Origin of the sequence: Paenibacillus sp. P32E, from assembly GCF_001909085.1 — a bacterium.
In the GTDB taxonomy this organism is placed as follows: domain Bacteria; phylum Bacillota; class Bacilli; order Paenibacillales; family Paenibacillaceae; genus Paenibacillus_AQ; species Paenibacillus_AQ helianthi.
In genome coordinates, this window is the sequence record NZ_LVYY01000003.1 from 57672 (window position 1) to 115342 (window position 57671).

General features: G+C 50.6%; 49 protein-coding genes (2 of these 49 cut by a window edge). 35 read left to right on the forward strand and 14 right to left on the reverse strand.

Annotated features, from left to right (window positions below; genetic code table 11):
• The 8 genes from A3848_RS04315 to A3848_RS04350 all read left to right on the forward strand — a co-directional run.
• A protein-coding gene (locus tag A3848_RS04315) for a sensor histidine kinase (protein WP_074083732.1) crosses the window boundary here: on the forward strand, window positions 1-229 show its 3' portion. Its footprint begins 1595 nt before the window's first position; only the last 229 of its 1824 coding nucleotides appear in the window; the start codon falls outside the window, past its left edge; it ends in the stop codon at window positions 227-229.
• Entirely contained in the window at window positions 226-1758 is a 1533-nt protein-coding gene (locus tag A3848_RS04320) for a response regulator transcription factor (protein ID WP_074083733.1), read from the forward strand. The genes A3848_RS04315 and A3848_RS04320 overlap by 4 nt, the downstream gene beginning before the upstream one ends.
• A 116-nt stretch (window positions 1759-1874) precedes the next feature.
• Window positions 1875-3572: a type 2 periplasmic-binding domain-containing protein gene (locus tag A3848_RS04325; protein WP_074083734.1), complete on the forward strand. Its 1698-nt coding sequence runs from the start codon at window positions 1875-1877 to the stop codon at window positions 3570-3572.
• Between the two features lie 100 nt (window positions 3573-3672).
• Window positions 3673-4641 carry an ABC transporter permease gene (locus A3848_RS04330; RefSeq protein ID WP_074083735.1) on the forward strand — a complete coding sequence of 323 codons (969 nt, stop codon included), beginning with the start codon at window positions 3673-3675 and terminating at the stop codon, window positions 4639-4641.
• Between the two features lies 1 nt (window position 4642).
• Window positions 4643-5602, forward strand: a complete 960-nt coding sequence (locus A3848_RS04335) for a carbohydrate ABC transporter permease (protein ID WP_083611907.1) — start codon at window positions 4643-4645, stop codon at window positions 5600-5602.
• Between the two features lie 260 nt (window positions 5603-5862).
• On the forward strand, window positions 5863-6624 hold the full coding sequence (locus A3848_RS04340) for a methionine ABC transporter ATP-binding protein (RefSeq protein WP_083611909.1): 762 nt from the start codon (window positions 5863-5865) through the stop codon (window positions 6622-6624).
• The gene (locus tag A3848_RS04345; RefSeq protein ID WP_074083737.1) at window positions 6617-7279 is read left to right on the forward strand and encodes a methionine ABC transporter permease; all 663 of its coding nucleotides are present in this window, start codon (window positions 6617-6619) and stop codon (window positions 7277-7279) included. The genes A3848_RS04340 and A3848_RS04345 overlap by 8 nt, the downstream gene beginning before the upstream one ends.
• 63 nt (window positions 7280-7342) lie before the next feature.
• A complete protein-coding gene (locus tag A3848_RS04350; RefSeq protein ID WP_074083738.1) occupies window positions 7343-8173 on the forward strand; it encodes a MetQ/NlpA family ABC transporter substrate-binding protein in 831 nt (276 codons plus the stop codon).
• A 188-nt stretch (window positions 8174-8361) separates the two neighbouring features.
• On the opposite strand, the gene A3848_RS04355 is transcribed toward A3848_RS04350, so the two are convergent.
• The 6 genes from A3848_RS04355 to A3848_RS04380 all read right to left on the reverse strand — a co-directional run bounded on the left by A3848_RS04355 (window position 8362) and on the right by A3848_RS04380 (window position 13791).
• A complete protein-coding gene (locus tag A3848_RS04355; RefSeq protein ID WP_074083739.1) occupies window positions 8362-9336 on the reverse strand; it encodes a metallophosphoesterase family protein in 975 nt (324 codons plus the stop codon).
• Between the two features lie 94 nt (window positions 9337-9430).
• Window positions 9431-9772 carry a DMT family transporter gene (locus A3848_RS04360; protein ID WP_074083740.1) on the reverse strand — a complete coding sequence of 114 codons (342 nt, stop codon included), beginning with the start codon at window positions 9770-9772 and terminating at the stop codon, window positions 9431-9433.
• Complete coding sequence (locus A3848_RS04365) at window positions 9769-10575, reverse strand: HAD family hydrolase (protein WP_074083741.1); 807 nt, start codon at window positions 10573-10575, stop codon at window positions 9769-9771. The genes A3848_RS04360 and A3848_RS04365 overlap by 4 nt, the downstream gene beginning before the upstream one ends.
• 54 nt (window positions 10576-10629) lie before the next feature.
• Window positions 10630-11976: an ABC transporter substrate-binding protein gene (locus tag A3848_RS04370; RefSeq protein ID WP_074083742.1), complete on the reverse strand. Its 1347-nt coding sequence runs from the start codon at window positions 11974-11976 to the stop codon at window positions 10630-10632.
• 34 nt (window positions 11977-12010) lie between these two features.
• Window positions 12011-12847, reverse strand: coding sequence for a carbohydrate ABC transporter permease (locus tag A3848_RS04375; protein WP_074083861.1), 837 nt, complete (start codon window positions 12845-12847; stop codon window positions 12011-12013).
• Between the two features lie 38 nt (window positions 12848-12885).
• Window positions 12886-13791: a carbohydrate ABC transporter permease gene (locus A3848_RS04380; protein WP_178381905.1), complete on the reverse strand. Its 906-nt coding sequence runs from the start codon at window positions 13789-13791 to the stop codon at window positions 12886-12888.
• Between the two features lie 197 nt (window positions 13792-13988).
• Between A3848_RS04380 and A3848_RS04385 the strand changes: the two genes are divergently transcribed.
• The 4 genes from A3848_RS04385 to A3848_RS04395 all read left to right on the forward strand — a co-directional run bounded on the left by A3848_RS04385 (window position 13989) and on the right by A3848_RS04395 (window position 15926).
• Entirely contained in the window at window positions 13989-14555 is a 567-nt protein-coding gene (locus tag A3848_RS04385; RefSeq protein ID WP_074083743.1) for a GbsR/MarR family transcriptional regulator, read from the forward strand.
• A 180-nt stretch (window positions 14556-14735) separates the two neighbouring features.
• Complete coding sequence (locus A3848_RS32780; RefSeq protein WP_256702144.1) at window positions 14736-14864, forward strand: hypothetical protein; 129 nt, start codon at window positions 14736-14738, stop codon at window positions 14862-14864.
• A gap of 27 nt (window positions 14865-14891) precedes the next feature.
• Window positions 14892-15119, forward strand: coding sequence for an EamA family transporter (locus A3848_RS04390; RefSeq protein ID WP_244169709.1), 228 nt, complete (start codon window positions 14892-14894; stop codon window positions 15117-15119).
• Window positions 15120-15146: 27 nt separating this feature from the next.
• On the forward strand, window positions 15147-15926 hold the full coding sequence (locus tag A3848_RS04395) for a helix-turn-helix domain-containing protein (protein WP_074083744.1): 780 nt from the start codon (window positions 15147-15149) through the stop codon (window positions 15924-15926).
• 142 nt (window positions 15927-16068) lie between these two features.
• Here A3848_RS04395 and A3848_RS04400 read toward each other — a convergent pair whose 3' ends face one another.
• The 5 genes from A3848_RS04400 to A3848_RS04420 form a co-directional block, all read right to left on the reverse strand.
• Window positions 16069-18261 carry an alpha-galactosidase gene (locus tag A3848_RS04400; RefSeq protein WP_074083745.1) on the reverse strand — a complete coding sequence of 731 codons (2193 nt, stop codon included), beginning with the start codon at window positions 18259-18261 and terminating at the stop codon, window positions 16069-16071.
• 281 nt (window positions 18262-18542) lie between these two features.
• On the reverse strand, window positions 18543-21071 hold the full coding sequence (locus tag A3848_RS04405; protein ID WP_074083746.1) for an ABC transporter permease: 2529 nt from the start codon (window positions 21069-21071) through the stop codon (window positions 18543-18545).
• Window positions 21068-21769 (reverse strand): ABC transporter ATP-binding protein, encoded by a 702-nt coding sequence (locus A3848_RS04410; protein ID WP_074083747.1) that lies wholly within the window; start codon window positions 21767-21769, stop codon window positions 21068-21070. Before A3848_RS04410 ends, A3848_RS04405 begins: the two co-directional genes overlap by 4 nt.
• A gap of 93 nt (window positions 21770-21862) precedes the next feature.
• Window positions 21863-22897: a sensor histidine kinase gene (locus A3848_RS04415; protein ID WP_074083748.1), complete on the reverse strand. Its 1035-nt coding sequence runs from the start codon at window positions 22895-22897 to the stop codon at window positions 21863-21865.
• Window positions 22894-23580: a response regulator transcription factor gene (locus A3848_RS04420; RefSeq protein ID WP_074083749.1), complete on the reverse strand. Its 687-nt coding sequence runs from the start codon at window positions 23578-23580 to the stop codon at window positions 22894-22896. The genes A3848_RS04415 and A3848_RS04420 overlap by 4 nt, the downstream gene beginning before the upstream one ends.
• Before the next feature lie 284 nt (window positions 23581-23864).
• On the opposite strand from A3848_RS04420, the gene A3848_RS04425 reads away from it, so the two are divergent.
• The 10 genes from A3848_RS04425 (at window position 23865) to A3848_RS04470 (ending at window position 33592) form a co-directional block, all read left to right on the forward strand.
• Window positions 23865-24167, forward strand: coding sequence for a hypothetical protein (locus A3848_RS04425; protein WP_074083750.1), 303 nt, complete (start codon window positions 23865-23867; stop codon window positions 24165-24167).
• 45 nt (window positions 24168-24212) lie between these two features.
• Complete coding sequence (locus tag A3848_RS04430) at window positions 24213-24890, forward strand: PspA/IM30 family protein (RefSeq protein WP_074083751.1); 678 nt, start codon at window positions 24213-24215, stop codon at window positions 24888-24890.
• 4 nt (window positions 24891-24894) lie between these two features.
• A complete protein-coding gene (locus A3848_RS04435; protein ID WP_074083752.1) occupies window positions 24895-25371 on the forward strand; it encodes a PspC domain-containing protein in 477 nt (158 codons plus the stop codon).
• A gap of 3 nt (window positions 25372-25374) precedes the next feature.
• Window positions 25375-26082, forward strand: coding sequence for a PspA/IM30 family protein (locus A3848_RS04440; protein WP_074083753.1), 708 nt, complete (start codon window positions 25375-25377; stop codon window positions 26080-26082).
• A 239-nt stretch (window positions 26083-26321) separates the two neighbouring features.
• The gene (gene liaF / locus A3848_RS04445; RefSeq protein ID WP_074083754.1) at window positions 26322-26969 is read left to right on the forward strand and encodes a cell wall-active antibiotics response protein LiaF; all 648 of its coding nucleotides are present in this window, start codon (window positions 26322-26324) and stop codon (window positions 26967-26969) included.
• Window positions 26970-27007: 38 nt separating this feature from the next.
• On the forward strand, window positions 27008-28042 hold the full coding sequence (locus A3848_RS04450; protein WP_074083755.1) for a sensor histidine kinase: 1035 nt from the start codon (window positions 27008-27010) through the stop codon (window positions 28040-28042).
• A 20-nt stretch (window positions 28043-28062) separates the two neighbouring features.
• Complete coding sequence (locus A3848_RS04455; RefSeq protein ID WP_074083863.1) at window positions 28063-28719, forward strand: response regulator; 657 nt, start codon at window positions 28063-28065, stop codon at window positions 28717-28719.
• 75 nt (window positions 28720-28794) lie between these two features.
• Window positions 28795-29727 carry a YwmB family TATA-box binding protein gene (locus tag A3848_RS04460; protein WP_074083756.1) on the forward strand — a complete coding sequence of 311 codons (933 nt, stop codon included), beginning with the start codon at window positions 28795-28797 and terminating at the stop codon, window positions 29725-29727.
• Between the two features lie 384 nt (window positions 29728-30111).
• The gene (zwf, locus tag A3848_RS04465) at window positions 30112-31662 is read left to right on the forward strand and encodes a glucose-6-phosphate dehydrogenase (RefSeq protein WP_074083757.1); all 1551 of its coding nucleotides are present in this window, start codon (window positions 30112-30114) and stop codon (window positions 31660-31662) included.
• 349 nt (window positions 31663-32011) lie between these two features.
• Window positions 32012-33592 carry a peptide chain release factor 3 gene (locus tag A3848_RS04470; RefSeq protein WP_074083864.1) on the forward strand — a complete coding sequence of 527 codons (1581 nt, stop codon included), beginning with the start codon at window positions 32012-32014 and terminating at the stop codon, window positions 33590-33592.
• A gap of 117 nt (window positions 33593-33709) precedes the next feature.
• On the opposite strand, the gene sspI is transcribed toward A3848_RS04470, so the two are convergent.
• Window positions 33710-33952: a small acid-soluble spore protein SspI gene (gene sspI / locus A3848_RS04475; protein WP_074083758.1), complete on the reverse strand. Its 243-nt coding sequence runs from the start codon at window positions 33950-33952 to the stop codon at window positions 33710-33712.
• 123 nt (window positions 33953-34075) lie between these two features.
• On the opposite strand from sspI, the gene A3848_RS04480 reads away from it, so the two are divergent.
• Window positions 34076-34765 carry a potassium channel family protein gene (locus A3848_RS04480; protein ID WP_074083759.1) on the forward strand — a complete coding sequence of 230 codons (690 nt, stop codon included), beginning with the start codon at window positions 34076-34078 and terminating at the stop codon, window positions 34763-34765.
• Between the two features lie 31 nt (window positions 34766-34796).
• Window positions 34797-35588 (forward strand): TrmH family RNA methyltransferase, encoded by a 792-nt coding sequence (locus A3848_RS04485; RefSeq protein WP_074083760.1) that lies wholly within the window; start codon window positions 34797-34799, stop codon window positions 35586-35588.
• Window positions 35589-35808: 220 nt separating this feature from the next.
• Here the strand turns inward: A3848_RS04485 and A3848_RS04490 are convergent, their stop codons facing one another.
• Window positions 35809-36588, reverse strand: a complete 780-nt coding sequence (locus A3848_RS04490) for an alpha/beta fold hydrolase (RefSeq protein ID WP_074083761.1) — start codon at window positions 36586-36588, stop codon at window positions 35809-35811.
• A gap of 476 nt (window positions 36589-37064) precedes the next feature.
• Between A3848_RS04490 and A3848_RS04495 the strand changes: the two genes are divergently transcribed.
• The 7 genes from A3848_RS04495 (at window position 37065) to A3848_RS04525 (ending at window position 46397) form a co-directional block, all read left to right on the forward strand.
• Window positions 37065-38075, forward strand: a complete 1011-nt coding sequence (locus tag A3848_RS04495) for a substrate-binding domain-containing protein (RefSeq protein ID WP_074083762.1) — start codon at window positions 37065-37067, stop codon at window positions 38073-38075.
• 53 nt (window positions 38076-38128) lie between these two features.
• A complete protein-coding gene (locus A3848_RS04500) occupies window positions 38129-39295 on the forward strand; it encodes a M24 family metallopeptidase (RefSeq protein WP_042217512.1) in 1167 nt (388 codons plus the stop codon).
• Between the two features lie 78 nt (window positions 39296-39373).
• Window positions 39374-40336, forward strand: a complete 963-nt coding sequence (locus A3848_RS04505; RefSeq protein ID WP_074083763.1) for an ABC transporter permease — start codon at window positions 39374-39376, stop codon at window positions 40334-40336.
• A gap of 35 nt (window positions 40337-40371) precedes the next feature.
• The gene (locus A3848_RS04510) at window positions 40372-41862 is read left to right on the forward strand and encodes a sugar ABC transporter ATP-binding protein (RefSeq protein ID WP_074083764.1); all 1491 of its coding nucleotides are present in this window, start codon (window positions 40372-40374) and stop codon (window positions 41860-41862) included.
• A 1-nt stretch (window position 41863) separates the two neighbouring features.
• Window positions 41864-42811, forward strand: a complete 948-nt coding sequence (locus A3848_RS04515; protein ID WP_074083765.1) for an ABC transporter permease — start codon at window positions 41864-41866, stop codon at window positions 42809-42811.
• A 198-nt stretch (window positions 42812-43009) separates the two neighbouring features.
• Window positions 43010-44800, forward strand: a complete 1791-nt coding sequence (locus A3848_RS04520; RefSeq protein WP_074083766.1) for a cache domain-containing sensor histidine kinase — start codon at window positions 43010-43012, stop codon at window positions 44798-44800.
• Window positions 44793-46397 (forward strand): response regulator, encoded by a 1605-nt coding sequence (locus A3848_RS04525; RefSeq protein WP_074083767.1) that lies wholly within the window; start codon window positions 44793-44795, stop codon window positions 46395-46397. Before A3848_RS04520 ends, A3848_RS04525 begins: the two co-directional genes overlap by 8 nt.
• A 71-nt stretch (window positions 46398-46468) precedes the next feature.
• Here the strand turns inward: A3848_RS04525 and A3848_RS04530 are convergent, their stop codons facing one another.
• Window positions 46469-47803: an extracellular solute-binding protein gene (locus A3848_RS04530; protein WP_143186177.1), complete on the reverse strand. Its 1335-nt coding sequence runs from the start codon at window positions 47801-47803 to the stop codon at window positions 46469-46471.
• Between the two features lie 721 nt (window positions 47804-48524).
• Between A3848_RS04530 and A3848_RS04535 the strand changes: the two genes are divergently transcribed.
• The 4 genes in view from A3848_RS04535 to A3848_RS04555 are tightly spaced (at most 37 nt apart) and all read left to right on the forward strand, a layout consistent with a single transcriptional unit that may run on beyond the window.
• A complete protein-coding gene (locus tag A3848_RS04535) occupies window positions 48525-49409 on the forward strand; it encodes an ABC transporter ATP-binding protein (RefSeq protein ID WP_074083769.1) in 885 nt (294 codons plus the stop codon).
• 3 nt (window positions 49410-49412) lie between these two features.
• Window positions 49413-50219, forward strand: a complete 807-nt coding sequence (locus A3848_RS04540) for an ABC transporter permease subunit (protein ID WP_074083770.1) — start codon at window positions 49413-49415, stop codon at window positions 50217-50219.
• A 37-nt stretch (window positions 50220-50256) separates the two neighbouring features.
• On the forward strand, window positions 50257-50961 hold the full coding sequence (locus tag A3848_RS04545; RefSeq protein ID WP_074083771.1) for a thioesterase II family protein: 705 nt from the start codon (window positions 50257-50259) through the stop codon (window positions 50959-50961).
• Window positions 50962-50991: 30 nt separating this feature from the next.
• On the forward strand, window positions 50992-57671 hold the 5' portion of the coding sequence (locus A3848_RS04555) for a non-ribosomal peptide synthetase (protein WP_083611911.1). The gene runs 3451 nt beyond the window's last position; 6680 of the gene's 10131 nt are visible here — the first part of the coding sequence; its start codon is at window positions 50992-50994; the stop codon falls past the right edge of the window.

Below are 57671 nucleotides of genomic sequence, written 5' to 3' on the forward strand. Positions count from 1 at the left end.
CATCGAGGCCGGGCGGCTCAAGGAGCTGATGGGTGCCATAAGGAACGAGGATTCTTCGGGAGCAAATGTCGGACTGCGCAATGTATACCGCAGACTGGAGCTGTATTATCAGGATCAGGTCCGATTCGAGATGATCAGTACGCCGAACCAGGGGACCGTTGTGACCTTTGGGATTCCGCTTCGGCTACTGGAAAGGTTGTACCCGTTTGAAGGTGAGGGAGACGTATGAACTATAAAGTGCTTTTGATTGATGACGAACCGAGCAGCCTTGAGGGGCTGATGTTGTGGATCGACTGGGAGGCGCTTGGCTTCGATGTTTGCGGAACCTGCAGCAATGGCCGGGAGGGAATAGAGCAGATGCGGCGGCTGCAGCCGGATCTGGTGATTACGGATGTGAACATGCCTGTAATGAACGGTCTGGAGATGGTTGCTGCCTGGCGCCGGGAAGAGCCGGAGAAGATCAGATTCGCGATATTAAGCGGCTACAGTGAGTTCGAGTATGCACAGACGGCCATCCGGTACGGCATCCATCATTATTTGCTAAAACCGGTTTTTCCAGAGGAGACCGCGGAAGAGCTGAAGGCAATCCATCAGGAACTGGAAAGGAACAACCGCCAGCTGCTGATGAATCAGATGGCTTCCTCCGAAACGGTGGCTGCGGGAATGAAGAGGTTGCTCCTTAATAAGCCGGGTGATCAGCAGTTGCAAGAGCCTCCGGCGGGACTGCCCGAGGGAATGGACTGGTGGAATGTACTGCTGCTTCAAACCGTGAAGGAGCTGTATGCAGAGCTGAGGGGGAGAGTGGCGGCTCTTATCGCTGAGCAGCAAACGATGTATTTAATTGACCTGGAAGCAAGCAGCTTCGCTGTTGTGTACGGCTATGGAAGCCGCTTCCCGGCAACAGCGGCGGACGTGCTCGCCCCGCTGCAGCAGGAATATGCCGGCAAGCCCCTGTTGATTTCACTCGGAGCCGCAGGCAAATCCCCACTGTACCTGGCAGACAGCTACCGGACGGCGAAGGAAGCGGGGCTGCATTACTTTTACCGGACGCCGCCCGTCGGCCTTATATCCTATCAGGAAATTAACAACTATCCGTTTAACTATCACTATGACCATATCCGGCTGATGGATGCCATTCTGGCTCCGGTCAATACGCTGGATCCCGAGGGATTCAGGCAAGCGGTTGATTCGGCGGCCCATAGTTTTCTTGAACAGCATGTGGCACCTGAAGTGGTAAGGAAGCTGGTCATCCATCTCATGTACCAGATGATCGGGCTGACTCCGGAAGGCAGTGAACTCCGCGGGCCGTTCTTGCCGGGAAGCTTTGACGCTGCTGAAATGCCGCATGCCATGCTTAACTTAACGGGGTTAATGAAGCTGTTGTCCACCTGCGGCGAAGCCTGTATTGAACTGCTTGTACAGGTGCAGCGCCAGGGCTCCCATGGAATTGTCCAGGAGATTAATCAGTATATCGGAGAGCATTACCGCGAAACGCTGACGATACAAAAGCTGGCAGAGATTTTTTATCTGCATCCGGTGTATCTTGGACAGCTGCTCCGCAAAAAGAACGGTATTCCTTTCAATGAGCAGCTGCATACGCTGCGGATTGAAAAGGCGGCGGCCCTGCTCCGGCAGAGTTCGCTGAAGCTCTCGGAGATTGCCGATCAGGTAGGGTATACGAATTATGGGCAGTTCCTGAAACAGTTTGAGAAGAAAATGGGCACCGGTCCCGGGCAGTACCGCAATACAAAGTCCTAAACTTTTTGGGGGGTACACCTTTAGTTCGGTCGTATTTTCCACCCTGCAACACCTCTATAATTTAGGAATGTAAGTGCTTACAAGGTGGATATACAAAACCAATATGGAGGTGCCTTATGGGGGGCAAGTCGAAAAATGTGTTCAAGCTATCCCTGATTGTCCTGTTATCCCTAAGCTTCACACTGGCAGGCTGCGGTGGCAACAACAGCAACAACGGCAAGGATGCGGCGAAGAATGATGGGGCTAATGCTACACAAGCGGCGGCTAATACGGATGGCAAGGTTGGGCCGTTCGACATCAGTGTCTTCATCGGAGAAGCGGGCCAGCCGCCGACACCGGATAACAAAATCTTCAAGAAGATCAAGGACGAAACAGGAGCCAACTTTAATTTCGAATATTTGGCCGGGGATATCAATCAGAAGCTCGGCGTTATGATCGCAGGACAGGATTACCCGGATATGATGACAGGGAATACGAAGCTTACAGCGGCAGGAGCTTATATTCCGCTGGAAGACCTCATCGAGAAATACGCTCCTAATTTGAAAGCGCATTACGCAGATTATTGGAACATGATGAAGGATCCGAATGACGGACATATCTACATTCTGCCTAACTATGGTGTATACAACGGTGAAGTAAAGAGCTCTTGGTATTCAGGACCGGCCTTCTGGATTCAAAAAGCCGTGCTCAAGGAATTCGGTTATCCAAAAGTTAAAACACTGGATGAATATGTGGACCTGATTGCCAAATACAAAGAAAAATATCCGAAGATTGACGGAAGCCCGACTGTTGGCTTCGAAATACTTAACTATGACTGGAAAAACTGGGGTCTGCTCAACGCGCCTCAGCATTTGATCGGCCATCCGAACGATGGCGGTGTTGTTGTAACTGATGGAGTAGCGGAGATTTTTGCAGACAAGGATTATGCCAAGAAATATTATCAAAAGCTGAACGAAATGAACCAGCAGGGACTGATCGACAAAGAAACCTTCGTTCAGAACTATGACCAGTATATGGCAAAGCTGTCCAGCGGAACGGTTCTCGGAATGTTCGACCAACACTGGAACTTTAGTGCGGCGGAAGATTCCTTAACCACACAAGGGAAGATCGAGCGGACCTATGTTGGGCTTCCTCTGGTTTATGACGCATCCACCAAAGACTACTACCGGGATCTTGCAGTGCTGAACCTGAACAACGGACTCGGAATCAGCATTAATGCCAAGGACCCTGTGAAGATTATCAAGCTGCTCGAAACGCTGATCAGCGAGGATTGGCAGAAGACCTTCTCCTGGGGGATTGAGGGTGAAGATTACATTGTCAATGACGGCAGATTTATGAAAACCCAGGAACAACGGGACAACGCCGCTGATCCGACGTGGCAAATGGCTAATAAAGCTAAGACTCTCTTCGGCTATCTCCCTAAGCTTGAGGGCAGCTACAGTGATGGCAACTCCACGGATGCGTCAGCACAGCCTGAAGAATATGCAGCCAGTGTGAAGCCTTACGACAAGGAAGTGCTTGCTGCATACGGATTTAACAGTTACGTGGATTTCTTCAGTAAACCGCCAGCGAACCCAGTCTATTACCCGGCCTGGTCCATTGACCTCGTGGAAGGCTCGGATGCGAAAATTGCCAACACTAAGCTGAATGAATTGTCCACCAAATACCTGCCGAAAGCCATTTTAGCTGATCCGGGTAAATTCGATTCCATCTGGAGCGATTATGTAGGGGACATCAAGAAGGCCAATGTGAAGGCTTATGAAGACAAGATCAATGAGCAGATCAAATGGAGAATTGATACCTGGAGTAAATAAGCTGCGGCGTTAAGAGGTTGGAATCACCAGGAGGTGCAGAGCCGTCAAGAGGGCCACTGCACCTCCTGAAATAAATGATTGTGTGGGGAGATAAACCTATATGGATGAGACCTTAGGGAAAGATAGCGTCGCCTTGCATCCAAAGAAAAGAAAGAAGCAGCCCATTACGTGGTCGCTGATCAAAAATCAGAATCAGCTGATTTGGATGTCTGTTCCCTTATTGCTGTATATTGTGCTTTTTGCGTATGTCCCTGTGTGGGGCTGGACCATGGCTTTCCAGAATTACCGGCCGGGCCGTTCCTTCAGTGAGCAGGAATGGGTGGGCTTCAAGCAATTTAAATTTCTGTTTACAGACGATAATTTCCTCCGTGTGCTGCGCAATACACTGGCGATGGGGATTATCAATCTGGTTCTCGGGTTTGTCACTGCCATTGTCCTGGCCCTGCTGCTGAATGAAATCCGCAAGGTGTTCTGGAAAAGAATAGTGCAAACCATCTCCTACCTGCCCCATTTCCTGTCCTGGATTATCGTAACAGGTATTGTGGCTACGTCGCTCTCCATCAATGACGGGATTGTCAACATTGTTCTGATGAAGCTGCATATCATCAAGGACCCGATTCTGTGGCTCAGTGAGGGGAAATACTTCTGGGGCATCGTCGGAGCTTCGCATGTGTGGAAAGAGGTTGGCTGGAATACCATCATTTATTTGGCCGCTATTGCCTCCATTGACCCTGCATTGTATGAAGCCGCTGAAATCGACGGCGCCAGCCGATACAAAAAAATGAGATTTGTAACTCTCCCGGGGATTAAAGCGACAATTGTTATTCTGCTGATCATGTCTGTAGGACATGTACTCGAAGCGGGCTTTGAAGTACAGTATTTGCTCGGCAACGGGCTTGTAATGGATTGGTCGGAAACGATCGATATTTTTGTACTCAAATATGGGCTTGCCCAGGGCAACTATTCACTGGCCACTGCTGGCGGGATCTTCAAGACGGTCGTTAGCGTCACTTTGCTGCTGATGGCAAACTGGACAGCGAAACGGCTCGGGGAAGAGAGGTTATTATAGCATGGCGAACCAGCAAATTAGCCGAGGCACTACGCCAGGCCTATCCGTGAAAAAAAGCTTGAGACCCAGCGGACTGGAACCGGTTCTCTTCCATAGTTTTAATACGGTGTTCATGATCTGTCTGGTGCTCGTTACTTTATATCCATTCATAAATACGATTGCCGTTTCGTTCAATGCGGGGAATGATACTATCCGCGGCGGTATCTATCTGTGGCCGAGAGTGTGGACCACGCAGAATTACAAGGCCATCTTTGCTTCCGGTACCATCTATGATGCATTCTGGATCTCGGTGGCGCGGACCGTCATTTCGACAATCTTAAATATTTTTCTGACCACCATGCTTGCGTATACGCTCAGCCGAAAAGATTATGTGTTCCGCAAGCCGATCACCATTATCTTTGTGCTTACGATGTATTTCAGCGCCGGTCTGATTCCTAATTATTTTTTGATTAAGGATCTGAACCTGCTGGGCAGCTTCTGGGTCTACATTTTCCCTACGATGATCAGCGCATTCAATATGATCGTCATCCGCACCTATATCGGTACGATCCCGGAAAGCCTGCTGGAATCCGCCCGTATCGACGGTGCAGGCGACTTCAAAATTTTCATGCGAGTGGTATTCCCCCTGTGCAAGCCGGTACTGGCGACTATCGCGCTTTTTGTGGCTGTCGGGGCATGGAACTCATGGTTCGATGCTTTTATCTACACCTCTTCCAAGCAGAGTCTGAGTACGCTGCAGTATGAGCTGATGAAGCTGCTGTCGACCACGATGAACTCCAACAGCAACCCGAACGTTGCCGCAGGTGTGGGGATGGACCGGGATTCCGCCAAAGCGATGGTAACTCCGCTATCCATCCGGGCAGCCATAACCATAGTAGCCTCCGTACCAATCCTGGTCGTATATCCGTTCATGCAGAAGTATTTTGTAGTAGGGCTGAACGTCGGGAGTGTAAAAGAATAAATCCGCCGCAAGTACAGCCGCCGAAAGACTTACGGAGCCTGCATTACAATCCTTATGCGTACACTACAGACATCGCTGATTTCAATCAGCGGTGTTTTTGTCATGGGTAGCTGGTATATCATTTTCAGATAAATGATGACACAGCGAAGAAAATACCTTATTATTTAAAGAGATTTTTAATAAAACAGTTTTTAAATAATGGTAATACACTTATTGGGAACAAGGGCTTTAGTCCAGGCGGCCTGGAAGGAGGGCTTCATATTCTATCACTGAATGGAGTAAGCAAAGGCTTTGATCTGAAGGAAGGACGGTACCTTGCGGTGGATAAGGTCTCGCTCGAAGTTCGGGCTGGGGCCATCCATGGCGTCATCGGAGCCAGCGGGGCAGGGAAATCAACGCTGCTGCGGCTTATTAATCTGCTGGAGCGCCCGGATGAAGGTACTGTGTCCATAAACGGCAGACTGCTGACAGAACTGCCGGAGAAGCTGCTGCGTCAGGAGCGGCAGAAGATCGGTATGATCTTCCAGCAATTTAATCTGGTGGGCAATGCCTCCGTCAGCCGGAATGTCGCCATTCCGCTGGAGCTGGCCGGAGTGCCGCGGAGCGGACGGATGGAGCGGGTGCGGGAATGCCTGAATTTCGTGGGGCTTATGGACAAAGCAGAGCAGTACCCTGCCCAGCTTAGCGGAGGGCAGCGGCAGCGGGTGGCCATCGCCCGTGCGCTTGCGAACAGCCCGAAGCTGCTGCTGTGCGATGAGCCAACCTCCGCGCTGGACCCCGGGACCACAGCAGATATTCTGGGCGTGCTCCAGCATATTAATGACGTGCTGGGGGTAACTGTAATCATCGTTACGCATGAGCTGGATGTCGTCCGGAGGATCTGCACTGATGTTTCCGTGATGGAAGGCGGACGCATCGTCGATTCCTTCTCCCGGGAAGACGGCGGGTTCCTTGCACCGGAAGATCACATGGGCAGCTACCGTGAACGGATTACGGGCAAAGCGGGGGAAGCACATGTTTGAGGATATGCTGAAATACCAGGATCAGATGTGGTTGTCCATCGGGGAAACGTTTGTGATGGTGGGGATTTCGGTAGGCGCGGCAGTGCTGCTGGGGCTTCCGCTGGGGACTGTTTTATACTTTTGCCGCAAGGGCCAGCTCTATGAGAACAAGACGTTGTCGCTAGTCCTGAACAGCATCGTCAACGTGGTCCGTTCCTTTCCGTTCCTGCTGCTGGTGGTTGCTCTGATTCCCTTCACCCGCTTTCTGGTGGGTACAGCCATCGGTACCATGGCAGCAACCGTGCCATTGTCCATTGTCGCTATCGCCTATTATTCGCGGCTGGTCGAGCAGTCTTTGCTGGAGGTTCCCAAGGGGACAATTGATGCTGCGTTGTCCATGGGAGCATCGAAGCCGGGCCTGATCTTCAAGTTCCTGTATGTGGAAGCCCGTTCGGGTCTGGTGCTGGGACTGACGGCTTCGACGATCAGCTTCATTTCATTCTCAACCGTGATGGGGGTGGTCGGCGGGGGAGGGGTTGGCGATTTCGCCATCCGCTACGGGTATCAGCGTTTTGAGACGGAGGTTATGGTCTATGCGATTCTCGTGATGATCCTCCTGGTGCAAATCATCCAGTTTGCAGGAAGCACGCTGGCAAGGCTGCTGGATAAACGCTGAGAGGCCGTGGAGTTTCAGGAGCAAGATGATATCAAACTATAAAAATGGGGGTTCACTGCACCAATGAAAAAAACGTTGAAATATACATTTATGCTGCTCGTACTGGTCATGATTGCCGCAGGCTGCGGAAACAACAAGGAGGCCGAAGATACTCCGGCAGCAACCAGTTCCGAGCCTGTCAAAATTAAAGTAGCCTCGCTCATCCCGCCGATGACCGATATTCTTGACATCGTGAAGCCGCTGCTCAAGGAAGACGGTGTGGATATGGAGATCGTCATCCTGTCTGACAATGTCCAGCCGAATGAGGCATTGGCGAATAAGGAAGTGGACGCGAACTTCTTCCAGCATGTGCCTTATATGGAGCAGTTCAATGCGAGCAAAGGCTCCAAGCTGGTAGCGGTTCAACCCGTATATGATGCGATCTACGGCGGTTACTCCAAGCGTTACAAGGCTATTGCTGATCTGCCGGAAGGTGCAACATTGGTTATGGCGAATGATCCATCCAATATTGGGCGTTCGCTGCAAATGTTCGCCAAAGCCGGACTCATTAAGCTGAAGGAAGGCGTGGGCATTCAAGCGACCCAGGCTGATATCACAGAGAACGCCAAAAACTTCAAGTTCAAGGAAGTTGACCTGCTGATGCTGGCCCGCACGCTGGATGATGCCGATCTGGTGGCTATGACTCCTGCTTATGCAAGTCCGCTTGGACTGACACCGAAGAAGGATGCGCTGATCACCGAAGGTGAGGATTCCGAATTCACCATTACACTGGTGGCACGTGAGGACAACAAGAACTCCGACGCTATTCAAAAGCTGGCGAAACGCATCAGCGGCCCGGAAGTGAAAAAGTTCCTTGAGGACAAATACGCAGATATCGCTCTGCCTGCGTTTTAAAGCAGTTAGCTGCGGCTTGCTCGTCGTATCTGTCTGCTTGTATAAATTGCATAGTATCCAATAAGCAAAGCAGCGCTCTCCATGGATGGGAGAACGCTGCTTTTGTTATAGCGGTTTGACAGTGCAACAGGCTGTTCTAGGACATGAAAGTCCATGTCTGGATAAGTAAGCCTAGATCAATAAAGATGTCAGCCCAATACTTTACCGGACATAGCAACCTCATACTGCGCCGATTCGATCCAGCTGCCCGTGGTGAAATCCCGTCCCTTTACAAGTACTTTGTCGGGGTAGACTTCCACATAGAAACCTTGACTGCCGTTCTTGTGCTCATCTGCATTTGTCCAGAGGTAGGCCACAGAAGCGCTATTGAACATGGTAGCCGTCTCCCCGTTGCCGGGATACATTGTATTGTCTACTTCCAGTTCCCAGTGGGTATGTCCTGTAAAGAGCAGGGTCTGCGGATATTTGGACAGGATGGAGCGCAGCTCCTTGTCCTGTGTGACGCCATACCATTCCTGAGACTCCAATGATCCGGCTACAGTATCCTTGAGCGGCTGATGCAGGAAGAGAAAAACAGGCTGATCCAGCTTCGGGCGTCCGCTCACCGGCTGTTCCTTCAACAACTCTCCAGCTGGCGGCTGCCAGCTGGATGGTTGTCCAACCATTTGCCAGTTGTCCTTTGACGATCCCGCCGTCAGTTTTTCCCCGAGCTTCTGGTCCAGCCAGCGGAGCTGCTCGTCCGACAGATTGCAGAACGTTGGGAGGCCTTCCTCTGTTCCCATGAAAATAAAATGATAACCGCCGATCCAGTGGTCGTGGTAGGGGCCGGGCATTCCCATACGGGAGGTGTACATCGCCAGGCGCGATTCCCAGTGGCCGAGGCCGACGTCATGGTTCCCTAATGTGTAGCGGAGCTCCGGGAGTGCTGCCTGGTGCAGCTTGAGGATACGGTGCACTTCATCGTACTCTTCCCCGAAGCCGTGATCTGTAATGTCCCCGATATGCATGATCCCGCTGCTGCCCTGAGCATGGTCCGCCAGATCTTGCAGCGCCCGCTCGAAATTCTGATTGTACTCATGGGAGGGATCGGCAGTAACATGGGTATCCGTGATGATCTGAAAAGTAAGCAGTGGCTGTTGTCCGCCCGGCAGGTTTGTACTCATTTACAAGAGCGCCTCCTTGGATGATGTATGGCTGCAAGCTGATTCTGATGCTTAAGAGAATGGCATACCTTCAATTCTATCGCGGCCGGCCTCCCTAGTGCCCTTTAGTGCTGATGTTCAAGCCCACAATTCCGGCTACAATAACGGTCACCCACAAGAGGGAGGACAGGGTCAGCCGCTCTTCAAAATACACCGCCCCCACCACGGAAATCAGGATAATTCCTGCACCCGACCACACCGCATAAGCTACCCCGACCTTAATGGAGGTGAGCGCCACATTGAGTGAGGTGAAGCTGATCCCGTAGAACAGGAACATTAGCACAGAGGGCCAGGGCCGGGTGAAGCCTTGGGATATCTTCATGGAGATGGTTCCGGAGAGCTCGAACAGAATCGCCATCGTGAGAAAAAACCAAGCCCACACCCCTTCGGCCCTCACCTTGCGTTCCTTCTAATACTGAGTTCTGCATAGGACTGCACAAGGATATCGGCATCCGGCAAAATAACGCCCACGTCTGCATCGCCATCCACGCCTGCTGCGTCCGCCTCGCCGGTAATCCCGATGGCTACGGCCGCGCCTGCTGTCTTGGACATTCTCATATCCCCGTTCGTATCGCCGATGACCGCGGCCGCGGCAGGCTGAACCCCAAGCCGTGTGCAGGCGAGCAGCACCATGTCAGGGAACGGCTTGCCCCGTTCTGCCTGATCGGTGCCGATCACAACGGAGAAATAATCGCGGATACCGAGCCAGCGGAGGTGGTTCTCCGCCGCTGCTGTTTCATCGGCGGTCACTACGGCCAGGAGAATGCCGCTGGCTGCGCAGTCATCAAGGAAGCGCAGCAGGCCGGGGAGAGGGAGCACCGGCCTGCTGCGCTCCAGCATGGCATCTGCTTCCCTGCGGCAGTGATCCACAAGTTCCATGGATTCAGCCCAGGACAAGCCAAGCAGATAGCCCTGCCAGCACAGAATGGCATACAGGTCGCTCATCGTTCCCATAGCCAGGGGGCCATTGCGGTCATAATCAGTAATTCTGCCTTCTGCATCGTGAATCGTCCCCAGCAGGGACGGCCGGTGCTGTGCCGGGAATTCAAGACCACGTTGTTGCAACTGACGGGTGAACTGTCCCAGGAAACATTCGCTCCAGCTTCCCCAGAGGGAGACAAACTGCAGAAGGGTGCCATCCTTGTCGAACAGGATCGCCGATATGGATTGATTCCCTTGCGGAGTAATGAGCTCAGGCATGCTGCCGCCCCCTTAGAGTAAATAATTCATGTTTTTGAATACGATAGTTGCCGCTTATTTTACTTTATCCAGTGCCGCCTGGGCGGTTTGCTGTGCCTCTTTCAGAGCCTCTGCCGCCGGAATATTCTCAATCTGCACCTTGTCCGCAGCGATGGTCAGCGCATCGTTGATTTTGCCGCCGGTAGGGTCCTGGAAGGGGGCAGAGGCGTGCGAGGCCTGCATCAATGGAATTTTGATCTGCGGATGGGTCTTGCTGAACGAGATGAATGCCGGATCTTTGAGCGCAGACTGGCGGACGGAAATATATCCGGTGTTAATCGACCAGAAGGCAGTATTCTCGGAGTTCGTGAAGTAGCTCAGCCATTTCATCGCTGCTTGTCTCTCGGCATCTCCGGCCTTGGCGGGAATACCGGCCATAATCGCCTGTGCCACCGGCTTGCCTTCGCCAGCCCCGGCCCAGCCTGGCTGCTCCATGGCTGAGACGATGCTGAAATCGAGATCGCCCTGGTCGCCGCTGGAGCCGATGTATCCGGCCGCTTGGCCCTTCATTACATCGTCAATGGTCTTGTACCAGTACTCCCAGCCTTGGCCGCCAGAGTGAATGCGCATGGTCTTGTCCTCATGAATCCATTTGCGGAACAGGTCCCAGGTTTCGATCCACTCAGGCGAGTCGATGGTTACCTTTGTGCCGTCTTCACTAAGAATGCTGCCGCCTTTGCTGAGTACGGCATCGATCATATTGCCCGAGCCCCACATGGGCTCCCAGCCGAAGAAGGTGGTTTTGCCGCCTTCTTTGACAGCCATTTTCTCAGCGGCTGCGGCCAGATCTTCCCAGGTTTTCAGCTGGCTGGCGTCGATGCCGCTTTTCTCGAAGGCATCCTTGCGGTAGTACATAACCTGGGTCGTTCCATACATGGGGAGAAAGTATTGCTTACCGTCAACCTGGCCCTGGCTCAGGAAGGTCTGGACAAAATCCTCTTTATGAAAATCCGGCTGCCGGGCGATCAGCTCATCCATTGGTGCGAAATAACCTTTGCGGGCCCAATCTATATTGGAGGAGAGCACAGCTGCAGGGACCTGACCGGTGGCAATAGCCGCCTGGAGCTTCCGCTCGGTTTCAGTGTAGTCTGCCTGCACAATACCTTTGACAATGACCTCCTGCTGCGAGGCGTTGAATTTCTGAATGAGCGATTCCATATTTTCGCCGAGCTTGCCGCCCAGTCCATACCAGAATTCAATGGTTACCGGTTTGCTTTGGGCTGGAGGGGCTTCTACGGCAGGGGCTGCGGATGCTCCGCTTGCCTCCGTAACCTTATCTGAAGCAGTATTTCCGCTGCAAGCCGTGAGTAATGAGAAACCGGCAATCATGGATACCCAAGGCAACCTTTTTAATACGTTCATCATCATTCTCCTCTTTGTTTGGAAATGTAAGATTTCAGCCTTTACTTGCGCCTGCGGTCATATTGACACTTTGCATAATCGTTTTTTGCGCCAGCAGGAAGACAAGCAGCAGCGGGGCGATGGTGAAGGCGCTGGCGGCCATGATTAGCGGCCATTGTAATCCGTATGCACCCCCTTCCACGAAAAAGCTGCGCAGGCCGGCCGAGACCAGCTGGAGGTCAGGGTCTTTGGTAATCAGCATGGGCCAGAAATAATTGTTGTATTGTTCAATGAAGGTAATCAGTGCCAGCACGGCAAAGGAAGATCTCGTAACCGGTACAAGCACCGTCCACAGAATCCGCATATGCGAGGCGCCATCCACTTCACCAGCCTCCACCAGCTCATGGGATACTTGAAGGAAAGCCTGTCTAATCAGAAAGATCGAGAAGATACTTACACAATTGGAAAGAATCAGACCGGCATACGAATTCAGCAGATGCAGCTCGGACAGCACAAGGTAGCCGGGCAGGTACACTGCTGTAGCCGGCACCATATATCCAAACAGAATTATGCCGGCAAAAAGCCCCTTTAGGCGGAATTTCATATGCGTCAGCGCATAAGCCATCATACCGGAATTGATGATCTGCAGAATGACGATGGAAGTGGCGACAACAATGCTGTTGCCCATGTACCTTGCGAACGGCGCTTCATTCCATGCTGCGGCAAAATTGCCCCAGAGCGGCACTTCGGGCCAGAGCGTAGGCGGAGTGCGCCAGATTTCATCATTTGTTTTCAGCGCGCTGGTAGCCATCCAGTAGAACGGGAAAGCCATCAGCAAGGCAAGCGCGGCAAAAAAAAGATGGCGGGCCGGTCCGCCCAGCCGTGTGAGCATACGCAAGCGTTGTGACCTCCTTTTCGGGTACATTTGGATTATTGATAGTGCGTAGTCCGCTTACTGACGCCAAAAGAAAATACGGATAGCAGCATGCAGATGACGATAAGAACGACAGCTACAGAGGAAGCCTCACCGATTTGGAAGGATTCGAAGGCGGACTGATAATACAGATACAGCAGCGTACGGGTGGAGCCGGAAGGGCCGCCCTGGGTCAGGACGTTGATCTGATCGTAGGCCTGAAGCGCCTGGATCAGCTGCACCACGAACAGAAACAGGGTAGTTGGGGAGATCAGCGGCAGCGTGATGCGAAAGAACTTTTGCGCCGCGCTTGCGCCATCAAGCTCCCCGGCTTCAAGCAGGTCTGAAGGCACATTTCTTAGCGCCACCAGATAGAAAATCATCGCCCAGCCTACCGATTTCCAGATGGTTACAAGCAGCACACCAATTAGCGCCCATTTGGGGTCCTGCAGCCAGCCTATTTGTTCTAGTCCAAGGAAATCCAGCACCGTATTGGCAAGTCCGACCTCAGGCTCATAGATCCACGACCACACAATAGATACGGCAACGGTCGGCGTGACCCATGGGGAGAACAGCAGTACCTGATAGAGCGAGGAGCCCTTCAGCTTGCGGTTCATCAGCAGCGCAAGACCAAGCCCCAGCAGGATGATCGGCAACACACTGCCAGCACAGAACAGCACGGTAACTCTCAGCGCTTTGTAAAAGGCCGGGTTGCTAAAGAGATCGAGGTAATTTTGCAGTCCGACAAAGGTTTTCTCCGGGCTCATAAAGTCCCATTCCGTGAAGCTGAGATACAGCACATACAGCAGCGGCGCCAGCCAGAATAGAACGAAGGGTACCATCGCCGGCAGCGTGAACAGTACGGGCTTCAAACCATTAACAACCTTTGAGCGTGTCATTGTTGTTCCAATACCCCATTCCATCACTTATGTTTTGCGGTATAATGCAGAGGAAAGCTCCTCTGTTCAAAAAAAATTGTACACTCAGAAGCGAAGCTTGTGGTCAAGCGGAAGTAAAGTTCGTTCGGAAATTGTGTAAAATTTGCAGAAAGGCTGCCGTGAAGCTTCAGTTTTGTGTAATGTAGAGAGAACAATTCTAATAAGAGTGAAGGTGCAGCGAGATGAAACAGGCCGCATTTGGCGAGGATAACCCGCATTTATCCCCACGGGAGCAATTGTTGCGCGGGGTGATTGATGCGATAGCACAAACGATGGATTTGTATGGAGCAAATTATTCTTTCGGGCAGCTCTACGGGATTATGTTCTTTGAGGACAAGCCGATGACGCTGGAGGAAATGAAGCAGGTCATGAATATGAGCAAAAGCAATATGAGCTACGGCGTCCGCTCCCTGATCGCTTCACGGATGGTGACTAAGCTGGACGAGAAACGCGAGCGGAAGGATCTTTACGCCGCTGAGACAGATTTCTTTCAGGCGTTCAAAAACTTTTTCACCCTGAAGCTTCAGCGGGAGATCGATGTGATGCAGCAGGCGATGGGTTCAGCGATGCCTGAGCTCCAGGCGCTGATTGACGCAGCAGACACTCCCGAAGAAGAGCGGGAAGCTTGCCTGCGGGATCTGGACAAGCTACGGCATGCAGTAGAGTATTACGCCTGGCTGCAGCGGTTTGTGTCCGGGCTGGAGGAAGGTGAACTCTTTGGCGGGGCCGGACTGCCCGGCAGGGAGTAGGGGCTGAGGCGGTTCCATTGGATGGACTGGATATCTAAATTCTGAAGCTGCTGGAAGAGAACGGAAGACTGCCCCACGAAGAGGTTGGCAAGCTGCTGCATATCCCGTGGCCCTAGGTGCGTCAACGAGCCGGCAAGCTGGATCGAAAATCTACTATATATGAAGATGGGTTTCATATATATGAAGAGAGGATGGTGGAGTGTGCAGCAGAAACCTGGTGTGAATTCGGGGTATATGATCGGCGTTGCGTTGTGGTCTGTGTGGAAAGTCGGTGACACATTCATGATTCAAATATCTGTGACCATGTAAGCAATCGGCTACACGGCCTATATCTGGTTGCTAAAAAACGCGTCCCTGGCTTCGACCTACGCCTTTGTCAACCCGGTAGTCGCTGTCATCTTGGGCTGGGCTATGGGGGGTGAACAACTTACCGTGAACACGTTGGCTGCTGCCGTTATCATTATCGCGGCCGTAGTTTTGGTGACCCTATTCCGCGGCAGGCCGCAAAAGACAGGAACTCAAGCAGCGCTTGATATACAAAATCAGCAGCAGTCGATACACTGAGGACATCACAGCCGAAGGGGTGGTAGCATGTTCGATATGCTAAAGACAGGCAGGAATATCGTTAGATTAAGAGGAGCCGCAGGACTTACGCAAATGGGGCTCGCGGATAAGCTGGGGATTAGCTATCAGGCGGTCAGCAATTGGGAGAGAGGCGCAAGCATGCCTGATATCTCCAAGCTCCCGGAGCTGGCGGAAATCTTCAATGTCGGCATCGACGAGATTCTGGGTGAAGGGAAGGGAACCCGGTTCATCGGGAGTGTGCTGGACAACACAACGGAGGATTATTTCCAGCAGAATGCCGTATCCGCCGTAGAGCTTTCGGAGATTGCGCCGTTACTTCAATCAGAGCAGATCGGTGAGGCTTTTGAGCATGTAAAAGAGAGTGCGGCTGTCAGCGATCTCCTCGCACTCGCTCCTTTTCTCAGTGAGGAATTACTAGATGAATGTGCGAAGCAGGCTTTTGAAAAAGAAGGCGCAGGAGCGCTGCCGCCGCTCGCTCCGTTTATCAGCGAGGAGATGCTGGATGAACTCGCCAAGGAGATTCTGGCTAAAGAGGGATCAAAAGCGCTGCCGCCACTCGCTCCGTTTATCAGCGAGGAGACGCTGGATGAACTCGCCAAGGAGATTCTGGCTAAAGAGGGATCAAAAGCGCTGCCGCCGCTCGCTCCGTTTATCAGCGAGGAGATGCTGGATGAACTCGCCAAGGAGGTCCTCGCCAAAGAAGGCGCAAAAGCGCTGCCGCCCTTGGCTCCATTTATCAGCGAGGGGATACTCAGCGAATGGAGTGCCCGAGCGTTCGCCAAATGACCGATGTCCGCTGCAGTGCAGGGGGTGCCCGATATCGCCTCCGCATCGTCTAACAGCCCCAACCCAAAACCGGCTATGCTGTCCCGATAAGGACGGCATAGCCGGTTTTGGGTTTCACCAATAATATACTTTTCTGTACCTGTTATTCTTCCACAGCCACAAAGTGGAACAGCTTGCTCTGGAAGTCGCCGTGCAGCTCCGGCAGGAGCAGTCCGGCATACATCAGCCGGTCGCCGCCATATACGTCGCCGGTTTCCTTCAACATATAGTCCTTCTCCGGGTCCAGCCCCTGAAGGCGTAGGCGCGGGCGGTTCGTATTCGGACTGGCCAGTACGCGGAAGTAGCCTGCCAGTGCTTCGGTCCGGCCTTCATTTACGAACATCCAGGCCGTTTCATTACCTTCAAACGGCGATAGGAGCCGGTACATGTCGCCTTGCTGGACAAGGGAACGGATTTCCTTGTAAAAGGCGACCTGGGCAGCCGCTTCCGCCTGTTCCTCTGGCGTGAATTGGGTCAGATCCAGCTCATAACCGAAGTTACCGGACATCGCCACGTCGCCGCGCATCGCAAGCGAGGTGTTGCGGTGCACCTGATGGTTCGGAACTGCCGAGATATGGGAGCCCATGCTGCTGGCCGGATAGACGATGCTGGTACCGTACTGGATTTTGAGGCGTTCCACGGCATCGGTGTCATCGCTGGTCCAGGTCTGCGGCATGTAATGAAGAATGCCGGGATCAAATCTGCCGCCGCCGCCGGAGCAGCTCTCGAACAATACATGCGGGAATTTGGAGGTGATTTCCTCCATTACCCGGTACAGCCCCAGCATATAGCGGTGAGCCGTTTCTCCCTGGCGCTCAGGCGGCAGGGCAGCGGAGCCGATCTCAGTCATATGCCGGTTCATATCCCATTTGACATAGGTGATTGGGGCTGATGCCAGCACAGTGCTGACCGATTCGATGATATAATCGCATACCTCCTGGCGCGACAGATCCAGAATCAGCTGATTTCGGGCCTGACTGCGTCTGCGGTCTTGTACATGCAGGCACCAGTCCGGGTGAGCACGGTACAGATCGCTGTCCGGCGATACCATCTCCGGCTCGAACCAGAGGCCGAACTGCATCCCGAGCCGCCGGACCCGTTCCACCAGATCGGGCAGACCCTGCGGCAGCTTGCGGGTATCCACGAACCAGTCGCCCAGTGATGTAGTGTCGTCGTCGCGGCGGCCGAACCAGCCGTCATCCAGCACGAACAGCTCGATGCCCAGCGCTTTGCCGGCACGGGCGATATCTTCGATTTTGTCAGCATCGAAGTCAAAATAAGTAGCTTCCCAGTTGTTAATCAGCACTGGACGGGGCTCGTCGCGGTACAGTCCCCGCGCCAGGCGGGTCCGGTACAGCCGATGGTAGGTCCGGGACATGCCGCCGATGCCCTGGTCGGAATAGACGAGCACCGCTTCGGGCGTCTGGAAGCTCTCGCCGGGCGCAAGCAGCCAGCGGAATCCAAACGGGTTGATGCCCATCGTTACGCGTGTAGTTCCATATTGGTCCACATCGGCATTCGCGCTGAAGCTGCCGCTGTAGACCAGGCTGAAACCGTAAGCCTCTCCGCTGTCCTCCACAGTCTGCGGGGACAGCAGGGCCAGGAACGGATTCTGCTGATGGCTGCTGGCGCCGCGTTTGCTGTCAATGCCCTGCCGTCCATTGTGCAGAGGGGCGCGAACGAGATGGCGTTCGCGGGCCCAGGACCCGGACAGCTGGATCAGCTCATAATTGTCATGCGGGAAATCGAGCGCTACCGATAAGGCGCGGTTCAGCTTCAGCGGTCCGCTGCCGGTATTTGTGAGCTGTGCAGAGCGGATGATGGAATCGAAGCCCTTCAGTATGCTATAGGACAGCACGGCACGCACGCCTGCTGCGGTATCCTCCAGTACAAGCTGCAGCGTTTCCGCTTCATCGCCGCTTTCCGCATATACGGCTGGCAACCCCTCCAGTGCAGGTTTACCCTTGAGAATGCTATGGGATACATAGGTGAGTTCCGTTACAGTCGAGCCGTTCAGCAGCTCAGTCTCATAGGCAGGCTCCCGGAAGTCCCCTGAGCCATACCCGGGATATTCCTGGGGGAGCGTGTCCAGGGAGAAAGCTGGCTCCTTGGGATCAACCGTACTGCTGAAGCCCATGGCTCCGGGACCGTACAAATCGGATAGGGCAGCGCCACGGATTTTTCGGCCCCAGTGCAGATGCACGGGATAGGCGCCGCGGACAAGGCCGAATACATAGCTGGTATTTGCAGTTTGCAGATGAAAGACTTGATGCTCGGCATCGTAAATGATGGACAAGGTAACAACCTCCTGGGATGTCTGCAGATTTAGAGTGGCGGATGCAGGGACGCATGATATACGCATCAGAATATAGATCATAATGTAAGCATGCCCACTGTCCGTCATAAGCCGCCATTACTGCACGCGGACAGTGGAGAGTCAGCCTCAGTATAAGTCGGTTCAGCACCTAAATCTATGGAGAAAAGCAGAGTCCATATGGACGAATGTCGTTTGTTTATAAAAGAACACTACCTCTTCTTGAGAACACTGAAGCCGTTTCTGCTCAAAAAAGCTACCTGCTAGGCCGTTTGCCGCAGTCGTTCCACAACCGTGGCCTTGCTAAGCATTCTATAGGAGAATAAGGTAACGGTATACGCAATCGCAGCCAGGACCGGAACGACCAGAATAAAGGGCAGCCAGCCCATATGGAAGACAGTAAAGGCCATGTTGTCCGCAATACTTTTGGAAATCCGGTAAGTCAGAAATACGCCTAAGGTCGAGGTGACCGACACGGTTAATAGCACATTGAACACCCCTTCGTACACCAGAACTTTTTTCAGTTGCCGCTTGGTCATGCCAATGCTCTCCAGCAGAGCGAATTCATTTTTTCGCGCAATGACTCCGGTAATCACCGTGTTGATATAATTAAGGACGCCAATGAGAGCAATGACGAAGCTGAGGCCGTAACCGATCGTCTGAAAAATACGGATAAATCCGCCAAGCTCCTGCCGATAGTCCTCTCTAGATTTGTAGGACAGTTCATCGCTTGATGCTGCAATAGATTTGGCGGTCTGCATAGCACTGTCGAGCTTGGCCGGGTCGACGTGGAGCGTTGCCGATAGAGCCATAGGCGGATCGCTTCCCGCAGGCAGCTCCCTGGTCAATTCTGAGGAAGGAAAAAAAGCATTATAGCCACAGGCTGTGAAGGATTGGGTAGTTGCGGCATAAAGAGCATCATTATGTAGAACAGCCATGACCTCATAGCTTTTGCCCAGACCCTCATACTTCACCTGGTCACCGGGATGGTAATAAGACTTGTAAGTATCCTCTGCCATGTTGGATTCGGTGATCAGCACATAGTTTCCGGAGGCGAATTTCTGCGGGTCAAAGCTGCCTTCAATGATATCCTTCTGCACCAGGTCATACCAGCCGGCATCCATGCCGTAGAGATTGAGCTGAATGAAGTTATTCTTAAGAACCGCTGCAAGAGCCGGGTCTGATGGAGCAGTCTCTGCCAAAGGCTTCAGCGCTCCAAGTATAGTGTCATCCATAGTATAGTTCTCAACTTTGAAATAGACACTGTCCACACGTTCAACACCGTCAATCTTCCCTAATGCGTCTATGAACGGCTTCGAAAGCTTATAGGGATCACCGGGCCGCTCGCCCGCGCTCTGCACGATAGCTCTGTTGCGGATAACTGCGTCACCGTTTATAAATGTGCTGAGGTACTTATTGACATCCAGCGATGAGATGACGGTAAAAATAATGCTGAACAAGATCATGCTTAAGGAGAGCGAGGTCAGCATAAGGAACAGCTTCCTTTTGTTGCGGAACAGGTTGGCGAAGGCCATGGCGTACAGCTGTGCCCCGCGTTTCGAACGTTTGTGCATCTTGCGCTTAGCGCTTACGCCTGCGAACCGTACAGCTTCTACAGGGGCAATCCGTGCAGCCATCCGGCCCGGCTTGCTTGCCGCGATCCATACCGTCAGGTAGGCGAACACGGCAGCCCCGACAAAGATCCACGGACTGGACGAATAAGCCGTTTCGGTGGGTTCGTCTGAAAAGCTGCCCAGCAGCGGAGACAACAACCGGCCCATCCCGTATCCGGAAGCGAGCCCGAAGGGCAGGCCGATCAGATACAGCACTTGGGACTGGATCGTAATGATTCTCTTGAGCTGCCTCGGCGTAGTTCCGATCGCCTTCAGCAGGCCGTAAAACTTGACATCCCGTACAACCGATATGTAAAAGATATTATAAATCAGCAAATATCCGCTTAGCATGATGATCAGAATGACCGCCAGATAAGGGACCAGATTGATGATATTTTCCGAGAGAGATGAAGCGGTGTAGGCCCAATTGATCCCAATTGGCACATCCAGGCCGGTATCCGCGAGCACTTTGTTCAGTTTTTTTTCGATATCCACGGCATTGTTGAACATTACGCTCAGTTCTGCGGTGTTCACATAGGTGTTGTTGGCCTTGTACTTTACCGGATCAATAGAGGACAGATTCTTCTGCACCCAAGCCTCAGAGACGAAAGCCAGTCCTGCCATCGACAAATTTTTGTCTGCCTCATAATATCCCGATACGATAAAATCCTGATGAATCACGCGCTCCCCGATATTAATATCCAGAGTCACCTGCTGGTCCAGCGCATGCTTGATGCCGAGCTTGTCCATCACCCAGGTATTCAGTACAACTTCATTCTCAGCGGCAGGCAGCCCGCCTTCGATAAAGTTAATAAATCCGTGCCTGGCGTAAGCCTCGTCGATCCGCTTAACCTCAACCGGGCTATCCTTGAAAACCCCATCCTCCAGGTCCCCTGCATTCAGGGAAACACCGTATTCCCGTATAGAGGGATGCTTCTTCAGGATCTCCACCTGGGCTGGGGTAAGATATTTGAAGCCTCCGTGAAAATCAGAGCCAACGGTTTTCATCTGGGTCAATTCCATGGATTTGTTAATGCTCAGGACCATGGTGAAAATGGAGGTGATGAGCAGGGTAGTCAGGATGACAGCGCAGATCACGGCCAGATTGCGCATCGGATTAGCTTTGAGGCTTTTCAGGGAGAGTCGGGTTACAATTTTACGGTTGTTTGTGCTGATCATAGCGGACTTGCTCCGCTGGAGGCAGCATGCCCTGAAACAATACGCCCGTCTTCAATGCGGATAATGCGGTCTGCGGTCTGGGCGATAGACTCGTTATGGGTAATCATGACAATGGTCTGATTGAATTTTTCACTCATCTGCTTCAGCAGAATCAGTACCTCCTGGCTGGTTTTGCTGTCAAGATTGCCCGTAGGCTCGTCCGCCAGAATGATCGAAGGTTTGGTGGCTAGGGCTCTGGCAATAGCTACCCGCTGCTGCTGGCCGCCGGAAAGATTGGAGGGCAGATTGTGGATTTTCTCCTGCAGGCCCAAAGCCCGGATCACTTCGTCCAGATAGGTCTGATCGATGCTGCCGCCGTCGAGTTCTATAGGAAGCAGAATATTTTCGAGTACATTCAGGATCGGTACCAGGTTGTAGCTCTGAAAGACGAATCCGACCGACCGGCGTCTAAAAATCGTCAATTTCTCATCGCTCATCGCGAAAATATCGTTGCCATCCACAAATACCTTGCCTGCCGTAGCCCGGTCGAGGCCGCCCAGCATATGCAGCAGCGTGCTTTTTCCGCTCCCGCTGGTGCCGACAATGGCCACAAACTCCCCTTTCTCCACGGACAGCGACACATCATCCAGCGCTTTTACAGTGGTCTGCGGATCTTTTCCATAATATTTCTTCAGATGTTCGATTCTCAAAATAGGCATGAGTAGGTCATTCCTCCATCATCTTGGGTTATTCCTTAAGATATCAGACCAATCTAACCGGGCAGTGTCTGAAATCTGTCAGGATTGACACCATTAGACCTGGGGGAGGAAGATCGAGAGCTTCGTACCTGTGCCGACCCCGGAGGCCGCTGTAATAAAACCTCCCTGGAGGCTGATAATTTTCTGCGTTAAATAGAGCCCAATTCCGATGCCTTCGTATTCCCTGGCGCTATGTCCCCGGTAGAACCGTTTGAAGATATGCTCAAGCTCATTCCCCGGAATCCCCATGCCTGTATCAGAGATATCAATACGAGTGAACATTTCATTGCCTTCGGCCGCAATCCGGATACTGCCGCCTGCTTCCGAATACTTCACCGCATTCTCCAGCAGGTTGAACAGTGCTTCGCTGGTCCACTTATGATCGTGGCGTGCTTTTGTCAGCGGATCACATGCAATTTGGACACTGATCCCCTTATTTTCCGCACGGGTATAGATGTGGGATACAGCGCTGGTAATCGTCGCAATAACAGGGGTGACCTCGCTCTGCAGGGTAATCATCCCCGTTTCCAGTCTGGATAATTTGACCAGTGAGGTGATCAGCCATTCGAGCTTTTCCGATTGCGACTCGATCTGGTTCAGCAGAAGCCGCGTATCTCCACCTAGATCAGGCGTTTCCGCAAGCAGCTGGCTGTAGAGCAGGATATTGGAGAGAGGGGTCTTGGTCTGATGGGAGATATCCGAGATGAGCTCCTTGATGGTGTTTTTTTCGGTTTCCAGATTCTGCTCATTCGCTTGGTTAATCTCAATGTAGCGTAATAATTTATGCTCCAGGGAAGAGAGACTGGTCTCGTCAAAATGGGTCAGCTTCTCCCGTCCATGAATCGCCCGGTCCACCATTTCATCTACTGAATTCATAAAGGCTGTAAGCTGCCGCCGCAGCATCCAGTTCCATAAGGCTCCCAGGATCAGCATACAGGATACGAAGAGGAGCGTCAGTTCCGTGAGTGCCGGCTGCTTCCCTTCCAGAAACATGACCCTTCCAGCGTAACCCGATACCAGAAGCACTAAGATTGCCGAAAAAATAAAGTTCGCCCGTTTGGAGCTCCGTACATCATTACGGCTGGTCATAGATTCGGTCTTTCCGCCCACATATACCCCAGGCCATAGACGGTTTTGATGTGTTTCGGAGCCGAAGGCTCGTCCTCGATCTTGGCGCGCAGCCGTTTGATAGCTACCGTAAGTGCGTTCTCATCCACAAACTCAGCCTCCTGCGACCAGATCTTGTCGATTAACTGTTCTCTGCCTAGAATCATGCCGGGGTTCGTAACCAGTATTTTCAGCAGCTTCAGTTCGGTTTTGCTAAGGATTAAGGGTTCTGAATTCTTATAAAATTCCAGCCGTCCAAAATCAAAGCTCAAGGGGCCGAGTGTGAACTTATCCCCGCCGCGGGAGGAAGCCCGTTTGAGAACGGCCATGACTCTGGCCCGCAGGATCATCAGACTGAAAGGCTTGGTAATATAGTCATCGCCTCCAAGCTCAAATCCAGTAACGATATCCGGCTCCAGGTCATTTGCGGTCAAAAAGATAATCGGTACCTGAGAGGTTCTACGGATTTTCTCACAGTAGTCTAATCCGCTTCCGTCAGGGAGATTGATGTCCAGAACGATCAGATCTATCTTAATAGAAGAAACGATTTGCTCCGCTGAGGCAATATCGTAGGCTTGCTGTATCGCAAAATCATTCTGGGCAAGGGTTAAGGCGATCCCTTTGTTCAGGCTTCGGTCATCTTCAACGATGAGTAGTGTCTTCATGGGTTATGCTCCTTTGCTGTGCCGCTTGCAAACAATAGCCAGATAAGGATGATTTCATGCTCCAGGCTGTTTACTTCCATATTATGTACAACGCTGCAGGATTACGCAATCCGAAGTTGGGGGTGCCGGAGAGTACGCTTTCCCCGTCCAGGCATCCTGCAGTCGCATAGCCTCCCCGACTAAGGTCCAGTACACAAAACCGTCCACGGTCTGTTTTGAAAGTCTGCGGTTTGCCCTAGAATAAGGCTATAAGGTTCAAGGTTAACGAAAGGCGGTGAGAAAAAATGCAAAGAAGACAAGGTAATGGACTTGCGGTTGTTCTGATCGTACTTGGAGCGATTATGCTGATGGGGATTGCCCTTCCGCTGATCCATGGAATGTTCAGACTCCTGTTCCCGGTATTGCTGGTTGTTCTCGGGTACTACGGAATTAAAAGCGGACGCAAGATTATCGGCTGGGTGGTGCTGTTCATCGGTGTCATGTCCCTGATCGCGAAGCTTTCCTGGATCATCGGACCGCTGCTCGGTATCGCACTGGTGGTTTGGGGCATCTCGGTGCTGAAGGGTAGAAAAAACGGAACATATTAAGCATTCAAGGTTACTTAATAAGAAGCAGGGAGGGAGCCGAAAATCATGAGTGTTTTTCGCCGCATGAGGGATATTACCGTAGCTAACTTAAATGAACGACTGGAACAGAGCCAGGATCCGGTGAAGCTGATCGATCAATTTCTACATTCAACCCGTGAGGAAATCGCCGAAGCCGAGAGGCTGTACCAGCAATATGCAGCCCATACGAAGCAGCTGCAGCAGCAGGTGAATCAGGCGACGGCCATGAGGAACAAACGTGAAGAGCAGGCGCTGCTGGCGCTCAAGGCTGGCGAGGATAACCTGGCTAAGCTGGCGCTTCAGGAAAAGATTATCCACGAGGAAAAGCTGGAGCAGTACAGCGGTCTGCTGGAGCAGAGCCAGCAATCACTTTTTGAGCTTGAAGGCCAGCTGAACGAGCTGAAAATGGAGTATCAGACGGTATACAGCAAACGCCAGTATTATGCAGCACGGATGGAGTCGCTGCGGTTGCAGCAGCGCATGAACCAAAGAGCCACGGCCTATGGCAATGGCGGTGACGTTCCCAAAATGTTCGGCCGGCTGGAAGACCGGATGAGCGATTGGGAGCTGGAAGCGAAGAGTCTGCGCGATCTGCGCCGCATGGGCCAGGAATACGCCATTCAGGCAGGAGAAACCGTGGCGACTGTACTCGAAAGAGAGATGGCCCGCCTGAAGGAGAAGCTGAACAACGATGGAAAGGAGTAGTTCTATGACCCGATTGTATCGTTCAACCCAAGATAAGGTGATGACAGGGCTGGCAGGTGGATTGTCCGAAACGCTCGGCATCGACTCCACCCTGTTCCGGATTCTGCTGGTGGTTAGTATTCCTTTTACAGGCGGAGCTACCATTCTTGCTTATTTTGTCGCAGCGCTTATTATACCCAAAGAGCCGACCCAGTATAATCCTTTCGGACCTGGACCCGGCGCGCCGGGTGGCCCTTATGGCGGCCCTTACTCAGGAAGACCTGAGCATGGACGCGGACCGCAGGGCCCTCACGGACAGGGCGGATTCGGCCCTTACGGTAGCCAGCCGGGCTATAACCCCGGTTATGATAAAGCGGGTGCCTATTCGGCACAAGACTCCGGTATTGATGCCATGATGAAGGATATTGAGAAGAAAGCCCTGCAAAAAGAAGTCGAAGAACTCAAACAAAAACTTGCCAAATACGAGAAGGGAGAAGTGTAAATTATGGGAGTATTTCAACGGATTAAGGATATGACAAAGGCGTCGGTAAATGACTTGCTGGATAAGGTAGAGGACCCAATTGTAATGCTGAATCAATATCTGCGCGATATGGAGGCTGAAATTCACGAAGCTGAGGTAACTGTAGCGAAGCAGATGGCCAATGAACGCCGCATGAAGCAGCGTGTAGAGGAAGCTGCGAAGGTATCCGGACAACGTGCAGCCCAGGCTGAACTGGCACTGAAGAATGGCCAGGAGGAAGTTACACGCAAGCTGCTGGAAGAAAAAATCTACTTCGACCAGAAGCAAGCCGAATACAGCGAGCTTCACGCTCAGGCGGAAGTGCAGGCCAAGGAATTGGTACAGCAGCTTCATGATATGAAGGACGAATTCTACAAGCTCCGCAACAAACGCAATGAGCTGGTATCCCGTGCACAAATGGCCAAGGCCAAGAAGCAAATGTCGCAAATCAGCAGTGTTCACGCCATCGAGAGCGGCAGCGCATCTCTGGGCTTCCACCGGATGGAAGAAAAAATCATGCAGCTTGAAGCGGAAGCTGATGTCATGCGTGCCCCTTACAACCCTTCGGCAACAGCATATAGCAAACCGGTTGATGCTGAAAAGCAACTGAAAGTGGAAGAGCAGCTCGCTGCATTGAAGAGCAAGCTGAACACATCACCATCATCCCCTTCTTTGGATAAAAAAGAAGAATAAAGCCTGTTCCTAAATCATAGGCGGATATGATATGCTGATCAAGGTAAAGCCATACGGTATGGATCTTCCATACCGGTATGGCTTTTGTAGCGGGATGCGGGAAACTTAAGGATACTGCTTACAAGAGAGTTGCTCCGCAAAACTTAAGGCTTATGCTTACGAAGAGAGTTGCTTCGCAAAACTTAAGGTTTATGCTTACGAAGAGAGTTTTGCTCCGCAAAACTTATAGGAGGTGCGAAATGGATAAACGGAACCGTATGCTTGCCATAGGACTGATCGGCGTCGGCTGCTTAATGATATTTGGCAGATGGCTCGGCTTTTTTTCCATTGTCGCGCTTCTGTTCCTGCTGCTCGGGATTTACCGGACAACGTCGGGCAAAGTCAAGCAAGGCTATAAGCTACTGGGAGTTGGCGCAGTACTGCTGCTGCTGGATCACCTGCTGCTGGTGCTCGGGATTTGCCTGATCTCTCTGGGGATGTTTTTTGTCAAATCCAGACGGATACAGCGCAGGGGCGGGTTTATGCAGAAGCAAAGCTTCTCCTCCAGATTTGACTGGGATCTGTCACCTTGGGTGATGCGCAGCCTGAGCGCCTGGCATGTGCTGGGTGAGGCGGATATTGACCTGTCGCTGGCGATGGCAGAGGACCGGGAGACCGTGATGCTGTTCCAGGGGATCTTTGGCGATACGGACATACACCTGTCCGAGGATTATGGCGTGGAGATCGAGGCATTTGTGCTGTTCGGCTCCATTGAATTCGGCAGCCACCGCGACGCGGGCATGCTAAACCGGCTGAATTGGAAGTCAGCTAACTACGATAGCTGTGAGCAGAAAGTGAAGTTTAATATTTCTTATATTATGGGTGACCTGGATGTGCGGGCAGATTGAGTGGTCTGACACGGAACCATGGAGGAGGGCTTCCCGGCATGGGCAAAAAAAGCAGTAATATGGTTACGCGCAGCATGGGGGAGGGAGCTCTTTTCTCTTTGGTCATGCTGCTCGTTTTCCTGTACATCATGTATACATATGGATATCTGCAGCCGTTTGAGAATTGGGAAATCGGTGTCCGGACAGCGGTATCACTAATATTGCTGCCGGTGGTGTTTGGTATCGTTTTCGGCTTTTACCAAGGATTCCGGACCAAGCGGAAGTTAGAGCTCCTGCGGGCGACACTGGTGGCTTGGGAGAAAGGGAATCTGACCCCGGCCATGCCGGAGCTGGGCAATGATGAGCTGGGCCGGCTTAGTGAGCAGCTTAGCCGGATCAGCGGCAAATGGGAGAACCAGGTGAATACGCTGCAGCGGCTCTCGACGAACAACGCCAAGCTGGCCGAGCAGGCCCGCGTCACAGCGATTATGGAAGAACGGCAACGGCTCGCCCGGGAACTGCACGACGCAGTGTCTCAGCAGCTGTTCGCGATCTCCATGACGGCTACGGCAGTAGGGCGGACGCTGGAAAAGGACTTTGACAAGGCGCAGCGGCAAATTGCGCTGATTGAGGAAATGTCTGCCGTCGCCCAGTCCGAGATGAGGGCACTGCTGCTGCATTTGCGCCCGGTCTATCTGGAAGGCAAAGGGCTGCGGCAGGGGCTGCAGGAGCTGATTAAGGAGCTGGAGATCAAGGTCCCAATTGACATTGTGTTCGAGATGGACCCGGATGTACAACTGATGAAGGGCATTGAGAATCATTTGTTCCGCATCGTGCAGGAAGCTATTTCCAACACCCTGCGGCACGCCAAGGCGGAGAAGATGGAGATCCGTCTGCACCGCCGGGGCGACACTGTCCGCCTGACGCTGCGCGACGATGGAGTCGGGTTCGAGATGGATGAGAGCAAGCAGACATCCTACGGCTTGTCGAACATGCAGGAGCGGATTATTGAGACCGGAGGCTCGATCCAGTTCATTACCGCTCCGGGCAAAGGCATGCGGATTGAGATTACCGTACCATTAGTCAATGAATAGGAGGCAAGGGTACCATGGAGATGGAAGAAGCGCAGGCGATTAAAGTACTGCTTGTAGACGATCACGAAATGGTCCGGATTGGACTTGCTGCGGTGCTCGGCACCGAGGATGGGATCGAAGTGGTGGGTGAGGCAGGAAGTGGAGAAGAAGGCATACGGCTAGCTCAGGAATACAATCCTGAGGTGGTCCTGATGGACCTGGTTATGGATGGCATGGATGGGATTGAAACGACGAGACAGCTTCTGAAGCTGTACCCCGATTGTAAAGTGATTGTGCTCACCAGCTACCTGGATGACGAAAAGATGTATCCGGTCATTGAAGCCGGCGCGTTCAGCTATTTGCTAAAAACCTCGCGGGCCAGTGAAGTGGCGGATGCCATCCGCGCTGCTGCAAGAGGCCAATCGGTGCTGGAGTCGCAGGTTGCCTCCAAGATGATGAACCGGTTCCGCTCCAATGCCAAAGGCGGAGAAGCGCCGGCCTATAAGGAGCTTACCGAACGCGAGATGGAAGTACTGAAGCTGCTGGCTCAGGGCAAATCCAACCAGGATATCGCGGACCAGCTCATTATCGGGATTAAGACCGTGAAATTCCACGTGACGAATATACTGGCCAAGCTGGGTGTAGAGGACCGTACCCAGGCGGCCATTTATGCTTATAAGAACGGACTTGCGGAATAACCGCAGGTATATAATCTCTCTTCCTGGATATCCTGTTTAGTAGATTACTAGACCGGATAGAGAGGAAGATTGACGATGGGGAACCAAGGGATAAGAAGAGGTGCTGGCAAAGGGACACTGCTGCTGACCGGATTATGCTTGGCGGCTGTACTGCTGGCCGGATTCCGCAGTGCAGGAGTTGCCGGAGGTGAAGGTTCAGCCGGGGTGACAACATCGGCTGAAGACACCGCGTCATCCCATCGGTTTGCTCCCGCGGCAGCTGTACATACGCCCTCACAAGCTGCCTATTCCATCAGCTCAGCCCAGACTACATCTCAGGCCACGGCCGACAAGGGTACAGGCAGTCTCGCGGATTCTCTCGAACGTATAACCAGCCTTGGCGGTATAGCCACTCTGCCGGACTCACCGCTCCGGCTTGTCCTGAAGTGGCAAGGCGATTACAGTACCGGTACATCCGGCGTATCTGCTGCTGAGGCTGCACGGAACCTGGCGGCTCAGCTTGGGCTTGGAACTGTCAGCCGGTCTGATGAAGACGGGCATATGACTTCCCGTGCGGGTGCCGCTCTGGACGGTGCACAGGTCACGCTGTTCTGGAGTGAGCTGGGAGGCGCACGCAGCTACGTCATTGTGACCTTTGAGACGGCGGATCTGCGGAAAGCGCCGGAGCTTCCGGCCGCTGCGGAGTCGGCCGGACAGCAGATGCTTCAGGCGGGCATTGCTGCTGAATGGAATGCTTCGCTGCAAGGGACTGCTAAGGCTCAGAGCGGGCCGGAAGCTGCACTATTTTCAATAGAACAATCGATCCAAGAACAGCTCCCCGGAATGAACCCGGAAGAGAGCTACGAAGACGACACTACATACAGCCGCTCCTACAGTGTGCCGGGCCTTGAGCGCGCGGTCAGCAGCGGAAGCCATTCCATTGCGCTACAGCTGGCGGTTCATAAGAACGGCAACAACAACACCAACCGGGTAACGCTCGGATTGCCTTTAATTACTATTGAATACTGAGCAGGGGGTTCAATACGAACTCCTTGCTAAACTATACTTTCCAGAAAAGCCGTTACACGGATATTATATCCTGAAGCCGGCTTTTTGTTATGCTTGAAGGCTGGCGGCCAAAACCTCTGATGCAGGCCTGCGTTTGCGGAGCTTTTGGCATGAGGGTATAATATGTTTGTGAATGCCGGACTGCACTGTTCTATAAGCGGGAGCACAAAAACAAATAAGAAAGAGTAATGGAAATTTGCGAAATCCCGAGAAAAACTGTCAGGAATGTGATAGCATCCTTTTCACAGATATGATAAAATGACATCACGCCGTAGATGTATTTCATAAACTATCTGGCGATGAGAATGATTGTCAACTATATTACATACAGAGAGATGAGGAGCCATGGCTGAAAATCAAACCCTTGATGCACTGCATACACCCGGTGCTGTATTCTTTATCTTTGGGGCAACCGGAGATCTAGCCCGCCGCAAGCTTTTCCCGGCGATTTACAGTTTGTACCGTGAGGGCAAGCTGACCCATGATTTCGCGGTCATTGGCGTGGCTCGGCGTCCCCGTACCCTAGATGAATTCCGTGAAGATGTGAAGGAGTCCATTTATGAATTCTGCCGCTACCAGGCTTCAGACGCAGACGAATGGAATGAGTTCGTTCAGCATTTTGAATACAAGTCTCTGGACATCAACAATATTGACGGCTTCCGTGAACTGAACGCGCAGACCGAAGTGCTGGAAGAGAAGTTCCATATTCCAGGAAACCGGATGTTCTATCTCGCCCTCGCTCCCGAGTTGTTCGGCAGTGTCTCGTTCAACCTCAAGGCTGGCGGCATGCTGCAGACCCGGGGCTGGAACCGTCTCGTGATCGAGAAGCCATTTGGCTATAATCTGGAATCTGCTGAACAGCTGAACGAGCAGATCCGCCAGGTGTTCAAGGAAGAAGAGATCTACCGGATCGACCATTACCTCGGTAAGGAAATGGTGCAGAACATTGAAGTGATCCGTTTTGCCAATGCCTTCTTCGAGCCGCTCTGGAACAACAAGCATATTGCCAACATCCAGATTACGCTCGGTGAAACCGTTGGGGTAGAGGAACGCGGCGGATACTATGACCATGCCGGTGCGCTGCGTGATATGGGCCAGAATCATATTTTGCAGCTGCTGACGATGATTGCGATGGAACCGCCAAGCCGTCTCCTGGCTGAAGATATCCGTGATGAGAAGGTTAAAGTGCTACGCTCGCTGCGGCCTTACGCTTCCTCCGAGGAAGTACATGAGAATGTGGTACGCGGACAGTATACACAAGGACTCCACAAAGGCAAAACCCTTCCGGCTTACCGCCAGGAGGACAAGGTAGATCCGGAGTCGAATACTGAGACGTATTTTGCGGCCCGTGTATTTGTCGATAATTTCCGCTGGGCGGGTGTACCTTTCTATATCCGTACTGGTAAACGTCTCCCTGTGAAGACAACGGAAGTGGTTGTGGAGTTCAAGGGTATGCCGACCAACGTCTATTTGGGTCAAAAGCATAAACTGGAACCGAACCTCCTCGTCATCCGCGTCAATCCGATGGAAGGCATCTATGTGAAGATCAATGCCAAGAAGCCGGGCTCGGAATCGGAAATCCAGCCGCTCGCTATGGATTTCTGCCAGAGCTGCATGGTCGGCATCAACTCGCCGGAGGCGTACGAGCGTCTGCTGCATGATGCCGCGCGCGGCGATTCAACCTACTTCACCCGCTGGGATGAAGTGTCATCGGCATGGTCCTTCGTAGACCGTATTGCGAAGGCCTGGAAGGAAGGCACAGGTGATCTGGCATCCTATCCGGCAGGTTCCTGGGGTCCGGTTGAAGCCGATCAGTTGCTGGCTCGTGAAGGCTTCCACTGGTGGCCGGTCAATGGACAGGATGAAGACAACGTGGTGTGGCAGACTAACAGCTAGTTCATCGCGTAAATGATTTATGGTATGAAGAGTTTCCCCCTGCAGTTGCCTTTGATGGCTGCAGGGGGATTTTTGCATGGTTACCACTTTGCTCAGATAATCATTCCCCCGACAATTTACCAACAAACTTTGCCTTCTGCCGCGTATTATGTAGATAATCTCCACCGGATTTTGTTATACTGAGAAGGATGCTTTCACCAGAAGCGGAAATGTAACAATAGCGGTATGTGACAACGGCAATTTCACCGATAAAGGGGTTTGTACCAATGAGCAGAGCACCGATTTGATGGGCACCCGGTAATTGAAGCAGAAGCATGAATTTATATATGAAGGGATACGTGCAAACCATATGGCACCGGATCAGAAGCTGCAAAAGGAAGTGGACAAACGCAGAACGTTTGCGATCATTTCCCACCCGGATGCGGGGAAAACAACATTAACGGAGAAGCTGCTGCTGTTCGGCGGCGCGATCCGATTGGCGGGTTCGGTTAAGGCCCGTAAAGCGAGTAAGCATGCGACAAGTGACTGGATGGAAATTGAGAAGCAGCGCGGAATCTCTGTTACTTCCTCCGTGATGCAATTTGATTATCTGGATCACCGGGTGAATATTTTGGATACCCCGGGTCACCAGGATTTCAGTGAGGACACCTATCGTACCTTAACGGCTGCGGATAGTGCAGTCATGTTGATTGACGTAGCCAAGGGTGTGGAAGCACAGACGATCAAGCTGTTCCAGGTCTGCGCCAAACGGGGGATTCCAATATTTACGTTCATTAACAAACTAGACCGTGAAGGTCAAAGTCCGTTCGAGCTAATGGAAGAGCTGGAGAATGTGCTGGGCATCCGCTCTGTACCGATGAACTGGCCGATCGGCGGAGGGCGCGAGCTCTGCGGCGTATATGACCGGATGAAGAATCAGGTGGAGCTGTTCCAGGGCGACGATCACTCTGTGATCAACGTGCAAAAGGTTGAAAGTTACCGTGACCCGATCATCCGCGAGATGGCCGGAGATTACCTGCATGACCAGCTGTGTCAGGATCTGGAGCTGCTTGACGTGGCAGGGGATGCTTTTGACTATGAAAAAGTACTGCGCGGTGAGCTGACACCGGTATTCTTCGGCAGTGCGATTAATAATTTCGGCGTGCAGACCTTCCTGGACAACTTTCTGGAGCTGGCACCGAAGCCGGAGCCGCGCCGCAGTACTGTCGGTTCCATAGAGCCGACGAACGAGAAATTCACCGGCTATGTCTTCAAAATCCAGGCGAACATGAACCCGGCCCACCGTGACCGGATCGCCTTCCTGCGGATCGTGTCCGGCAAGTTCGAGCGCGGTATGAGTGTGAAGCATGTGCGTGCCGGCAAGGATATTAAGCTGTCCCAGCCGCAGCAATTCCTGGCTCAGGACCGTGATATTGTTGAGGAAGCTTTTCCGGGGGATATTATCGGGCTGTTCGATCCGGGCATTTTCCGCATTGGGGATACGCTGAGCCAGGCTGGAGATATCGAATTCGACGAGCTGCCGACGTTCTCGCCGGAGATTTTCTCCAAAGTAAGTATCAAAAACGCCCTCAAATCAAAGCAGTTCCAGAAAGGAATCGACCAGCTGACCGAGGAGGGCATGATTCAGGTGTTCCGCACGGTCAACTTCGATGATATTCTGCTGGGTGTCGTTGGACAGCTGCAATTCGAGGTGTTCGAATACCGCATGAAAGGCGAGTATGGCGTAGATGTTCAGCTGCAGCGGATGAGCTATCAGTTCGCACGTTGGATTGTGGATGAGAACAAGCCCGACGCAAGCAAGTTCCGCATCAACTCCACGCTGGTCACGGACAAGAAAGGCAACTATGTTGTGCTCTTCGAGAACGAATACGCGATGCGTACGGCCATGGAAAAGAATCCGACTGCAAAGTTCCTGGAGACTGCTCCTTGAGTGAGCGATTTGTGTAACGGGTCTTAGTACCAGAGAGAGGCTCTCTGTCAAAAAACCTCCGCCTCCACATGCGCAGCTGCACTGTGGAACGCGGAGGTTTTTGTGCTGGAACTAGCGTCACTGCTGGGAGGTGATGGAACCTGGAGTGATCTTCTCCAAATGGTTGTGCAGCATTGAGACCAGTGCATCCTGCTTGGCGTGGTCCAGATCCTTCCACATCATTTCGAATACAGCACCTAATCCAGGCAGCGCCGTTTCGGGCCCGTCCACGGAGCCTTCAATCATCTGCCGCAGGTCGGCTTCGGACTGACCGTGCACTTTATGGATAATCGCCTGGCGCAAATCAATGGTAATCGGCATGAATAGAGCCCCCTTAGGTTTTTTGGGTATTCCAAAGTTCAACTAATATTTGCCTCGTTATAATGTGCCCTGAAAGTGCACTGGAAATTCAAGTTTGGGGCTCCTTATGCTATACTGTGTGAGATGCAAATTGCTACGGGAGGTACAGAAATGGCTGCAAAAAAACAATATGCCGTAATCGGTATGGGGCGTTTCGGCTCAAGTGTCGCCAAGGCGCTCAGCGGCATGGGATTCGATGTGCTGGCGATCGATGCTGACGAGCAGCGCACGCAAGAAATCTCAAGCATTGTAACCCATGCCGTATCCGCTGATTCCACAGATGAAGAGGCGCTGCGCGCGCTGGGCATCCGCAACTTCGATGTGGTGGTGGTGGCGATTGGTGAAGATATTCAGGCCAGCATTCTGACGACACTGATTCTGAAGGACCTTGGCGTTCCGGCGATTCTGGTCAAGGCCAAAAGCGAGCTGCACGGCAAGGTGCTAAGCAAGATTGGCGCAGACAAAGTGATTTATCCCGAACGGGATATGGGCATGAGGGTGGCACATCACCTGGCTTCGCCTAATATCCTTGACTATATCGAGCTGTCGCCGGATTACAGCATCCTCGATATGAAGGTGTCTGGACCGATGCTGGGCAAGAACCTGCAGGAGCTGAACATCCGCGCCAAATACGGCTGCAACGTTATGGCTATCCGCCGTGGAGAGGAAATGAACATTTCCCCCAGAGCGGAAGACCGCCTGGTCGAAGGTGATGTACTCGTCATCGTTGGCCGGAAGGACAATCTGACGAAGCTGGAAATAGCGTATCAATAGGCGCAGCACGGAACAGAAAGGTAGGACCCCTATGGAAATTATGTCTCCCCAAAATACGCGGGTGAAGGAATGGGCCAGTCTTCAGGAAAAGAAGCACCGTGACAAAACCAGCAAATATATTATAGAAGGAATCCATCTGGTACAGGAGGCGTTGTTTGCTGAAGCCGATGTGGAATGCCTGGCCTTTGACCTGGATACAGGCATGCCTTCTGAGCTGAAGCCTCTGCTCCAATCGGTGCAGGGGATGGAGGTCATCGGTGTATCAGCGGCGGTTATCGCCAAGTGCAGCAGCACCGGGACACCGCAGCCGGTATTTGCCATTGTGCGCAAGGAGCAACAGGGCCTGGAAGCCATCCTCGCGAAGCAGGACAGCTGGGTTATGGTGCTTGATGGTGTTCAGGACCCTGGCAACGTAGGGACGATCATCCGCAGTGCCGATGCCGCAGGTGCGGACGGCGTGATCCTCGGCAAAGGCTGCGCCGATCTCTACAATCCGAAGACCATCCGCTCTACGATGGGCTCGATGTTCCATCTCCCGGTTGTGGAGGGGGACCTGAGTGCCATTCTGCCGCAGGCCCGGGAACGCGGTGCACTGCTGGTCAGCACTTCACTGACGGGAACGGACTCCTGCTACACCCATGATTTTCACGGCAGCCAGTGGCTGCTGATCGGCAGCGAAGGACAGGGCATCTCGCCACAGACGGCCGCCCTCGTTGACAAAAGCATCATTATCCCGATGGCCGGCCGTGCCGAATCGCTTAATGCGGCGATGGCCGCGACGATCCTGCTGTTTGAGGGAATGCGGCAGCGGGGGTTTAACTAAACAATAATTCCTGTCCTGTGAGTTGAAACTCACCTTGTCACCGTTTGGAACGTAGTTTGGCATAGGCTTGTAACGATTTTTGGCACAACAATTAAGTCCTGATGATCAAGAAACCCTTGATTTATCAGGGCTTTTTTTGAGGCGGACATTATATTGAAAATAGGCTGTAAGGCTTTAAAAATTAGACTTATGGGAGCGATGGTCCGGCTAATCCGAGTCGTTATGCAAAAGAAGATAATAATTGGTTGAATCTATCGCGCTCCTCTAAAAAAGCGCAATGACCGCTGTAATGGAACGGAACCAGCTTCGAATTTTTGATGAGCTTATTTGTTTCCTCAGCTTTGGTAAACGGAACGACCTTATCATGAATTCCGTGAATAATTAATGTGGGTACATTGATCTGACCGAGATCGTTGTAAACATTCTCATCTCTAAGCGTGGCCATAATGGCGGAAGTTGCCCAATTCGCCGCTTGTAATCCCATTGAAACGAACCAATCGGATTTCGGTACGGAAATATACTGAAAGAAGAAAATTCCGGTTTGGTCCTGCAGCATTTGCGGCCGGTCATGATTTGTATCTTCGATGATTTTATTTGTAAATTCTTTCGGAACGCTAGATGGAGAGGCAGCGTCCATCAGGACGAGTTTAGATACCCCATACTCTTTGTGACGGGCCATATAACGAATCGATATCGCGCCTCCGGTAGAGTGTCCTGCAAGTGTTATGTTTCTTAACTGTAACGCCTCGATGACCATGCGGACATCATCCGCTAATCTATCGAAATTGTACCCGGCAAATGGTTTATCCGAATTCCCGTATCCTCTCCAGTCCATTCCGATACAACGATATCCGAGCTTAGGAAGGAAATTGAACTGATATTCGAACTGGTTATGGTTTAGCGGCCATCCATGAATAAAAAGTATCGTTTTGTTTCCCTTCGGATTGATGTCCTCTATAAATACTCTTACGCCCGGTTCCACAGTAACAAAGTATCCCAAGTGAATCGCCTCATTTTTATAAAAATGTACTCTCCCTTTAAGATATTCGCCCTAGGCAAGGTGAATGCGTAATTTCGGCGTCAAATTGGGTTTAGCTAGGAATTGGCGGTGAGGGGGCGTGGACAGGACTTTTTCTTTTTTATAAGAGGGAGCCGGTCAATAACTCCTGGCCATGTAATTTGCTGCTGACTGTTCAATCGAGCAGAGCCGGGACAGATTGTTTACAGCTGCCGCTTTCATGTTCCCAGACAGGAGCAAGCAAATAAGGTTCAAGACAGCATCAGAGCAAAGTCCAAGCCTTGTTACGGCTTGCTTTGCTCTTTTTACTCTCCGGCATCAAAACTTTCAACCCTGATGTCATTTTTTTCAACCCTAATCGGGCGGCGATTAATTATATAATCAATTCAAGGCAACAAGCTATAAACACTGGAAGGAGGACGGCGGCTAGGTCAACACTAATGACAGGGGGAATAATGATGAAGAAAAAAACTTCGGTACTGGCATTGTTTTTAGTGCTTCTGATAGCGGTTACAGGATGCGGCGGAGGAGCTGGTAATGCAGGCACGACAGAAGCGGCCAGTACATCCGAAGGCTCTGGTTCATCCGGGAAATCTGGAGACGGAAAAATTGTAATCGGTTTCTCGCAGACGGTCATGAATCACCCGTTCCGGATTGCCAACGTAGATACGGCCAAGAAGGCAGCCGCCGATCTCGGGGTTGAGATCATTGTGACAGATGGACAAGGGGACGCAAACAAGGAAATCGCCAACATCGAGAGCCTGATCGCCCGCAATGTCGATGCCCTTATCGTGAGCAGCCTGTCGGGCAACGCGATCTACCCCGCATACAAGGAAGCGGAAAGAGCGGGCATCCCGCTGATTATCGCGGCCTCCGGCGTACCGGACGATGACAGCATTCCCTATACGACATTCGTTGCTTCGGATGAGGTAACGATGGGCCAGCAGGCGGCGAAGTACATTGCTGACAAGATGGGCCAAAAGGGCAATCTGGTCATCCTCAACGGTGTCGTCGAGTCGACCAACTCCCAGCTTCGTACGCAGGGATTCATGCCGGAGATTCAAAAGTATCCGGATATCAAGATCGTGGCGGAGCAATCCGGAGAATGGCTGCGGCTGCCGGCGATGCAGGTGATGACGAATATTTTGCAGGCCAACAGCAAGATTGACTTCGTGTTCGCCCAGAATGACGAGATGGCGCTCGGCGCAATTGAAGCCATTAAGAAAGCAAACCGGATGAGCGAGATCAAGGTGGTCAGCATGGACTCCCAGAAGGAAGCGCTGGAGAAGATCAAGAACACGGATGAGCTGATGATGACCGTGAAAAATGAATGGAGCTTCGAGACGGCTGTGAAGCTGGCAATCGATGCGGCGAACGGCAAAGAGATTCAGAAGAGAGTGATTCTGGACTCTCCTGTAATCGACAAGTCGAATGTCGATAACTTCTACGATCCGAATTCAACGTTCTAAAAGAAACATATCAGACAACACCAATCCAATTATAAATTCAGGAGGAATTCATCATGGGTTTTGAAGACGTATTGCAGGAAATTCCGGTAACCGAGTACAAGGAACGTTTGCAGAAGGCAAGAGTGAAAATGGAAGCTGAAGGTCTGGACGGGCTGCTGGTTTATTCAGACTCGTACCGTATGAGCAATGTCCGCTGGTTAGCCAACTATCGCGCATTTGACGGGGTATTCCCGTATCCGGCTATGGTGTTTATCCCGCTTGACGGCGAACCTACGCTGTTCGCGGAAGGCAGTCTGGTATCCTATGCCGCCGACGAGACATGGTTCTCCGATGTAAGAGGCATCCGCCAGGAGCTCGGCAATGTGCTGAAGGATTTCCAGAAAGGCAGAAATTCCGCCAAGATCGGCCTCAGCGGTTCGAAATACTGCGCGCTTGAATTCTATGAGACGATCCGCGACAGCCTGAATCCAACCTCGGTGCTGCAGAAGACCAATATTATCGAGTACCTGAAGTCGATTAAGAGCGAAACGGAAATCCGTAATATGAAAGTAGCCGGCCGACTGGCGGACATGGGGATTGAAAAAATCCACGAGCTGCTCGCCACCGAACGCCTGACCGAGAGAGAAGTGACGCGTCAAGCGATGGCGCACATGTTCGCGAGCGGTGCGGACACCGTCTCGTTCGACATGATGGTCCAATCAGGACCGAACTCCGGGGACTTCTTCCTGGCCCGCCCGCGTGACCGCGAAATTGTCAAAGGCGACACGATCCTCATCGATATCGGCTGCCGTTATAACGGATATTCGTCCGATATGGCGCGTGGTGTAGCTTACGGCAAGGTGGATGCGGAGAAACAGCGCCTGCTCGATACCTGCCTGGAAGCATGGAGAGCGGGAATGTCCGCTCTGAGACCGGGCATGACCGGCGCGGAGGCCGATGTGGCCGCCAACGAAGTGCTGAAGCGCGAAGGCTATCCGCATATGGCCGGTGAAGGCCGCGGTTGCGCCCACTCCACAGGCATGGATCCGGAGGAGGAAATTCCGGTAGTAGGCCCGGACAGCCAGGATATTCTGGTCGAGAACCAGACGATCGCTTTTGAAATTACTCTGCTCATTCCCGGATATGCCGGTACCCGTGTAGAAGATACGGTTGTAATCCGCAAAGACGGACCGGAATCGCTAACCAATCATCCATATGTCTGCAACTGGTACCAGGATTAAAATTTGAATTAGCAATGATGGCTTTGCTTCAGTAAGCAAAGCCATCATTGTCCCATTAAAAAAAGGGGAATCAGGCAGATGGAAACCATTCAGAAAGCCCGTACGCTCTTGAAACAGGAAGAGACGCTGCTGCTGCTGTTTATCGTAATCGTCACATTAATCTCTCCGATCTTCTCACCGGAGTTTTTCACTTCCTATAACTTCTCAAATCTGCTACGGCAGATCTCCTATCCGGCCATCGTGTCGATCGGGATGCTGCTGACAGTACTGATCGGCGGCATTGACCTGTCGGTGGGTTCCGTGATGCAGGCGGTCAGTTTAACGGCTATTATGCTCGTTCAGCTGCAGGCGCCAACCGGCGTAATTGTGATTGTTGTCCTGGCACTGGGTTTGTTCCTCGGTCTCATGAATGGCATGCTGATTACCTTCGGGAAGCTGCAGCCATTCATCGTAACGCTAGGAACCAAGGTAATTATCGACGGAACCACGCTGTTTATGACGAAAGGCAAAGGCATCAGCGGAGAAGCGAGCGACAGCTTCCTTTCCATTGGCGGTGGGTACATGGGGGCTATTCCTAATCCTGTCATTATCATGCTGGTGTTGTACATTATCGGGTTCATTCTGCTGAACAAAACGATCTTTGGGCGGCAGATATACAGTGTAGGGTCCAACCGGGTGGCGGCTTATAACTCGGGCATCAACGTTAAAAAAGTACAGCTGAGCGTTTATGCGCTGTCCGGATTGTTCGCTGCGATAGCGGGCCTGCTGATTGCCTCCAGAACCGGCGCTTATCAGCCGATGTCCGGCAACAGCGGAGCAACAGGCATGGAGCTGAGCGCTATCGCCGCCGTCGTAGTGGGCGGAGCCAGCTTATCCGGCGGAAAAGGCACAATCTGGGGTGCATTTTTAGGTGCTCTGCTCGCCGGGCTGCTGTTTAATCTGCTCGTATTCCTGAACATGAATCCTTATATTCAGCAGTTCATTCTGGGCATCATCATTCTGGCTGCCGTCATCTTTTCCGCTTCCAAGAACCGCAAGTAATTACAAATCCATGTATATGACAAAGAGGGAACGATATGGATAATGTCATCCTTAAATTAGACGGAATCTCCAAGCAGTTCGGCAATCATTATGCGCTGAAAGATATTAACGTGAACATTAGCGAAGGGGAATTCCACGCGATTGTCGGCGAGAACGGGGCCGGCAAATCCACCCTGATCAAAATATTGTCCGGCGTTCATTTGCCTTCGGAAGGCAACGTTCATTTTAAAGGCCAGTCCGTCAAGTTCCTGTCGCCTTATATGGCGCAGAAGAGCGGGGTTAGCACGTTGTTTCAGGAAATTCAGGAGATTCCCGCGCTGTCGGTGGCGGAGAATATTTATCTTGGGAGAGAACCGCAAAAGGGTTCCCTGTTGCAGTGGAAGACGCTGTATAAGGAAGCGGGAGAGCTGCTGAACAATCTCGACATCAAGATTGACCCATATAAGAAAATGGAAGAGCTGAGCATCTCGGAACGGAAGATGGTCGAGATCGCCAGAGCCGTCTCGTTCAACGCGGAGCTGCTGATTATGGATGAACCTTCCGCGAACCTGAATGAAGACGAGCTGGCTGTGCTGTTCAAGACGATTGCCGAGCTCAGAAAAAGAAAGGTAACGATCATCTATATTTCGCACCGGCTGCGGGAAATCTTCGCTATGGCTGACCGGGTTACCGTTCTGAGGGACGGACAGCATGTAAAAACGATGGATATCAAGGATACGGATGAAGCGCGGCTCGTCCAGCTGATGATCGGGCGGGAGCTGAATGAATATTATCCTGTGAACACGGAACAGATCGGTGCCAAAGTGCTGGAGATTTCTGATTTGAATGTGCCGGAGCTGCTGCATAATGTGAGCTTAAGCCTGAACAAACGCGAAATTCTCGGCATTGCCGGATTAGCGGGCTCGGGCGGTAATATTTTGACTAAAGTGCTGTTCGGGCTGGTCAAAGGCTATTCGGGCAAGATGGTGCTGGACGGCAAGCCATTCGTTCCGAGAAATCCGCGGCAGTGCATTGCGGACGGGATTGCATTTGTGCCGGAGGACCGTAAGACGCAGGGGTTATTTCTGAATTTAAGTGTGCGGACCAATATGTCCATTACTTCGCTGCGCAAGTTCAGAACATTCGGTCTGATCAGTGAGCCGAAGGAAAGCAGGCAGGCCAATGAATTGGTGCAGCAGCTGTCGGTGAGACCGAAGAACATTAAGGCGCCGATCCGCTCTCTCAGCGGAGGCAACCAGCAGAAGGCGCTTATCGGACGCTGGCTCCTGGACAAGTATAAAATTCTTATTCTCGAAGAGCCTACCCGGGGTGTGGATGTCGGGGCCAAGATGGAAATTTACCAGGAAATCAACAAACTGCTGAGCCAGGGCCTGTCCCTGATCATGGTCTCCTCCGAGCTTCCCGAGCTTCTGGGAATGTGTGACCGGATTCTTGTCTTCTCCGGCGGAACGATTACCGGCGAGCTACAGCGGGACGAAGCATCCGAAGAGAAGATTATGGAATACGCACTGCAGGAGGTGAAATGAAATGAATATGGCGAAATGGAGAAGTTATCTTCCGCTGGCAACCCTCATCCTGTTAATGATCGTAGGCTCACTCCTGTCCGATAAGTTCCTGACGTACGCCAATCTGATGAATTTGCTGCAATACAGTGCGGAAAGTGCGCTCATTGCCGTTGGTATGACACTTGTAATTCTTACGGGAGGGATCGATCTTTCGGTCGGATCCGTTGTGGCTTTAACGGCGGTCGTCAGCGCCAATACGCAGCATTTGGGCGTGTGGGGCATTCTGGCGGTGGTGATCCTGATCGGCGCTCTTGTCGGTGCGCTCAACGGAGTCGTGCTGACGAAATTCCGGGTCGAGCCGTTTATGGCGACGCTGGCTACGATGGCGATCTTCCGGGCCGTTGCTCTCTGGTACACGAACGGCGGGCCAATTATCGGAACGGTGACACCTGCGTTTTCGAATATAGCGAACGGAAGTTTACTGGGCATTCCGCTTCCCGCCGTCTATGTCGTAGTGGTGTTCATCCTCGGATATTTCGTGCTGAACCGTACGCCGTTTGGCAGACATGTGCTGGCTGTCGGCGGCGGGGAAGAGACATCCCGGCTGTTCGGGATCAAGGTTGAGCGCGTCAAGGTGATCGTGTATATCATCAGCGGCGTTCTTGCCGCCCTGGCCGGGCTGCTGATTACTTCCCGGATCGGCATGGGTGAACCGCGCTCGGGTTTTCAATTTGAGCTGGTGGCCATCGCCGTCGTGATTGTCGGGGGAACCAGCCTTACCGGGGGCCGCGGCACGATCGGCGGAAGTTTTATCGGACTGCTCATTTTCGCTGTTGTCATGAACATCATGAATCTGCTGAACATCTCATCCTTTGTCCAACCGATCGTGCGGGGACTGATCATTATCCTGGCCGCCCTGGCGATTTCCCGGATGGTAAAATCGAAATCCGCAGCTGCGGAAGCTTCGTGAGCAAAAGGCGCATAGCGAATATGCAAAAGAGTAAAGGCCGGATGGTCCGCATTATGGGGCGTCCGGCTGTTTTCACTATGTGGAGAATAAAGGCGATCCCTGTGGGATACGCGGCAGACAGGTTAATTTTGTTTATTAACATGTAAAAGGATTCTTGGTAATATAGGTACAACCTATGTTTGAAGGAGCTGCTGGATATTGAAGCGCGCACTGCTGACCTACCTGTCTTCCAGCGTAAAGCGCAAGATGATTCTGATGGTGGTAGTCATGCTGATTCTTGTAATCGCTATCATCGAGATTGTCACTTACGCCGTTTCCATTAATTTTCATCTGAACGACGCCAAGGCAAATGATACCCAGAAGGTGCAATTTATCAGCGAGAATATGGACGATGCCATTTCGTATATGGGCAAGCTGATGGACAGCATTACCGAGGATTCAGAAATCCAGTCTATGCTGCTGCAGACGAACCAGCTTACCTATGAGAAGTTAAGCGCGCTGGAACAGCTGGTCGTTTCCAAAATCCTGTACTCCACTGATAAGCTGGAAACCGTCTATCTCTTCAATACGCAGCAGTTCCTGGTCAAGCTGAACTATAATACTTCCGGGAGTGTGAATAATAAGGACGATGTGCAGTCCGAGCTGAAGAAACAGCGTTATGACACGGTGGGAAGAATCACCTGGAGGGTTAACAAAGGGGTTATTTATATCGAAAGAGCCATCCGGGAACTGGATTCGCTCAAGATGCTCGGTTATATAACTATTTCGCTCAAGGACGATTATTTAAAGCAACGCCTGCAGTCCGAGCCTTACCGCTACAGCTATGTGTTTGATGAGCAGGATCGTATCGTTGTCAGCAGCAGCGAGGTTCTGGGTATCCACGTGGATGATCTGCTCCGCCGCGCGAAATTGCAATCCGCCGAGGGGCCTTCTGTATTGAATATGGAGCCGTACGGAAAAATGCTGTTCACAACCTTCATATCCGCCCAGGAAGGGTGGAGAGTAGTCTCGCTTGTGCCGCTTAAGGAAATCTCCAAAGGCACGGAACTGATCGGACGCTGGATCACCGCGATCGGAGTGATCGGCGTGCTGTTGGGCATCCTCTTGACCTGGTTCACGACCAGCCGCATAATCGCTCCGCTCCACGCGCTTAAGCAGGTTATGGATCAGGTGGAGACAGACCGTTTCGATCAGCAGGTCAGAATCAACCGGAGGGATGAGTTCGGGCGGCTCGGGCGCAGCTTCAACCAGATGATGGGCAAGATCAATTATTTGATCTCCGAGGTGTACCAGAAGGAGCTGGCCCAGCGTGAATCAGAATACCGGGCACTTAAGGCCCAGATTAATCCCCATTTTCTGTACAATACGCTGGATACGATCCGCTGGCTGTCCATGTACGGTGAGAATGACAAGATCGAGAATGTGACCATCTCCCTGGCGCAGCTGTTGAAGGCCAATCTGGCCGATCACCGGGAAATGGTGCCGGTCCGCTCGGAGCTGGAATATATCAATGCTTATTTAGCTATTCAGAAGACCCGTTTTGAGAGCCGGATCACGGTTTCAATCCACATGGACGACGACATTGCGGAGCTATGGATTCCCAGGTTTATTTTGCAGCCGATTGTGGAAAATTCGTTCGTGCACGGGCTGGAGAATAAAGTCGGTCCGGGCAACCTGAGCATAATCGGGATCATGGATGGAAGGAGAGTAAGATTCCGGGTGATTGACGACGGTGTCGGAATCGAGGAACAGAAACGGGCCCGGCTGCTGGAATTCACGGGCGAGGTGGACTTCGGCAGCGCCAAAGGGACAGGCAACGGAATGAGAAACGTACACAAACGGATTCAAATGCTGTTCGGCGAAGGCTACGGTCTGACGATCAACGGCATGCCAGGCAGCGGTACCATTGTCGATATTATAGTGCCTGTAATGGAGAATGTAACTGCGTCTCCCAATACTGCGGATAAAGGTGGGAAGCATATTGTATAAAATCGTGATTGTGGATGATGAAGACATCGTAAGCCGGGGACTGAGCGAGAAGGTAGACTGGAGCAAGCTGAACTGCACAGTATGCGGGACGGCCGCCAACGGACTGGAAGGCATAGAAGTCATTGAACGTTTCAAGCCGGATATCGTCATTACCGACATCAAGATGCCCGGGATGAACGGGCTGGAGCTGGCCGAGCATATCAAGCGTCATTATCCGGGGATGATCACGATTCTCCTGAGCGGATACAGTGAATTCGACTATGCCCGTACCGCAGTAAGACATCAAGTATTCGATTATCTGCTCAAACCGATCAAGATTCCGGACCTGAATGCCTGCATTCTTAAGGCGGTGGACAGGATCAACGGCAAGAGAGCTTCTCTGCTGCAGGCGGCCAGTGACTCCAAGCGGGAGAACGCGGACATCGTGGAGGCGGGCATCCTCATGAATGTGATTGTGAACGGCAATAAGGATATTGCCGCTATGCGTACAAAGCTGAAGGATTACGGTATCCAGCTCGGCTGCGGTGTGGTCGTGGTGTTTGAGATGTATAATCCCTCGGATCTTTCTTATGAAGACTATGCCTCCCTGTACCAGTATGCCGTCAACAATATAGTGAATGAAACGTACCACCGTTTCCAAATGGCGACCTCCATCGTGGATATGGAAGGGAAGAGTGTTGTCGTCGTCAAGTCTGATCCCGCCTTGCAGCAGGTGATTATCCGCAAAAGAGTGGTGGAAGCGACAACCGAATGTCTGGAGAACATCGAAATGTATTTAAAAAAGCAAATCAGCGTCGGCATCGGCACGGGCTTCCAGGAGATCAGCGAGCTGTACAGCTCCTTCCAGCATGCGCTTAAGCTGCTCGAGACTCAATTGTTCTGGGGAAGTCTGATGCCAAAGCTGCAGGATGTACTTCAGTGCAGCTCTGGCAAGCCGGCCCTGGGCCGTATGGATGCGGAATGGTTTGAGGCAATTTGTGACGGCGACGAACCGAAAGCGAAACGGTATTTGGACAAATTCACGGCCGACATTAGAGCCGGCAGGAATAAAAGTATCGCCCTGAACTGTTGTCTTGACTTCCTGCTCGGCCTGTCCAAGCATGTACCGGAGTGGAGGATAAAGGACCAAATCACCGAAGCCATTGCGGGAATCACCGGACTGCGGACCTTCGGGGAATATACGGACCTGTTAAGCCGGATTACAGCCCTGGCCTGCGAGGAGGCCTTATGGAGGAAGGAAGAATCGATGGGAAGAAGCCTGGCGGAGCGGATCGCCCGGTATCTGGATGATCATTATGCCGAAGCCGAGCTGAATCTTCAATTGGTTGCAGACTTGTTCCATGTGAGCGCCAGCCATCTCAGCAGAATTTTTAAAAAAGAGCTGGGGACTAACTTTAACGAGTACCTGTCGCTCAAACGGGTGGAAAAGGCCAAGCAATTACTCACCGGCAGCCGGCGTTTGACCGTACTGGAAGTTGCCCGCCGGGTCGGGTTCGCGGACGGCAAATACTTCGGGCAGGTGTACAAAAAATATTATGGAATAACACCTTCGGAATATAAAGAAACCTTGTTCGGCCCCCGCTGCAATGCGTTATAACGCCAGGAGGGCGCACAGCAAAAATCTCTATCCCCGGCCGGTTTGGCAAAACAAGCGGGGATAGAGATTTTTTATTTGATGCCCTTCTTTTCGATTTCCGCCTTGGCTTCATCCAGCGCCTGCCTGGCCGTCTTCCTGCCGGTGAGCGCCGAGGTGATGGCATCCTGCAGCACACCCGACCACTCCACATAAGATGACATGCTCGGCCTGTTGATCGCATATTCAAATTGTTCGGTCATCAGGTTCCGGTTCAGGTATTTTTCCTCATTCTCGAATTGGTCGATCTGCTCGTTCCAGACTGAAAGGCCTCCAATTTGGTCCTTGGCAGACACTTCATTTCTCATGCTGATCGTCAAATCAATAAATTTCCAGGCCCAGTCTTTATGACGTGAAGTTCGGGTAATGCCGAGTGCGCCGCCCCCGGTAACGGTGGAGCTTCTTTGATATCCCTGGAAACCGGGCACGAGCGCCATTTTAAAGCCGGGTTTGCGGCTGAGGATCGGATCGGCATAAGCCCAGCTGATCAAAAAAGGCGTCTTGCCCTCCGCGAAGGTCTCAATAGACGACATATCGCCTGCAGTCAGGGAAGCGGGATCGGATAAACCGCTGCTCCGCAGGGTGTTCACCATGAATTCCAGCGCTTGCACGCCGCCGCCCTCATTGAATACCCAGCGGCCGTTGGCATCCTTCGCCTGCACGCCAAGGGCGTTGGCCAGCAGCGTATAATCGGTGATCAGGCCTTCGCCCGGCTTCCAGCTCCAGATCAGGCCGTACTTGGCAAGTCCCTTATCCTGAATGTACTTTGCCATGTCCTTCAGTTCCTCCCAGGTGGCTGGAGGAGCATAAATGCCGGCGCTTCTCAGCATCGATTCATTATAGTAGAGGAACTTCTCTTCCATGATGACCGGGAAGGCATATAAATCAGGAAGCGCATATAAATCATTGCTGATGACCCGCTGGTTATAAGCAATGGGTACCAATTTATCAATTACACTTCCTGTGACATAGTTCCGCAGAGGCTCAAGCAAGCCGGTTCTGGCAAATCCGGTGGTCCAGACCGTATCGACCAGGATAATATCCAAATCTGAGCCTCCCCGCAGGATGCTGTCTTCTATCTGGTCATGCAGCGAGTTGATATCGGTGGAGCGGATATCGACTTTAATCCCATATTGCTCTTCATACCGCGCGGCAATTTTCCTGATATAAGGCAGATAGGAGTTTTCGATCAGAATGCTGATCTGGTCAGGACGGCCGGAGACCGGAGATGTTGATTGGGCTGCTTCATTTCCGGATCCGCGTTCATTCGAACGGGTGTTGAAGATGAAGATGAAGATGGCTGCCAGGGTCAGGAGAGACAGTAATAACAGATAATAAAAAGGCTTGGATCTGAGCATAGACTTGTCCACACACCCCCAAAGCAAAGTCGGGTTATCTTTCTCTAATAGTATAGTGGGATTATTTGATTAAATCGACTGAAATGTTTTTTTCGAAACAATCGACTATTCAGTAATGGTTCTTTGAAGACAAGTCTCACCTATGTTTAGGTGTATTCAATGTCGGGAACTCTTTGGCCCACACATTGTGACAGGTGTTATTACAGGAATCAACGGTTTGTGCCAAGAATAGATACAAAATGTGCCAAAAGAACGTTACAAAACTGCTCGAATTAACCCTATTTAGTGACAAGATGAATTACAACTCACATCCATTTTCAAAAAAACTGTACAGGAATAAAAATTAGCGTCCACAAGAAGACCAAAGACTGGAGAAGATCGATCTGTACTCGATCATCCCCAGTCTTTTTGTCGTTGCGACAATGCTCGTTTCATCGCTGTTTTCCTGAGTGAAACGAGATTAGAGAGAATAAAAATGATTTCTGAGGAATAATATGGTAATTACCACGGGAATGAAGGTTTTTAGGAATGTATTTATTTCACAAAATGCAGAGCACAGAGTATGATTCTATCCATTAAAAACCAAAGTCTAGTTAATGATAGATAATTTGACAACAGTCGGAATTATATTCCATAATAAGTAACGGGAGGCATAAGAAAGGTATAAGGTAATAAAATTTATTACTTATGTTGATTTATATTCACTCATGAATTTACAAGGGAGGGTGCATACATGATTCAAATTGATCATTTAACCAAAAAATTCCCAAATCAAAAAGGTTTGTTTGATGTTAGCATCCAAGTGGATATGGGGCAGATCTTTGGTTATCTTGGACCGAATGGAGCTGGTAAATCTACCACGATCCGTCACTTAATGGGATATATGCAGCCTGACACCGGTAAAGCGACTATCAACGGATATGATTGCTGGGAAGAATCAGACAAGATACATAGCATATTAGGTTATGTCCCAGGTGAAATCGCCTTTGTTGAAGGCATGACTGCCGTGGACTTTTTGGATGCTATGGCAGGTATGAGGAATCTAAAGTCAAACACGCGGCGTAAGGAATTAATTGAAACCTTTGATTTAGATATGAGAGTGCCCATCCGGAAAATGTCCAAAGGCATGAAACAAAAGTTGGCAATTATTAACGCTTTTATGCACGATCCTGAGGTTATTATTCTAGATGAACCCAGCTCAGGTCTGGACCCTCTGATGCAAAAGACATTTGTAGATCTGTTGCATAAGGAGAAAAGTAAAGGGAAAACCATTCTCATTTCCTCCCATATTTTCAGTGAACTAGAGGATACTGCGGATACTATAGCTATCATCCGTAAAGGCCGGATAATAACCGTTCAGGAACTGTCCCTATTAAAAGGTGAGATGGCTGCTAATAGATATGAGGTGGAGTTCTACCGTCAGGAAGATCTTCAGACGATTGTTCATTCCGGACTTGTCGTACAAAGCCACTCCGGGAATAAGGCGGTTATTTCTGTCGATAGGGAGATTAGCGAAATTTTGGAGCAGATTAGTCAATATCCGATCAAGGCGTTGGATATACCACGGCAGCGCCTGGAAGACGTATTCATGAAATATTATTATGACGAGGAGGCTTAAGTTATGAACTTCTCCTTATATAAAGCGATGATGAAAGGACACGGGAAGTTCCTCTTTACTTGTGCTTTCACGGGCTTTCTCTGTTTGTATTTACTCGTTATGACATTCCCGTTACTGTCCGATTCACAGCAATTTAATGATGTTATCAAAAGCTTGCCCAAGAGTGTAATGGATGCATTCGGAATCCAAGGGAATTTGACCAATGCAGTGGAATATATGGCTATGAATTTTTACAATTCTATCTACCTGTATTTACTGATGGCGTACACGATTCTGACAGCTTGCCAGTTAGTCAGTAGATTTGTAGATCGAGGATCAATGGCTTATCTATTATCGACCCCAGTGACGAGAAGAAAGGTGATTAATACTCAAGCAGCAGTTCTTGTAACCGGGCTTGTTGTAATGTGTCTATTCACCTATCTTGGAGGGTATTTCGGAGTACTTTCATTTGTTAATAACAGTGCATTTGATTTGGGTGTTTTTACGGAATTAAATCTAATAGTCATGCTGATATTTCTTCTAATTGGATCTTATTCTTTCTTGTTCTCCTGTATATTCGATGAAGAGAAGACAGCCCTCGGAGCAGGTTTTGGGGTTACTTTATTATTCTATGGACTTGATATGGTCAGCAAATTGTCTGAGAAGCTGTCATGGCTCAAATATTGTACGATATTCACTTTGTATCAGCCTGAGAAAATTATCCAGGGTACGTATGATACGGTGAGCATAAGCCTTGTGTTAGTTGTTGTATCCATTCTTATATTTGCAGCAGCATCCTTTATATTTCAAAAAAGGGATCTTTCTTTGTGAATGAATCGACTAATTTGTCAGCGGGGAGAGAGAACATGTGAAATTATTTTGTATACCGTATGCAGGAGGTTCTGCAACTTACTATTTGAAGTGGAGGAGGCATTTGGACCAAGATATCAAACTGATTCCCTTGGAGCTCTCTGGCCGAGGAGAACGGTTCGGAGAACCTCTATACCAAGACTTTCAGGAGGCGGTAGAGGATCTTTACAGCCGCTTATTGAGGGAACTGGACACGCGGGAACCTTACGCTATCTTCGGCCATAGTATGGGGGCTTTACTTGCTTTTGAATTGTATCAGAAACTGCAGTTTAACAAGAAGTTTCTTCCCAGACATATGTTTTTTTCAGGTAAAGAAGCACCCCATATTAACTTGTTTTTGTCCCGCAGGGAAGAAATTCATCTGCTGCCGGATGATCGGTTTTTAGAAAAACTAAAAGAATACAATGGGGTTACAGAGGATTTTCTGGATAGCCGGGAGCTGATTGAAATGTTCCTGCCAGTGATTCGGGCTGATTTCCGTATGGTCGAGACCTACAGCTTCATTCCTGTCCGTAACAAAATGAATTGCCCCATAACTGTTTTACAAGGCAGACGGGATTATATGACAGATGAGGAAGTTCAAGCGTGGGAGATGCACACAACGGGTACCTGTGTTGTAGTTCCTTTTGAGGGCGCACATTTTTTTATTAATGAGCATTTATCTCAGGTAATCCATATTATTCATTCCAGTGTAAAGGGTTGAGCATGACTAATATTATAACCGAGGTGGACAATGAATTCTTCCATTAATAAAGAGATACAAGAGGTTGTAATAGAGCTGGAGAAAACCATTCAGAGTATTCCGTTCATTGAGAAGTCCGGAATCATAGTAACTGAAACGGAATATTCGATTCCCCCCGTGCATCTGAACGATCTTTTCCCCGATGGCAGTATTGAAGCGGTACGTAATCCTTATATTCAAGATACCATCCTCCCAAAATCTGCGGTTATTGAGCAAGAAGCCATTGATCGGCAAAAACCAGCAATTAGTTATGGAGCTCCTCTAAACATTGAGCCACACTACCCTGCAACCTTGCAGCAACTGTTAAAGAATGCGGCTGACAAGCATGGAAGTCAGGGTATTCACTTTATTTATATGGATGGAACGGAGAGCTTCTGTAGTTATACTGAACTTTTGCACGAAGCACAGTGCCTACTGTATGGATTGAAGAAGCTAGGCCTGCAGCCTGGAGACTCTGTTATCTTCCAGTTTAAAGACAACAAAAAGATTATTATTTCCTTCTGGGCTTGTGTATTGGGCGGATTTTTGCCGACTCCAATAGCCATAGCGCCTATCTATTCCGAGATGAACGCCTTATTGACCAAAATTTATAATTCGTGGAGTTTGCTGGATCATCCTGTGATTTTATCTGAGCTTGAGCTTGAACCAAAGCTGGCAGAACTCGAAGTTCTCTGGAATGAAAATGAAGTGCGAATAGCCTGTTACGAAAAAATAAAAGCAGACTTTCCCGACACGAATGGGTATGAAGCTGCAGAGGACAGCTTTGTTCTCAACCTGCTTACTTCTGGAAGCACCGGTAAACCCAAATGCGTACAGCATCGTAACAGCTCGATTATTTGGAGATCAATGGCTACTTCCGTTCACAATCAGTTTGATCATCGCGATATTTCGCTAAACTGGATGCCCTTGGATCATGTGGGCGGTATTGTGATGTTTCATGTAAGGGATGTTTGTTTGGGCTGTACCCAAGTGATAGGCCATATTGACAGCATTGTGAATAATCCCTTACTGTGGCTGGACTGGATCGATTATTATAAAGCAACTTTGACCTGGGCGCCGAACTTTGCTTTTTCCATGTTAAACGATGCAGTAGCAGCAGCCGGTGAACGAAGCTGGAACTTGTCCTCCATGCGGTATGTCCTGAACGGAGGAGAAGCAGTTGTAGGTAAAGTGGCACACCGTTTTCTCAATCTGCTGAAGCCGTTTCACCTTCCAGCCAATGCGCTAATTCCAGCTTACGGTATGTCAGAAACCTCATCAGGTATAGTTGAATCCCATCTTCTAATGCGAGACACGCCCTCGGGGATCCATTATATAGACAAAAATTCACTAAGTGGTACAATCAGACACGTTTCCGCTGATGATCCGAATCACGTAGTTTTCACAGAATCGGGTACGCCGATACCCGGTGTGGCATTACGGATTGTTGACAGCGCCAATGCCCTTCTGAATGAGGGTAATATCGGTCGTCTGCAAGTCAAAAGCCCTTCAGTTATGAATGGTTATTACAAGAATGAGGAAGCTAATCAGGAATCCTTTATTGATGGGTGGTTTGAAACCGGGGATTTGGGATTTTTGATCGACGGGAGACTTACGGTTACCGGTAGGGCAAAGGACGTTATCATCATTAACGGAAACAATCATTATAACTACGATATTGAAGCAGCTATAGAGGAAATTGACGGAATTGAAGTTACCTATGTAGCCGCGTGTGCCATTCCGGATGAACAGAATGTAGATCAGCTTGCAGTATTTTTTGTTCTGGACGAGGATTCCGGTTCCCGCCTGCCGCAAATGATAGACCAAATTAAATATGACGTCAGCAGAAAATTTGGCCTGTATCCTGCCATAATCATACCCCTCTCCCAAGATGAGTTCCCTAAAACCAACAGCGGCAAAATTCAACGCAATGAGCTGATTCAAAAGTATAAAAACGGAGCCTTCGTCCCGATCAAAAAACAAATCGACATATTGCTCAGCAATGAATATACGCTTCCAGACTGGAGCTATAAACAGAAGTGGATAAGCTGCGAACTTGATGAAACGGAGCCTAGCAAGATTAAAGCCGAGAATACAGTAGTTTTTGCCAACTCGGTAGAAGATACACCTTCTGAACTTCAGGAAGGGATACTGGTATTGAAGGGTGAGCATTTCCGGAAAGCGGATTCCAGACAGTATTATATCAACCCTTCTAATCCGGATGATTACCAGAATCTTATGGAATGCTTAGCGGAAGAAGCCTTTTGGATGGAGTACGTAGTTCATCTTTGGAACATAGGATCTGTGAAAAAGATTGGCTCGGTTCAGGATCTTAAGGAAGCCCAACTGGACGCAAGTATTAGTCTGCTGTATTTAACCAAAGCACTGAAGAGATATGAAGATCGGGATATTTATCTCTTTATGGTGACCTCTCAGGCTATAGGGGCATTAGAAAATGAGGTTGTTCATTATGAACAGGCAACCATCCCTGGCTTCATTAAAACCGTTTCCCATGAATTACCCCATGTTTATTCTAAGCTGATAGATATACCAGACAATGAGAATATTGAATTAATGGAAATTCTGAGCAGGGAATCTATTGCACAGGATCAATACCGGGTTGTTGCCTACAGAAATCACTGTCGGCTGGTTCCTGTTATCGAGAAGATGGACATGCTGGCTACAGCGAGCCGCCGACTTCCTTTGAAGAAGCAAGGATTATACATAGTGACCGGTGGATTAGGCGGAATCGGTATACTTGTATGCGAGCAGCTCATGGAGCAATATGCAGCTAACATTCTGGTTATCGGCAGGACGCCATTGACTGTCCCTCAAAAAAAAGAAGCTTTCGAGCGTCTAAAGAATAAAGAAGCCGCTGGCGGAACGATCCGGTATGAGACAGCTCTCCTGACAGATCAATTGCGATTATCCAACCTGATTGCCGAATTTGAAGCAGAGCAGCAGCAATCCCTAAGCGGTGTTATTCATCTTGCAGGTATTATTCAGGAGTACCTTATGGAAGATCAGACTCAAGAGCAGCTGGATGAAATGTATGAAGCCAAGGTTTACGGCACTTGGGTGCTTCATCAGCTTGTTAAAGATAAGAAAGATATCCTGTTTATTTCGTCGTCCTCGGCAAGAACCTTACATTCCGGGATGACAGTAGGAGCGTATTGCTCCGCGAATCAATTCATGGAGATCTTCACGGTCTACCAGAATCAATCTGCTCTTATGCAGGCTTACTGCTTCTCCTGGAGTTTGTGGGATGAGCTGGGTATGGGAAGCGGTTTAATCATTAAGAATCAATTGGGCAGCAGAGGGTATAGCCCCATTACCAAACAAAACGGAATTTTGTCCTTGTGGGCGGGGTTGAGGTCTGTGGAACCTGTACAATTCATTGGTCTGAATGGCGCTAAGAAGGAAATCCAGGAATTAAGCCGTGCGGATGTCCCTCCCGTTCACCGGGTAACGATATTTATTCAGACAGCAGTTGAGCCTAATCAGCTTAAAAAGATTAACGATTTATTTAAAGAAATAGCTGCAGCTTCTACAGGGACGGAAGCCCCGCAGATTGAACTGAAGCAGATTGAACAGATGCCTCTTGATGAGGCTGGGGAAGTTGATCTGAGAATGCTGGCGGAGCTTTCAGCGCCTGCTAAGCCCTTGGAGAGCAGTCCCAGAAATGAATTGGACCAGGTCCTTATTATGTGCTGGAAAAAAATCCTCAACGATTCCCGTATCACCATTAATGACCATTTCTTTGAACTCGGCGGAAATTCATTACAAGCGACTCAATTGGTCTCAATTTTGCGCAGCGAAATTAAGGTTCAGGTGGAACTCGAAGATTTGTTTAACTTTCCAGAATTAAAGCGGCTGTCTGATGTTCTGAATGAAAGACTGTACAAAGAAGAAAGAGGCAGGATGGAACCAGTTGTTCCCAGAGTTAGAGGTTCAAAGGTTCAAATGTCGTCTGCACAGAAACGGCAATGGGTTTTGTATGAGCTGGAGCCGGATAATCCCTTCTACAATAACACTGTGGTAATACAAATAAAGGGCCATATCCACGCCGGATATATGGAGCAGGCCATTCAGGAAATTATCCGGCGGCACGAAATTTTGAGAACGACCTTTGACGTTATTGAGGATCAGGCTGTTCAGATTATTCAAGCTCAAGCACCCGTTAAGGCTGTAATCCGTGACCTGACTTCATTGACAGAGGAACTAAGGCAGGACACTGTAGATACACTTATTAGAGAAGAGTCTATGAAGCCGTTTGACCTGGTAAAAGGTCCGGTTTGCAGATTTCAGATTCTCAGAACAGCGGAGGATCACTGTACTCTTATTGTATCTATTCATCATATTGTCTCGGATGGATGGTCTGTTGGTGTGCTGCTTAAAGAATTCTCTCATTATTATTTCACTCTGCTGGATGGGCATGGTCTCCCTGCAGAGGTGCTAGAGATTCAATATGCTGATTTTGCCCTTTGGCAAGAAGAGTGGTTTAAGAGTGAAGAGCATAACAAGCAAATGGCATACTGGGAAAAGCAATTGACAGGCGAGCTTCCCGTGCTGGATTTGCCAACGGACAAGCCTCGTCCGGATATCCAAACCTATCGGGGCACAGTAGAAGTACTTCGGATCAGTAAGGGATTAACAGATAATTTAAAGAGGATGGCACAGGAAGAAGGAGCCACCCTATACATGGTTTTATTGGCGGGGTTTGCAGCACTGCTGAAGCGTTATTCCAACCAGGATGAACTCCTGCTAGGCTCTTTATTTGCTAACCGGAACCGGAGAGAGGTAGAACCGCTTATTGGCTTTTTCACCAATACGCTGCCTTTACGGCTAACATGCAAGGGGACATTCCGTGAATTTCTAAGACAAGTTAGGTCTACGGTGCTGGATGCGCAAAAGAATCAGGACATTCAGTTTGAGGAGATCATAGAGCGCTTAAATGTAGAACGAGACCCATCCAGGCATCCGCTGTTTCAAACGATGTTTGTCCTGCAAAATGCGCCTATGAAGCCTGTATCACATACAGATGGACAGATGGAAGCGGACATTTATTACAACGAGACCTCAAAATTTGATTTGTCCATGCAGGTTTTCGAGGATAAAGGCGAATTGAAGGTTGTTTTGGAATATAGTACCGATCTTTATGTTCAATCCACAATACAAAGGATGCTGAACCATTATAAAACACTTCTGGAGAAGGCGGTCATTACTCCTTCCCGTGCAGTGGATTCTTACGAAGTCATTACTCAGAAAGAGCGATTGCAAATTCTCGAAGAATGGCAAACACCTTTAGTAGCACAGGAAGCTGCCTACGGGGAAACACTGGTGTCTCTGTTTGAACAAGCAGTGGAGGAAACGCCAGATTCTTGTGCATTGGTTTATGAAGGCGAGGAGATGACCTACAGTGAATTGAACAAGCGGTCCAATAAACTTGCATTGTTTTTGCTGCAGCAAGGTTTGGACCAGGATGAAATCATCGGTATTTTGACGGAGCGATCCTTCATGATGATTATCGGAATTCTGGCGGTGCTCAAAGCGGGATGTGCTTATATGCCTATTGATCCCGCGTTTCCTGCGGAGCGCATCCGCTATATGATTGACGATAGCCGCGCGAGGAAGGTTTTGGTTCAGAATAGCCTGGCTGATAAGGTCTACGGAGTTGCAGAGGCAGTTAATCTTGACAATCCGGAGATTTATACAGGTGATGGAGAAAACTTACATGTGAACCTCAATTCCAGGCAATTAGCATACGTTATTTATACATCAGGCACCACGGGTAAACCCAAGGGAGTCATGATCGAGCATGCAAGTGTAGCAAATATTATTATGGATCTTCAGGAGAAATATCCTTTGGAGAAGGAGGATGCTTATTTATTCAAAACTCCTGTCACCTTCGATGTATCTGTGGCGGAATTGTTCGGGTGGTTTCATAAGGGTGGAAGCCTGGTCATTCTCAGACAGGGAGAGGAGAAAGAGCCTCTTTCTATACTAAGGGCTATCTATAATTACGGGATTACGCATATTAATTTTGTACCTTCGATGCTTAATGCCTTTATGAACTCTTTAGAGGCAGCGGAATACAGCCAATTAGACTCTCTTAAATATGTATTTGCTGCAGGCGAGGCGATTTCCAGGGAGACCGTACGGCATTTCTATAGTATTTCGGACACAGCACATCTGGAGAATATTTATGGGCCTACAGAATCTACGATTTATGCGACCCGATATTCTTTGGACAACAAACAAGAATCAGGCCTGATTCCGATCGGTTCTCCTATGCGCAATATTGGCATCTTGATTGTGAACTCCTATAATCAGCTACAGCCTGCAGGTGTCACTGGAGAGCTATGTATTGGCGGGGCAGGTTTGGCCAGAGGCTACATTAATAATGAAAAGTTAAGCAGGGAAAAGTTTACAGACCATCCACTTAAATCCGGAAGTAAGCTATATCGTACCGGGGATTTGGCAAGATGGACAGAAGATGGTCAGATTGAATATTTGGGTCGTATGGATCATCAAGTAAAAATCAGGGGAATCCGCATTGAGCTAAGCGAGATCGAAACAACGATTCTTCAGCATGAAGAGGTCAAAGAATGTGTAGTAAATGCAATAAGTGATTCTTACGGTAACAAACGTCTGGCAGCGTATCTGGTTCTTTCACGCGAGGTTAGCATTGA

Coding starts and splice junctions, on each gene's coding strand:
- A3848_RS04320 (WP_074083733.1), top strand. CDS start 226: ATGAACTATAAAGTGCTTTTGATTGATGACGAACCGAGCAGCCTTGAG.
- A3848_RS04325 (WP_074083734.1), top strand. CDS start 1,875: ATGGGGGGCAAGTCGAAAAATGTGTTCAAGCTATCCCTGATTGTCCTG.
- A3848_RS04330 (WP_074083735.1), top strand. CDS start 3,673: ATGGATGAGACCTTAGGGAAAGATAGCGTCGCCTTGCATCCAAAGAAA.
- A3848_RS04335 (WP_083611907.1), top strand. CDS start 4,643: ATGGCGAACCAGCAAATTAGCCGAGGCACTACGCCAGGCCTATCCGTG.
- A3848_RS04345 (WP_074083737.1), top strand. CDS start 6,617: ATGTTTGAGGATATGCTGAAATACCAGGATCAGATGTGGTTGTCCATC.
- A3848_RS04350 (WP_074083738.1), top strand. CDS start 7,343: ATGAAAAAAACGTTGAAATATACATTTATGCTGCTCGTACTGGTCATG.
- A3848_RS04355 (WP_074083739.1), bottom strand. CDS start 9,336: ATGAGTACAAACCTGCCGGGCGGACAACAGCCACTGCTTACTTTTCAG.
- A3848_RS04365 (WP_074083741.1), bottom strand. CDS start 10,575: ATGCCTGAGCTCATTACTCCGCAAGGGAATCAATCCATATCGGCGATC.
- A3848_RS04370 (WP_074083742.1), bottom strand. CDS start 11,976: ATGAACGTATTAAAAAGGTTGCCTTGGGTATCCATGATTGCCGGTTTC.
- A3848_RS04375 (WP_074083861.1), bottom strand. CDS start 12,847: ATGCTCACACGGCTGGGCGGACCGGCCCGCCATCTTTTTTTTGCCGCG.
- A3848_RS04380 (WP_178381905.1), bottom strand. CDS start 13,791: ATGGAATGGGGTATTGGAACAACAATGACACGCTCAAAGGTTGTTAAT.
- A3848_RS04385 (WP_074083743.1), top strand. CDS start 13,989: ATGAAACAGGCCGCATTTGGCGAGGATAACCCGCATTTATCCCCACGG.
- A3848_RS32780 (WP_256702144.1), top strand. CDS start 14,736: ATGAAGAGAGGATGGTGGAGTGTGCAGCAGAAACCTGGTGTGAATTCG.
- A3848_RS04395 (WP_074083744.1), top strand. CDS start 15,147: ATGTTCGATATGCTAAAGACAGGCAGGAATATCGTTAGATTAAGAGGA.
- A3848_RS04405 (WP_074083746.1), bottom strand. CDS start 21,071: ATGATCAGCACAAACAACCGTAAAATTGTAACCCGACTCTCCCTGAAA.
- A3848_RS04410 (WP_074083747.1), bottom strand. CDS start 21,769: ATGCCTATTTTGAGAATCGAACATCTGAAGAAATATTATGGAAAAGAT.
- A3848_RS04415 (WP_074083748.1), bottom strand. CDS start 22,897: ATGACCAGCCGTAATGATGTACGGAGCTCCAAACGGGCGAACTTTATT.
- A3848_RS04420 (WP_074083749.1), bottom strand. CDS start 23,580: ATGAAGACACTACTCATCGTTGAAGATGACCGAAGCCTGAACAAAGGG.
- A3848_RS04425 (WP_074083750.1), top strand. CDS start 23,865: ATGCAAAGAAGACAAGGTAATGGACTTGCGGTTGTTCTGATCGTACTT.
- A3848_RS04430 (WP_074083751.1), top strand. CDS start 24,213: ATGAGTGTTTTTCGCCGCATGAGGGATATTACCGTAGCTAACTTAAAT.
- A3848_RS04435 (WP_074083752.1), top strand. CDS start 24,895: ATGACCCGATTGTATCGTTCAACCCAAGATAAGGTGATGACAGGGCTG.
- A3848_RS04440 (WP_074083753.1), top strand. CDS start 25,375: ATGGGAGTATTTCAACGGATTAAGGATATGACAAAGGCGTCGGTAAAT.
- liaF (WP_074083754.1), top strand. CDS start 26,322: ATGGATAAACGGAACCGTATGCTTGCCATAGGACTGATCGGCGTCGGC.
- A3848_RS04450 (WP_074083755.1), top strand. CDS start 27,008: ATGGGCAAAAAAAGCAGTAATATGGTTACGCGCAGCATGGGGGAGGGA.
- A3848_RS04455 (WP_074083863.1), top strand. CDS start 28,063: ATGGAAGAAGCGCAGGCGATTAAAGTACTGCTTGTAGACGATCACGAA.
- A3848_RS04460 (WP_074083756.1), top strand. CDS start 28,795: ATGGGGAACCAAGGGATAAGAAGAGGTGCTGGCAAAGGGACACTGCTG.
- zwf (WP_074083757.1), top strand. CDS start 30,112: ATGGCTGAAAATCAAACCCTTGATGCACTGCATACACCCGGTGCTGTA.
- A3848_RS04470 (WP_074083864.1), top strand. CDS start 32,012: ATGGCACCGGATCAGAAGCTGCAAAAGGAAGTGGACAAACGCAGAACG.
- sspI (WP_074083758.1), bottom strand. CDS start 33,952: ATGCCGATTACCATTGATTTGCGCCAGGCGATTATCCATAAAGTGCAC.
- A3848_RS04480 (WP_074083759.1), top strand. CDS start 34,076: ATGCAAATTGCTACGGGAGGTACAGAAATGGCTGCAAAAAAACAATAT.
- A3848_RS04485 (WP_074083760.1), top strand. CDS start 34,797: ATGGAAATTATGTCTCCCCAAAATACGCGGGTGAAGGAATGGGCCAGT.
- A3848_RS04495 (WP_074083762.1), top strand. CDS start 37,065: ATGAAGAAAAAAACTTCGGTACTGGCATTGTTTTTAGTGCTTCTGATA.
- A3848_RS04500 (WP_042217512.1), top strand. CDS start 38,129: ATGGGTTTTGAAGACGTATTGCAGGAAATTCCGGTAACCGAGTACAAG.
- A3848_RS04505 (WP_074083763.1), top strand. CDS start 39,374: ATGGAAACCATTCAGAAAGCCCGTACGCTCTTGAAACAGGAAGAGACG.
- A3848_RS04510 (WP_074083764.1), top strand. CDS start 40,372: ATGGATAATGTCATCCTTAAATTAGACGGAATCTCCAAGCAGTTCGGC.
- A3848_RS04515 (WP_074083765.1), top strand. CDS start 41,864: ATGAATATGGCGAAATGGAGAAGTTATCTTCCGCTGGCAACCCTCATC.
- A3848_RS04535 (WP_074083769.1), top strand. CDS start 48,525: ATGATTCAAATTGATCATTTAACCAAAAAATTCCCAAATCAAAAAGGT.
- A3848_RS04540 (WP_074083770.1), top strand. CDS start 49,413: ATGAACTTCTCCTTATATAAAGCGATGATGAAAGGACACGGGAAGTTC.